Origin of the sequence: Halobacteriovorax sp. GB3, assembly GCF_028649655.1 — a bacterium.
In the GTDB taxonomy this organism is placed as follows: Bacteria; Bdellovibrionota; Bacteriovoracia; order Bacteriovoracales; family Bacteriovoracaceae; genus BSW11-IV.
The window spans coordinates 747465-803425 of record NZ_JAQSLN010000003.1 but is presented as its reverse complement, the minus strand read 5'-3'; the positions used below and the strand labels follow the sequence as shown (position 1 = coordinate 803425).

The following is a 55961-nucleotide window of genomic DNA, read 5'->3' as shown; positions in this document are numbered from 1 at the left end:
ATCGAGAATCTGACCCATGAAAGTTCTAACGAGAGGAACTTTTGTAAACTGTGAACCAATAACAGCGAGGCCCATGATGAGTGGAATTCCCGTTTCTTTTGCGATCATCCATTGTCTATTGAGATTGAGAAGTCCAATTCCCCCTGTCATAAGAACACTTATAAGACCAAGGGCAGAGAAGAAGTTCACTTTCTTTTTTTGGATGAAATCATAACCACCGTAGGCAATTGGAAAGGCAAGTGCGACAACTAGACCTAGTTGCTGTCCGAGATGTTCTTCGCCACTAAACTTCGTGAGAATAACTGATGGGATGATGACGTTAATGAGAATATTAACGAGACCATTTTCTTTCTTTTCTTTTTTTACTTCACTCATTGAATTAATTGACCTTTTTATTATTTAAATACTTGTTGTTACAAAAACTTACATTTATTTGCCATATTGATTCTCCTCATAAATCATAATGATTCAAGGAATTTTTATAGATCAAGGAAGATTGTATGAAATTAATGACTCTTGCGCTATCTGCAGCGCTTTCAACAACGGCATTCGCGGCCGATTTTAACGGATACATTGTTAAGCTTAAAGAGGGAAGCTCACTTATGAGTCAGAAATCGATGAGCTTTGATAAGATTGATGAGTATAAAGGTCTCGCAGGTCACTTTGCAGTGGTAAGGCCCTTTGCTGGTCTTGTTGCTTCTAATGCTCTAGAAGAGCTTAGAAACCATCCTGAAGTAGAGTATGTAGAACCAAATTACATTTACTCTATTAACCCTACGACTGTTTCAAATGTTGTTGAATCTGTAAAAGATGCAAGTTTTGATAAGCAATGGGGTCTAAAGAATACTGGGCGTAACTCTGGTGGTTGGTTCTCATCTGGAAAAGAAGGTGAAGATATCAATGCTGAGAAGGCATGGGAAATTACAAAAGGTTCTAGAGAAGTCATCGTTGCTGTTATTGATACAGGAGTTGATCACTCGCACCAAGATCTTAGAACACAAATGTGGACTAACGATAAAGAATTGAATGGTATTGAAGGCGTTGATGATGATGGAAACGGATTCGTTGATGATGTTTATGGATATGACTTTGTAAATAACGATGGTGATCCAATGGATGATAATGCTCACGGAACTCACTGTGCAGGTGTTATTGGAGCTGCTCACGATGGTGAAGGTGTAATGGGTGTTATGGCCAACGTTCGCATAATGGGACTTAAGTTCCTTTCTGCTCGTGGTTCAGGTGAGACGATTGGTGCGATTAAATCAATTGATTATGCTGTTCAGATGGGGGCTCATGTACTAAGTAACTCTTGGGGTGGAGGAGAGAAGTCTCAGGCCTTAAAAGAGTCTATTGAAAGAGCTAATGAAAAGGGAATTATCTTTGTTGCTGCTGCAGGAAATAGTCGCTCTGACAACGATGCTAGACCAACGTATCCAGCAAATTATAAAGTTGATAACGTTATCACTGTAGGTTCACATGCTGGGAAGGGAAAACGTTCAAGTTTTTCTAACTATGGTCAAGAAACAGTTCATGTTTTTGCTCCAGGTTCAAATATTCTTTCAACTGTACCAAATGGTGGTTATAAGAAAATGAGTGGAACATCGATGGCAACTCCATTTGTTGCAGGAATGATGGGACTACTAAGAACAAAAGCTCCAAATATGAGTCCGGCGCAAGCGAGAGACTTAGTTATTAGAACTTCTGTAGATAATGGTTCGCTTCGTGGAATCTCTGAGTCAAACGGAAGAGTGGATGCTTTTAATCTTGTAAAAGATCTTTAAGAAATAACGTCAAAGACGAATAAGAAGGCCATCCCTTAGGATGGCCTTTTTTTATTTTTTTACGTAATAAACTGTATTAACTTGTGGTTTAGTGTCGTGACAAATGTCGTAGAGATATACGCTCTGTGCTTTAACGCTAAGGATGTTGTTAAGAGCTGGAAGAGAGTTCATTGGTGATTTTTGTGAAGAAAATTCTACGATGTAGTTAACTTCTTCAAACTCATCACAGCTTGCACCATTAGAGATGAGGTCTTCTTTTACATAGGCCTTGTACTCCGTATAAAGAGCAACTCCGCGAGTTTCTGTTTTAAGTACTTCTAGTTTTACTTCTTTTTGTATTCCATTAACTTCTACAGCAGCTAGCTTTAGTGCTGGATCAACACCAAGAATTTGAATGTTGAGTGTTGTTACTAGTGAGTATTCTGATTGAGTGTAAAGAGTTGAAGTCGCTTTGAATTCAACGGCAAATGCTTGTGAGCTTAGAGCAACAAGTGCTGCAATTAGTAATTTCATGTGTTTCTCCCATATCTGTATTGTGTTGTGTTGTGTTTGGGAGCTTATAGCTGAAAAGTAAAAAATTTGTAAAGTTAGGACTCTGTTATGTTGGCCTATGTAAGTTTATTTTTTAACTTTAAAAGTTTTTCATTTTGACGCTCTAGGAGATCGTTCACATACTCTTTAAGCGCTCTTTTTAGATAGGGTTCAAAGTCCTTGTCATCGGCACGGGCATCGTTAAAAAGCTCCATATAAATACTGTGAACTTCTTCACTTACTGAAAGCGTAATCGTATTGGGATTGAGCTGATCTTCAAGGGCCTCACGAATCACACCACTTAATTTAAGACCTCTTTTACTGATGGCCTCATGGTAGTCTTCAGGGATAATGACATTACAACGCTTCATTTTCTTTTTCATGGCAAAACCTTTGTTACACACTATCTTTTCGAGAGTGTGTATAAAATCTTTAGAAAAATGCTAAGTCTATGTTTATATGTTGACTGCAACGATATATTTGCACTATTTGAGCCACGCAGATTCCTTGGTAATACACTAATATCAACACTAACTATTTGAAAGTGTGGAGTAGTGTGTATTTTTCGTAAAACAGTACACACTTTATTTTTAAATCCTTCATACTGACATTCAACGAACAACATTACTCAATCCAAGGAGTTTCAATGAATTCATATCACTTAGATGCTGGCGTAACATTTACGGCAAATTGTATTGAAAGTGCACGTGAGAATAATGTCACGATAAGCGAAGTGTTGGATACATTGGCCTTTGGATCACATAAGAAACTTGAAGGGGGCAATTTAAGTTTTAGTTTAAAAGGAATTGAAGTTATCACAACGCAAACGGGGAGGATCGCTCTTGATGTTATAAAGCATGATTGTACTCACTCAAACCTTCTGACAAAGAGTATTTTTGACTTTTCAAGCTATGAACTAGCTATGATGGCCTAGTTCACATTACCGCCTCAGGGAATGAGGCGGTATTTCTTTAAAGCACTCAGCAAATCGATATAACTAATAATGCCTACAACTTTTTTCTCTTGGTCGATAACTGGAAGACAGCTTACTTTTTCTGTTGCGAGCACACAGGCAAGTTCTTCTAGAGAAGATTCCTCGTCTGTTGCAATAAGTAGATCGCTCATAATTTCATTGGCCTTTAGAAAAGAAAAGGTACCACTAGAGTCGAGTTTTAAAAGATCGCGATCAGAAATGAGACCAACCAATTGAGCTGAATCCAAAACGGGGATGTGGCGTATTTCCTTTTCACGCATAAGCTTTTTTACTTCGGGAAGAGGGGTTTCTTTTTGCACACAGTGAGCAGGAGTGCTCATGAGATTAATTGCATAGAGATTGAAGTTATCACTTTTTCGACGCTCTTTTTTCTCTTGGCCATGTGCGAGAGTTTTCTCTAATCGAGAACTGGGATCTAGGGCATCTAAATAACTAAATTTATGCTTTGATAATTGATTCTTTATAAGTAAATAAAACATAGTTTCATTATGAAGATCATTTTAAAAAGAGTCCACAAGAAAGCTTCTCTGTGCTAGTGTGCCCTCATATGAACGTCTTAAATAAAATCAAAAAACTCTTGAAGCGACCTGAAAAAGTAAGTGCCGATCAGGTGACTCCCTATCTTCTGATTGGCGAAGAAAAGGGCCTTAATAAATTGGTCGAACGTTTTTACTTTTATATGGACACATTAGATGAGGCAAAGAGGTGTCGTGATCTTCACGGTCAAAGCCTTGAAGGGGCAAAGATGAAACTTAAGATGTTTCTTTCTGGCTGGTTCGGAGGTCCTCAACTTTTTATGGAAAAGTATGGCCATCCAAGAATGAGAATGCGTCATATGCCATTTAAAATAACAACGATTGAGCGCGATGAGTGGCTTTTGTGTATGAGAAAGGCCATGGATGATTTAAAACTCAATGAAGAGTTTGATGGCTACCTGTGGGAGTCATTCAAGCGCTTTGCTGAGCACATGAGAAATCACTGAACATCAAAGTATGAAAGTGAGTACTCTTTAGTAAAAGACTTACTATACTTGAGTTCAATTCTTTTAATCGTCCCATCATTTTTGAATTGTTCAATCTTTAAATCAATATAACTAAGAAGCTCTTGGATATTCCATGGAGACTTCTTTGAAACGGCTATGTACATACCCGTTGATATGACGGGGTTTTCAAGAATATCAATTTTAGAGATGACATCAATTTCATTGGCCGTCACTATTCCAGCATTCTTTCCTGCGACAAAGTATTCGGCACGATCTTTAAGAAGAAACTCAAAACACTGTGCTGTTTTTGTAAGGTAGCTAATATTGAGTTTTGACTTGGCGAAATTATCAAATTCATGACCAAAGCTATCATTAATAATCATGACACCTTTTCTTTCAACTAAGTCTGTATAACTTTTGAAAGGGAACTTTGAGCCCTTTTTTACAAAGATAACAGAGTCATCCATGAGAAATGGTTCTTTAGTAAAGGCGTAGATTTTCTTTCTCTCCGGAGAGATATAAGGAGGAAGAAGAAGGTCAACTCGTCCGTTTTTTACTTCCTCTTGAGCGCGGCCCCAAGAAGAGACGTGTTTCATTTTCACTTGTACTTTAATAGGGTCGAGGATGAGCTTTAAAAGCTCTACTGAAACCCCTTGAGTTTTTTCTGACTTCTTGTTGTACCAAATCACTGGTGGGTAATCTGGGTGACCAGTAACGTTGATGACTCTTTGATTTGGTAGCTCTCTTTGTATCAACTCTTCCTCGAGCATATTAAGCTCTGTCTTCTCTGGCTGAGCGAGAGTTCTTTGAAGGTTAAAAAATGGTGAGAGTAAAAATAAAATTAAGATTGTCTTCATGAAGTATATGATAGCAACCTTTTAATTCATTGACCTTCTATTGGTCGTTTATTAAGGATAAATTTAGATTTCATGACATAGATTAGAAGTAACGGAATAATTACAAGAATTCTTGTTGTGACTCATTAGTCATTCTGTGGGGTTATTGTAAAATTATAGACGATTTCACCATCTAAAAGTGGCACTTTGATAGAATCAACTAATTCAATGAGCTCTTGTTTGCTAAGCCCTGCAATCTGGTAAGTACTTAAATTTTCGAAATGCTCTTTTGCTCTTTTAAGATGACCAAGGGTCGGGGAATCATGGCCTAGGCGCCACTTCACACCCGCTGCGGCCAATTTTATCAGCCCTAAAAAGAGATGGGCGAGATCACCCTTGCGCTCGTGAGCATTCCAAAGGGCCTCGAGATAGACATGAGATTCCCAGTAATAGCCGTGATTAAAGAGATCGAGGGCATAGAGAAAAAATTCACTTTCATAAGGTCTTGATGAGTCCATGGGGCTAGCGACGGGTTCTGCTTCACCAAAACTATGACCACCTTCTTTGAGAGGGTGTGGGTTTTTCTTTGGAGTAAAGCGGTAGCTTGGAAATGGTCGTTCTGGGCAAAGTCTAGGTATTGTCATGAATTGATTTTAATGAAAAAAAAGGGAGGAAACAACCTCCCATTCCCTCTCACTACAAACAGAATGGATCGATATCTTTTGGCGATTCAAAATGCTTGCTATCGTGATTAAATACGAATGAACTCGACCACTCCAGACAGGAGATTGGTTGCGCGAATCGGAGATCGTCTGGAGTTGTCGATTCAGGTATATCAGAAGTTTTATAGAGACAAGTTTTAAACTGTAGGCTTACGTTTGAAGCTCCTAAAACATCGTCGTAAGAACCCATTGAAGGCATGTCACGAACGTAGAGAACTGGGTTTGTAGGCCTTTTATTTAAAAAGTAGTGCTCAGTTTCTTTTTCTGTAGAATACTTTTTAGAGTTCCATCTATGGGCCCCATGTCTATCTTCAGAAGTATAGTTGTTGTACATGGCATCGACATCTACAGAGTCGATGACCCATTCAGGGTGATGAAAGACTTGCATGTTTCCAAAAAACTCACGAACTATACCACGCCATTTTTTAACGGTTCCATCTTCATTTTTCATCGATCTGAAGGCACAACCTTTAATAAATTGAACGACACCATAGTCCGTAAGATTTGAAACTTTATCTGTTTCAAAAAAGGCATGGGCCTGACTTCCATAGTAACGATCTGCACCTAGTGTTGTGATGTAGTCGTTAGATTTGAGTGTAAAGCTTTTCAGTGAACAAGTGTCAGATTCCTCACAATTTTCATTTACAAACTTTTGCACAGTCTTATTTTTAAATTCGACTTTTGCATGTACACCCATTGAAAGTACGGCCAATGCCCAGATAAAGTTTTTCAAGTTCTTCTCCCCTAAATTTGTAGAGAGGTTTTAGCACTATCTGTGAACGGGAGTTAGGAGTTTGGGCCGACAATTTCTTACATCATGAAAGTCTTACATGTTTGTCGTTATTTTAGGTGTTTACGTCAGATGTATTGAGGGGGGAGGAGGAAAAGAAGAGGCTTCTGACATCAAAAGCCCCTATTGAGTTCTCTATTTCTCTTCGTACCAGTCAAATTCATAGTTGATGCTTCCCTCGTCGAGAAGAACTTTATGAATCATTTTTGACCAAGTCTTATTACCTGGATTCCACTGAAAACGAGCACGTGATACGCGATTTTTAATCTTATTAAAGGTCTCAACTTGTTCTTTATCTTTCCAATTAGGTGCCTTTAATTTTGCAACGATTCTAACCTTGCTTGAGCTTGCAAGCGTTGCCATACGCTCAAAATCGTAGTGTGAAGCAATCTTAAGCATAGAGAGAACATCAGTGACGGCCCTATGTGGGAATGGGTTAATAAAGCCGTGAGCGTGCTCAAGTGCGGCCATATTCTTTTGATGAATCTTTTTAGGGTATTCAATATCAAAGACTGTATCAATCCAAACTTTCTGTGGAAAGGCCACGTCAAAGCGCTTAAAAAGAGCTTCTAACATTGGTTTGTCATACTTCTCGCCATTGTGGGCCATGAGGAAATCGGCCTTTTTCATAATGATGGCCAGGCGATTTAGCGCCATTTGAATCTCTTCGCCCTTAAGACCCCATTCTTCTAAAAGCTGATCGTCAATTCCTGTGAGATCGATGATTTCTTCAGTCATTGGCAGACGGTCTTTTTCATCGATTAGCTCAGAATAGACTTTGATGGGTTGATTAATTCTTGTATCCCAAAGAACGGCACCAATTTCTGTAACGCGATCTTTGTCTAGATTCACACCATTTTCAACGAGATTCTCACTCATTCCTTCGAGGTCTATACCAAGAATTAACATAAATATCCTTTCGTTATTTTGTATTAGTTTTAGAGCTTCTCTTTATACCAATTAAGGCAAAAATGCGCAATGAAGGGACAATACATCTTATTTTTTCTATGTTATTTTTAATCACTCACAATAAAATGACATCCCTTTGACAATCAATTGTTGTTGAGAGGGGATGATCTTCCATAGGTGACATGGATTAAAGGGATTTCTTTTGAGATTGTATTTGGTTTTAATATTAACAGCTGTGACAATGGCCTTCGCGACAGGTTATTTTGCTCTTTTTCTACAAGGCTCTTACACGCCAACGCTACAAGATATTGTCGAGATTAATGAGTTGAAATTAGACTTTCAAAAGAAGGTCACTCCTCGTGCCATAATCAACTTCAATTCAATTTATTACTCACGCCACCAAATTCGACTCATAGATCCTCTCTATACGACACCTGCTGAAAGCGTAAATAAGACGATCAATTACTATTCGAGTGAAGATTGTTATCAGGACTTTGAAGTTCTTGTTAACGAGCCTGGTTTTGAAAAGGTTTGGTTATGGGAAGAGTATCGTTGCGGTAAGCGCTCTCATATACCAGAGTCATTTTTTCAAATAGCTCCTTTTATTCACCCAAGTGGACAAAGTTACGCCTATCTTGCTTTTCGTTTAAATAAAGAGAGAAATAGAACGCGCACTTGGGTGCGATCACATCTTCGCTTTTTTCATATTACTGAGCTTTCTGTTCTCCACGAAGAAGTGGGAAGTCTCGGGGGCATTTATGATCTTCTCGTTAAGTTGGATTATGATTCTATGGTTTCCCTTTCGCGTGGAGAGGGGACAATTCTTACAAAGAACTATCTGCTAGCGAGAATCAAATACCCTGGGCTTGTGCCTATTCTTGAGTATCGTTTTTACGATCGAGAGGACCTCGATAGCTTTGTTAAAGATTCTCCCTTTATGGTGCAAAATTATAAGCAGGGAAGACCTTGTTTCTATCGTGATGGAGAGTTGTGTTGGGATTACAACGTTAAGCATATTTTTAAACTTGCTAACTTTTCTACAGTCACTTTCTTTGTGGGACTCATTGTTATTTGTGTTCTTGTGGTTCGTCTTCTTCTTGTTAAAATTAAAAACCAAAGACAAGAAGAGGAGAGAAAGAAGTTGGCCTTGCAGGTTTTAACTCATGAATTTAGAACGCCTATTACATCACTCTTACTTTCTATTGAAGAGATGAATAAGCACTTTGATAAACTTGATGATCAAATGCAAGAAGTGTTTCTACGCATGTCAAGTGAGATCTATCGATTGCAGCGTCTAACGGAAAAGAGTCGCAATTATTTAAAGTTTCAGGAGAGTTCAAAGCTTATCCATTTGAATGAAGAGAAGTATCCTTCGATTGCTGGAATGCTCGATGAGATTGTTTTTACTTTTGAAGATGAGAAAGGCGATGACTTTCGCTATGAGTTCTTGGGCGCTGATAGGGCCATCCATGTAGATCTATATTGGCTACTTATTGTTTTAAAGAACTTAATTGAAAATAGTTTCAATCATGGTCAGGTACCTGTTCTTTTCCAAGTTGAAGTGAAAGAAAAGAGTGTAAGTTTCACTGTTCAAGACCAAGGCTCGTGTCAATTTGAATCGCTTGAAGAGTTAACGAGTGAGTTTGTAAAAGGGAATAAAAGCTCTGGATCAGGGCTTGGAATGAATATTGTCTCAAAAGTCGTTAAAGAGATGGATGGGAAATTAATTTTTTGTAAAAATCCGACAACGTTTAAAGTTGTTTTGAATCGATAAGATTAGGAGTATCAAATGGCCAAAGTTCTGATGGTTGAAGATGACCAAAACTTAGGAACTTCACTCGAGAGTTACTTAAAGGGTGAAGGAATGGACGTTCTCTGGAGCACTTCTCTTGAACAAGCGAGAGAGAAGATGAATGGCGATATTGAACTTGTCGTTTTGGACTGGATGTTACCAGATGGTCAAGGGATCGATTTCTTAAAAGAGCTAAGAGGTGAGGGAAATACTGTTCCTGTTATTATGCTTACGGCCAGGGCCGATCTCATCGATAAAGTTATTGGACTAGAAACAGGCGCCAATGATTATATGACTAAACCTTTTGAACCGCGAGAATTAATTGCAAGAATGCGTGTTCAATTAAGAAATCCTGCTCCTCATTCGGATATTGCACCTTCAAGTAAAATTATCCGAGGTACACTAGAGATTGATATTGATACTAGAGAAGTCAGTTTTGAAGGAAACAAAGTTGAATTAACAAAGATGGAATTCGACTTTTTAAAACTTCTAGCAGAAACACCTAATAGGGCCTTTTCGCGCGATGAAATCCTCAATAAGGTTTGGGGTTATGAGAATTATCCATCAACGAGAACTGTTGATACACATGTACTACAATTGCGCCAAAAGCTTGCAGACGAGCTTATTGAGACCGTTCGCGGGATCGGATACCGATTTAAATTCTCGAATTGACAATTATTTTTCATTGAATTGACATAGAAGTCCTCTCTCATTGGCATAATCGTTAAAGAGCAAAGGGAGGACACTATGTCTAAAAGTAAAATGTGGATCATGACAATGGCGCTTTTACTGGTCTCATGTAAAGAAAGTGATGACAGTTTAAAGCAGCGCATTTCAAAAATTTTAAAAGAAGATCCAGAAGTTATCACAAAAATCATGGAAGAAAATCCAACTCAATTTGTTGAAACCTTCCAGCGTATGGTTCAAAAAGCGCGCAAAGATATAGCAGCTAAAGAGCAGCAAGAGCGTGAGAAACAATTTCTTCAGTCTTTTGAAAACCCTCTAAAACCTAGTATTAGAAAAGATGAAACATTTCGTGGAGATAAGAATGCTCCGATTACGATTGTTGAATATACCGATTTTCAATGCCCATTTTGTTCTAGGAGTATGGCCACGATTAGTGAGTTGATGAAGCGCTATAAAGGTCAAATTCGACTCGTTTATAAGCATCTTCCACTGAGCTTTCACCCTCAGGCGATGATTGCTGCTAAATACTATGAAGCTATTCGTATTCAAGATGAAAGTAAGGCCTTTGCTTTTCATGATGAAGTTTTCAACAATCAGGCCAAGCTTAAAAATGGCGAGAAGTATCTTTCAAAAGTCGCAAAAAAACTTGGGGTTAATATGAAAAACCTTAAGAAGAATCTAGATTCCGAGCGAGTGAATAAGAGAATTGAACAAGATATGGAAGAGGCCAAGAAATTCAATATTCAAGGTACTCCAGGCTTTGTCGTAAATGGTATTCCTGTTCGCGGAGCTTATCCAATAGATCATTTCGAGCGTGTGATTAATGAATTAAAAAATAGAAACAAACTAGCACTCTAGCTTGCTGAGTGCTCAGTCCCTCTCTCATGGGCCTTCGAGTATCCCTTGTCACCACAAATACAACTCGAAGGCCCTTTTTTATCTTAAGATTTGTCTAGAAAAATACTCGTGAAATTTAAAAGTGCTCATGCTAGATTTTAACTATGAAGAATTTTAAAATCTATCTGGCAAAGCTACCAACTCGCTATCCAAAAACACATCTTGCTATCGGTCTTTTTTTGATCTTAATGCTTAGTCCATTTCTCTTTCAAATAGAATTTGATTTTGGAGCGAAAGTTTGGTTTCGCCAATCAGACCCTTATATTGTTTCTCTCAATGAATTTGAAAAGAATTTTGGTAATGACGAGAGTTTAGTTGTTGCTCTGCAAACTGAGAGTAATATTTTTAATCCAAAGACTCTTCAATTATTAAATGATGTCACTGAAAAGATGTGGGAGATTCCAAGTGTTATTCGAGTTGAGTCTTTAACAAACTACCATTGGACTCAGGCCGAGGGCGATGACATTATGACAGAACCCTTCATCCCTTTGGACACTCTTGATGATCGTGAGATTCTACTTTCAAGAGAAAAGCAGGCCCGAGATCATGATGTTATTTCTCGCATGTATGTTTCAAAAGATTTTAAAAGTGCCATTGTCTATGGAAGGCTAGCCTATGTCCCTGGAGAGGAGACTGATTTTAATAAAGTTTATGAAGGAGCTCTCAAGGCACTAAAAGAATTTGAAAATAACGAAGGGGTGAAAATTCACTTACTAGGACAGCCCTCTGTAAGTCATCACTTTCAGGCCCTCTCATTTGGCGATATTCAGCAAATGGTTCCCATACTTCTTCTTCTTATTCTCTTTTATCTCTTATTTTGTTTTAGAAGTTTTAATGGAATTTTTATTCCCTTTTGTATTATTGGTGCAAGTCTTTCTTTCACTGGAGGGCTTATCGGTCTGCTTGGACTGAAAGTCAATACACTCACTTTCATTCTTCCAAGTGTTTTGATTGCAATTTCTATTGCTGATTCTGTCCACATCTTGGCATCGTTCTATAAGAATAGGACAGAGGGCATGGAATTAGAAGAAGCCTGTACGATGTCGCTCGTAAAAAATATTTGGCCTATCACTCTTACAAGTCTTTCCACGGCCATCGGTTTTTTTAGTCTTATGAATTCTGAAATCGTTCCTGTTAAAGATGTTGGGCTACTTGCGGGGATTGGGACAATTTGTGCTCTCTTTTTTAGCTATTTCTATGCTGTACCGATTTTGTATTTAACAAAGGACTCAGCGCGTGAGAGCGTTCTTGATAAGAACCTTTTGAGTAAAGACAAAATTGCTCGTTATTTACGTTTTATCTACAAAATTCGTTATCTTGTTATTGGACTGTCTTATCTAATTACTTGTGGTGCTTTTTACTTGGCCTTACAAAATGAAGTAAATTCTAATCCCTATGATTATTTTCGAGATGATGATCCTATAACTCATAGCAATCAATTCGTTCTATCCAATTTTGGAGGTTCAGGTGGTCCTGAATTAATTTTTGATTCCTCTTCTTTGGAGGGAGTGAAAGAACCTGAGTTTTTAAAGAAGATTGAAGCTTTTCAACAGTGGGTTGAATCTGAAAATTATGTCAATAAAGCTGTGAGTGTCGTTGATATCTTAAAAGAAGTGAACCAATCCTTGAATGGAGGAGAGGAGGCACATTATAAAATTAGTGATCAAAAAGATGTGATCGCACAGGAGCTTTTTCTCTATACCATGTCTCTTCCTCAAGGAATGGATATTAATAATAGAATCGATTTGAAAAATAGACTTCTTCGCATGAGTCTCATTTGGGATCTTCAGTCTTCAAAAGAAAGCTTAGAAAAAGTTGAGGTGATTGAGAAAAAGGCCAAGGAAATGGATATGAAGATGGAAGTGACAGGTAAACCTGTGCTCTTTCATCGAATGAATAGTTATGTGGTTGATACTTTTTTTAAGAGTATGGGAATGGCGCTCTTGTTTATCACTGTACTTTTAATGATTATCTTTCGATCTTTTTCAACGGGACTTCTCTCCCTCATTCCAAACTTTGTTCCTATCATTATTGGAGGAGGTCTTTTAACAATCCTTAATAAGCCAATTGATGTTGGATGCGCTTTAGTGGCGAGTGTCACCCTTGGTATTGCAGTAGATGATACGATTCATTTTCTCTCGCACTATAAAGATTTAAAAAGTCGCGGGATGGATTGTTTTAGTGCTCTTGTGAATGTTTTCTATACAACAGGCTTTGCTCTCATTGTAACGACTGTCATTCTCGTGTCGGGCTTTGGTATTTTTATGTTTGCCCACTTAGTTCCCAATATTAATTTTGGTATTCTGTGCGCATTAGTGCTAACAATAGCGCTAGTTTGCGATCTCGTCGTCCTACCAGCGCTAATATTAGCTTTTACAAAAGAGAAGGATAAAATTAGTGCGCCATGATGAGCGCACTATTGAGCTTAATATACTCTTTGGTTGAAAGATCTTTGAACCTCATTCCAATACCCGCGGGATAAGTACCTTTAGCAAGAGACTTCCTTACAACTGTGGCATCGGAAATAATATGGGCGTGCTCGTCTATATCAACTTCTATATGGAGGTCTTCGCCAGTTGTAAGAACAGGTACATGCTCTTCTTTGAAGTGAGCATCATATTTTAGAAAGAGCCCTGTCGTTGATATGTCATAAGTCTCTCCAAGAAGAATCTTTTCTTCGCCTTTAATGAGAAAAACTTTTGAGTGTATTGGGTATCTCTTTGGAATAAGCCACCAACGCATATGTTGATTTCTTATGAGGTTACTCTCTTTTGCTAAAAAGAGTGAGCCCTGAATTGCTAAAAAAATAATTGTTGAAAAGAAAATCGTCTCTGCCGAAAAATCCATTCCATATCTTGCGATAATGAGATTGTTAATAAAGACAGAAACCATTGTAAGAGGAATCAAGAAGCGCAAAGATTTATGAGCGTGGTAAAAGGCCACAGAACTCATTGCACAAGTAATCATAACAATCCAATTTGTGAATGTAATCTTATCCAAGATATAATTAAACTCATTAGGACCATGTTTAAAGATAAGGGCAATCTGTAATGGGATTGCAATGGCCACAATAAAGTTAAAAAGACTTAATCCATTATAAATAAGTGGTCTCTCTCTCATAAATACCTCTCACCATTTGAAAAATGGTAGCAGTAGCTTTTTACCATTTTTACATATTTTCTTGCTTCATTAAGTTGGTTGGATTGGAGCCATGAATCTCCAAGTTTTTCTATTTCTCTTCGTACACGGTAGGGGCCAGAGTTGTAACTTGCCAATACTAAATCTGTTAATCCAAAGCGTGCGATATGCTCAGGGTATCGATCCCAATAAGATTCGATGTAGCGGATATAACTGATTCCACCGAGAATGGAGTATCTCTTATTAAGTCGCCATTCATTATTCTCATTAACTTTACCTAATTTAATTAAGGTTTTAATCGTTGCGACACTGTAGTTGTCTAAGTCTGGATATTCTGGCCAATTTTTATATTGATCCAGAACATGAGACTCTGCTAATTCTGTGATTTGTGTAAGGCCAATGGCCTTGGCCCAGCTGACGGCCTTTGTATTAAAGCCTGATTCCTTAGCAATAAGTCCAGCCATTAAAGAGGGATTGAGCTCTTTTTGTTTTCCATAATTTTGCAGAGAAGAGATGAAACTCTTTTTTACATTGAATGGGTAAGTATCGACAATGGGATTTAATTTATCGAGACGACACGTCGGTCTTGGATATTCTTTTTCTAAAATAAAGTCTTTTCCAATGAAGCGAACCGAAACGTCGTGTCCTTTATGGGCCGGAAGCTTGATTCTTGGAATCGTCACAAGATATTGCTTTCCATCAGCAGAGATTTCGACTTGAGACTTCTTTACGACATCACTCGTTACATTGAGATTATTATAGAATATTTGAAATTTAGACTCTTCTGTTAGCTGCACAGGAGAAGTGATTTTTATCTGAACACTTCCTTTGTCGTGATAATTCATATGACTTGGATAGAACTCAATTTTTGCAACTCTCTCACTAGAAAGATCGCGAAGTGCCTCTGTTTTATCATGAGCAAAATACTCAACATTTTTTGCCGTAAACGGATTGTGCGCACCAAATGGACTCATCGGTCCAGCACAGGAGATAAGTGTTGGTGTGATCGCCAAATAGGGCAGTAGCATCTTCGTGATTGTACATCTTTTGTCTTTCATAGGAGCAAAGTTTCATGAGTTCTAGTTCCAAGGGCGCTGACGTTCAATATGGATCTAGAAGGGTTAGTTCTATTGTTAGAGATTTTTACCATCAGACGAAGTAAGCTTTTTCAAAAATGCATAAGAACCTGAATTATGGTAAGATTAAAATAATTGAATTTAAGTTTTAACCTCTTAAATCAACAAGGATTGCCAGTTTTTCTTGTTATTTATAGGCCAAGTGTCTAGAAAAAGGAGTTTTCTTGTTACGCCCTCTTAAAGTCGATTTTCAACAGTTTATGGAAAAGGCCAGTGAGATTCTCATTGGAAAGAATGATGAACTCGAATTGAGCCTTATCGCGGCCCTCTGTCGCGGTCATCTTTTGATTGAAGATATTCCTGGAGTTGGAAAGACCACACTGGTCCAGCTTGTTTCAAAGTTATTAGGCCTTAACTTCTCGCGTATTCAATTTACCAACGATCTATTGCCCTCTGATATTTTAGGTTTCAATTTATATGATAAGAACAAAGGTGAGTTTGTTTTTAAAAAAGGACCTATTTTTGGAGAGCTTGTTCTTGCCGATGAATTAAATAGGGCCTCTCCTAAAACGCAGAGTGCTCTTTTACAAGTTATGGAAGAACATCACATTAGCATCGATGGGGAAGACTTTAAAATGGATGGACCTTTTTTAGTTTTTGCAACTCAGAACCCTTTCCAACAAATTGGGACATCACCACTACCAGAGTCTCAACTTGATCGCTTCTTCATGGGGATAAGTCTGGGGCTTCCAGATCGAAAAGCAGAAAAAGAAATTTTAAAATCAACTCATGTAAAAGAGAGACTTCAAAATGTCCTACCTGTCATGATGAAAGACCAGCTTATTTTTCATCAAAATGAAGTTCTTAAAGTCCATGTAAAAGAAGAACTCTATGATTACGTTCTAAATCTCATGGATTACGGGAGAAATCATTTAGAAGAAAGTTTTGCGCTTTCAACAAGGGCGGCCAAAGATCTTATTCTCGCCGCAAAGGCACGCGCCTATCTCTATGATCGTGACTATGTTATTTTAGAAGATATTCAAGGGCTTTGTCCTTACGTTTTAGGTCATCGAGTTGGTTTTGAAAGAGGACTTGTCTATGGAATCAATATTGTAAAAGAGATGGTTCTTAAAGTAAGACCTTGATGAGAGCACTTAAAGAAAAATATTCTTTTTATCGAAAACTCTTTTTTAAATCTTTTGTTAAAGATAGGCGGATATATATATTTCCAACAAAGATTGGTCTCTATTACTGTGGAGGAATTTTTATCTGCTTTCTTCTGGCCATGACCTACGGAAACTCGCTGGCCTATACCGTTTCTTTTCTCTTTTTTTCATTTCTTATCTGTGTATGTTTTTCAACAAATTTTTCATTAAAAGATATTGATGTTGATTTTTCTGATGAGCAAGTTTTAATTTGTGGATATCAGGATAGTGGCAAATTGATTCTCGCTAATCATGCTAAAGAGAATCGTTATTCCCTCGAATTTGATATAAAAGATCTTCAAGTTGAATCATTAGAGTTATTAGAAGCTGATTCCTTAAAAAAAGTAGAATTCAGACCAAGATTGTGGCAGAGAAAGGTTTTAAAAATTGATCGAATTAAAGTCTATACTGATTTTCCATTCTCTCTCTTTAGGGCCTGGTTTTACGTTCGTTTAGCTAATCGAATTTATGTATTAAATGAGCCTGTAAAAGACGATCAATTTGATCTTATCGAAAAAGAATCCCTCAAAGGTAAGTACAAACAAGGAGGAGATCAATTCTCCCATCTAAGAGAGTATCAAGGAGATAATCTGTCAAGTCGACTTGATTGGAAGCGCTATTCATATAATGAAAAGCTCTATATAAAAGAGTTTTCAAAGAACCTCGCTCCCAAAAAAGATCTTCAGCTTGATTTACTTTCTGGAAATATAGAAGAAAAGCTCCAAAAACTAACTTATCAAATTATTGAGATGACCAAAGTCGATCAAGATTTCAGTGTCTCATTTGGAAGGAGAACTTTAGGCCCAGGTAAGGGAGAAGAGTTTAAAAAAAGATGTCTCATTGAGATTGCTCGCTATAGAGGGGATGTATGAAAAAAGAATACTTGTACTCCCTTTTTTTTAGTCTCTTTGTTTATTTGCCTTTTTGCACGCGAGCTCCACTGGTCATCAATTTATGTCTTTTAGCTCTTTTAATTCTCTCTTTCGTTAGTCAGAAATATTACAAGATTCACTCTTATATTGTTCACATTCTTCTTGTAGTAAGTGTTGGGGTTTATTGGCTTGAATATGGAACTCTTAGAAGTATTGAAGGAGGGGTGTTTCTCTTAAGCTTATTAACTCTCGTAAAGACTTTTGAGATTGAATCTCGAAGAGACTATTTTCTTTTTCTTCTTATTGTGATCTTGCAACTTGTAGGTCACATGCTAAATACTGAGAGCATCTCTCTTGTTCTTTATTGCTTAGCTCTTCTTTCATTGATGTTTGCTTCAATGGTTAAAGTTCGTTTTGAGAGAGAACACTCATTCAACACATTTGGACTATTGAAAAAGTATCTTGTGTTTTCAATTCCTCTAACATTGCTCTTCTTTTTTCTTTTTCCACGACTACAAATGAATAGCTTCTTTATTGGGAAGCTGAATAATCAGGGAAAGAGTGGATTTTCAAAAGAGTTGAATCCTGGTGATATTTCCAAATTAGCTCTTAGTGACGAGACGGTATTTCGTGCTCGAATCGATGAGACAAGTGAGATCGAGGGGCTCTATTGGCGTGGAACAATTTATCATGAAAATGAAGGGTTAAAATGGAAGCAAGGAAAAATTGCTAGAGATGAATTCAAGCGGGGCACTAATGAGTCTAAGTACCGAGTTAGCTTTGATAATTATGACAATGGTCACGTCTTCACATTAGAGGATACCTATCGCATTAAGAGTCTCTCCGCGGCCAGAGAGTTTCGTGGATCAGGCAAAAACTTTCTTCTCTTTTCTTATCGTGATGAAAAATTGCGCTTTACTGGCCATCGATCCAAGGGCCTTCTTTATTATCCGGCCAAGGAAAATCTTGATAAGTATCTTCAAATCCCTAGTGGAAGTGAACGTTTCAAAAGCTTTATTAGAGAGACCTTCTCAAAGCTTGATGGAAGGAATAAAAAAGTAAAGGCCGTTTTATCTTATCTTGCTAAAAACAATTACGAGTATTCTCTTGAGCCTGGTGATTTGAAAGGAGATAAGTTGGAGGATTTTTTCTTTAATACAAAGAAGGGATTCTGTGAACATTATGCGGCTAGTGTTGCTTATGCATTTCGAGTCTTGGGGATACCTTCACGTATCGTTGGCGGTTATCAGGGAGGACGCTATAATTCGATGGGAGAGTATATCATCGTTACAAGTCGCGATGCTCACGCGTGGGTTGAGTTCCTTTCAAAAGATGGTCATTGGAAAAGAGTCGATCCCGTTCAATATATTGCACCAGAAAGAATCACTATGGGTGCAAATTTCTTTTATCAAAGAAGTTCTGAGAATCTAAGCACTGGCAGTTCTCGTGATACACTTTTGAATGAATTGCGTTTATTTGTTGATCTCGTTTATTTTAATTTAAATACTTACTTTCTTAACTACGACAAAGAGAACCAAATGGAGCTTCTGACAAAGATCTTTGGCAAGAAACCCTCAAAGTTTGTTCTCTTCTCTTTCATGTTTAGTTTTTTTATCGTTTCGCTCCTCGTCCTTTATCTTGTTTATGTTCTTAACTGGAGAAAAGCTCCTTATCAGAGAGTCTTTGAAAAAGTGATGAGAAAGATTGAAAGGGATAGTGGAGTTACTAAAAGCACAAACCTTGGCCATGAATTATATATGAAAGAGATATCAAAAAATTCTAAGCGTTTAGAAATAGAGTATTTGATAGTAAGAAGGTATAATTACCTTAAATATGCAAAGGGCCCAAAAAGAGATGATTTTGTCTCTTTTATCGAGCTTTGTAAAAAATATTTATCGAATGAAAAATAGGAGTACACCATGTCTGAACGTCAACCAAAAGGTGAATTATGTGTTCGAACTCTGGCCATGCCAGGTGATACAAACCCTAATGGAGATATCTTTGGTGGTTGGGTATTATCACAAATGGATATTGCCGGCGGTATTTACTCGGGTAAGCGCTGCCAGGGGAGAACGGTTACTGTTGCCGTAGATTCAATGACATTTCATAGACCTGTCTTAGTTGGTGATGTCGTTTGTGGATATTGCGAAACAGTAAAAGAGGGAAATACTTCTTTGGCCGTTAAGATTGAAGCCTGGGTTATTCGCCGCAATGAAACAGAGAGAACAATTGTAACGGAGGGGGTTTTTACTTACGTTGCTGTTGATGAAAATAGAAAACCACGTTCAATCGATTCAAGTGAGAATGATTAATGTCCCATCTCAATGTCAATAATCTTACGAAGTCCTATGGTCAATTAAAAGCGCTCAAAGATGTTAGCTTCCAACTTAATAAGGGTGAAATTACAGCTTTGATTGGACCTAATGGTGCCGGGAAAAGTACTTTTGTTAAGTGCCTTATGGGGCTTGTTTTTCAAGATCAAGGGGAAATCCTTTTGGAAGGAGTTAGTTCCAAAGACCATTTCATGAGAAAGGGGATTGCCTATCTTCCTGAGAAGTTTAATTTCTATGACTTTTATACTGTAGAAAGTACGCTTCAGTTTTTTAGTGAACTTAGGTCTGAGATAATGATGAGTGCTGATTTAGATCGCGCTCTTGATAAACTTGGAATCCTTGATCTTAAGCATAGAAAAATGAAAGAACTTTCTAAGGGACAAATGCAACGAGTTGCTCTTGCCTCAATGATTGCTTCTAAAAAAAGCTTTTATATTTTTGATGAGCCCTTTTCTGGCCTAGACCCAATAGGTATTAGGGAAGTAAAGGATCTTTTTGTTGAACTAAAAGGGCAGGGAGCAACTGTTCTAATTAACACCCATATCCTTTCTGAAATGGAGAAGGTTTGCGATAGAGTTCTTCTTATCAATAAAGGGGAGCTTCTCTTTGACGGATATTTGAATGATTCGCAATTGCAGGATGGACTAGAGGATTATTTCATAAAAAGAGTTAAAGAGGTTCAGCAATGATTGCTAGTATTATAAAAAATACGTTTAAGAATGAATTTAGAAATCGTGGAGTCGTTTTTCTTGCGGTAATGAGTTTTGTCATTATCACCATTGGTCTTTTGGCGATTAATTTTCTTATGAAAAACTACGTTCATGAAGACTCATCAGCTCTGATCGCCACCTATATCCTCGATGCCGTTTATACAACGACAACGGTTTGGACGTCTATTGTTGGGCTTATTCTTGGAATAAATTGTGTAAGAAACGATATCTCAAGTGGAACACTTCCCCTTATTCTTAGTATGCCAATTAGAAGACGTGATTATTTAATAGGAAGAATTCTTGGTGCATGGCTTATGTGTCTATGCTTTTTTCTTTTTACTTTTTCTTATTCTACGATGGGACTAAGCATTATGGTCTCTGACTTTGTTTTTTCTTCAAAGTTTATTTTTACCTTTTTCTTAAGTTCTTTCTCATTACTTTTTTCAATTTTTCTAGGAGTTATGTTGTCGACTAAGTTTAGTCGACTTCCCACATTTATTTTTGTTCTCTTTTTAGGGGCGGTTAATGGTTACAGTTCGGCCTATGTTTACAATGTTGGGATAGGTGAGGTCTTTAAAGATTTCAATATTATCAATGCTATTGCACTTGGTTTTTATGCTTTTTTACCACATACAAATGTAATAGGGATTTTTGAAAGTAATATTAGACAGGGCAATCTCGAGAATATCGAAACCCTTTTTTATCACCTTGCTCATTTTGGAGTGAGCTTGGCGCTTATCTTTTTTATCTTTAATTATTTCTTTTCTAAAAAGTCTATCTAAATCGAGTGAAAAGGGCCTTTCGGCCCTTACTCTTTTATTTTTTTGAGTTCTATTTCCTCATCGGCCTTTGAAATCATAAAGTACTTTCTTCCAATCTCTCTGCCGGATCTCGTTTCAATTAAAACGCGCCAATTTCCTTGTGTATAATTTGACTTGTAAGTCGTTGCTCGAAACCCTTTAACTCGACCTCCTATGAGGGTCAAAGGGATTCTGTCACTGGTTTGCCAAATTCCTTTGTGATCTTTTTTTGCCAAACTGCAAAGACCGTATCTTGAAACTCACTTGGGGCAAAAACACTTGTATACAAATAGACGCGATCATTTTCTCTGTATTCAAAATTCGATTCGCCAAATTTCATATTATCGAAAAATTCTTTTTTTTGAGAAAGTAGGTAGTCACTATTTTCTTTTTCTATTTTATAAAAAACTCCAATCTTCGTTAGAGAAAGTGGAACCGGAGGAATCATCTTTGCAAGATAGAGGAGATTAAAAATGATTATGACGCCACACCATGAAGAAGAGATGACTTTCAATAGATCGCCTTGTCGCCTTTTGTGTAAGAGGTAAGCAAGGGGAAAGAGAGATATTAGTGAGAGTGTTGTTGAGAGGAAGAAGAGATCCCCGCCGAGACGGCCTATCGTCATTGGAATGAAATAGGTTAAAAAACTAATCGTACACAGTGAGATGAGAATGCTCTTTACGCTAAGGCCTCTCGTTTTAAAAAATTCTGTTTCATTGAGAAAGAGAAAGGCAAGAATGATGGCCATAAAAATAAAGGAGTTAGAAAGAGATGAGGATTTGAAATAAAAAATACTATATGCACTCAAAAGAGAACCCGTTAAAAAGTGAAGGAGATCATCTAGATAAAGGGCGAACTTTTGAAAGAGAGCTCTTTTAAATTCTATTTCTAAAAGTTGAATCGTAAAAATAGAGTAGAGAATAGTTAAGTAAAATGATTGGCCATAAATATTGAAACGGTCATCTATTCGACCAAGAGTGAAAATATCAAACAAAAAACCTAAGGTAAAAAAAAGTTCCGTCTGAAAATAACGTAGTTTTTCAAATAGGGGATGCTTTTTAATTTTATGTGTGCCTTTCAGATTAAATTGATTAAACATAGGTTATATTACCTTGATTTTGATTTCAATTTAAGGTCGATTCTAGGAAAAAAGATTCATTTCATATTAACTTATTGATTTCCGGTATAATGAAAGGGATGAAAGATTTTATTCTGCTAGAAAAAGAACAAAGGGTTATCGACATCCTTAAGCCAGTGCTTGAGAAAGAGTTCAGTGTGACTGTTCATGTCGGAAGTAGTGAAGAAGAACTCGAGCGTTTAATGGCCATACCGTCAACATTCTCGATTGTTCTGGCCAGAAACTTATATGAGACTGATGATGAGCGAATCTACTTTGCTCAGTTGGCCTTTAATAAGATCTATGACTTAAAATGTGAAAAACCGATCGTATCATTCGGTAGTGTCGATTTCAATTACAATCACCTAAGAAGTCTTACTGATCGCTTTAGAGTTAATGACTTATTTATCGCCATTAAGGATCTTCTCGATCTTGGTACAAAGAGGATGGAAGAGTTAAAGGCGCCAGAGTTTTTACCAGTCCCTCTAAGCAATTTCTATCTTATGACCAGTTGCTGCTGCGATGTCTATATTAAGATACAGAAAGAGGGAATGGATCACTATGTTAAGAGAATTAAAATGGGTGATACTTTCGATAAAGATGTCATTCAAAAGTATGAGCTAATGAATCTTGATTCTTTTTTTGTAAGAAGAGAAGATCACGATATTTTTCTCAATCACCTCATGTCTCAATCTGTTGATAAAGTCGTAAAGACGAAGAAAATAAAGGACCATATCGAAGTCACGACTGACTCCTATGGAATTAGTCAAAATCTTATCGATGATCTTGGGGTTTCTGATCAATTAGTTAATATGTCTAATGTCACAATAGGCTCGATGATGAAAAATATCGAGGATACGACTTTTGGTGAACTTTTAAGGGACCTTTTAAAAAACCAGGATAGTTTCTCATATAAGAGAAGTTATCTAATCTCATTGTTCGCTCATCAGATCATTCCTCATATGGAATGGGGACAGAGTCAAAAGCAATTAAAAGCAAATTTTGAAAAGATAGCTTTCGTCTCTTTCTTTCACGATATCCTCTTAAAAGATGATGAATTACTTAAGATTAATTCAAATGAAGATCTTGCAAATGCTAATCTTCCCGGCTTTAAAGTGACACTAGTCAAAGAGCACGCTAATAAAATTTCTACAATGGTTCAGCAATTTCCAAAAGCTCCTGCAGGTGCAGATGTCATTATTCGTCAGCATCATGGTGTGATCAATGGAGTAGGGTTCGCTGAGAAACCTTCAAGTAATATTTCACCGATGGCGTTAGTCTTTGTTGTTATTGAAGACTTTGTCACTCGACTCTTAATTCAATTAGAAACCGGCAAAATCAGTGCGAGAGAAATTTTTGATGAGCTTGAGCCAAAATATCAGCTCTCAACTTATAAGAAAGTTGTCTCTTTGTTAAAGGCTGTTGTTAGGCCTAAGAGAAAGTAATTTAGAACTGGTAAAACAAAGCTAGAAAGAAGGAATTCACTCGGTCTGTTCTCGTCGTCGGTGAGTTCCTTACAACACTTCCCAAAATTGAGTGAGAAACTGTCGAGAAGACTTTCCAGTGGTCAGTAATACTGTAGTTTGTAAGTAAGCTTAGAGTATAAGAAAAGGCTCCATGGGCAGTATACTCAGGTCGTTCCAGGGAGACCTCATGAGGTCGTACGCCATAGTAATAATTATTATATTTTTGGTTGTTATAGGTCATTGTTAAGCTCGGCCTCAAGAACCACTTGTCGATCATAATTCGATGGCCAAGGCTTGCTGAGTATAGTGAACCATGACTTCTTGATTGCACATCTTTAAGAAACGAAAGGCGCAGAAAGAGGATATTAATACCTCCACCCAGAAACCAAGAGTCTTTTCTCCGATCCATTTCTGGTCCGTAGTAGCGATCACCGGAACGAGTAAGTAAGACAAAAGGTCTGATAAAAGGAGCAGCAAACCAAGTACTTGCTTCTATACCTCGCCCTGATAGTCTTAGAGGGCCAATCTTTATTGTAGCAAAAGGGAAGTAATTTATATTTGTCGGTTTATCAGAGCGATCATAAGTGTTGTCAAAGCGAATATTTCTTTTCACAGCAGCCCCTGCTCCAAGAGAGAAGCCAAAAAATTTTTTCCCATTTTGTTGGGCCTTAATTTCTGCTGAATAGAAAAATATAAATAGTGATGCTAGTGTTAAAATTTTCACTTTTATATGGTGACAAAGTTTACTCTAGGAGTCAATCTTACCACTATCTAGAATGTAATCACAATCGCCAGAAGAATTGATAATTTGTTGGATGATAAAAAATGTCATCGCTCCTAGAAGAGCTTTTGAGATGATGATGAGACGAAAGAATGCTTTCATACTTCTTACCTATAAGTTTAAAGTTTTAACTCTAGGATTATAGGCAAGAAGTAAATAGTATCGGTTTAATTTTCTGTTAAGATTTCATTTTCTTCATTAAAAGATCTGTTATTACCATCGAAGTGACCATGAGCACGACAAATAGTACTGCTTGAAGGTTTCCACTTAGGAGATTGGCAATGGCCGGCCCTGGACATAGACCAATGAGCCCCCATCCAATACCAAACATGGCCGAGCCTATGACAAGACTTGGAGTTATTTGCTTGAGTGCAGGAAGAGAGAAACTCTGATCAAAAAAAGGAGATTTTCTCTTTAATATAAGTGGGAAGCTAAAAAATGTTATAAGGAGTGCCCCACCCATAACAAGACCAAGACTCGGGTCCCAATTTCTTGTGATATCTAAAAATCCTAATACTTTTTTTGGGCTCATCATTCCCGATAATCCAAGGCCAAGAGAAAAAAGTAATCCAGAAACAAGAGCAATTAAATTTCGCATGTTGATCTCCTTATTGACCAAGTACAAAGACAGTGAGAAGGCCAAAGAACATGAATGTTAATGTTGCAATGAGTGAACGAACAGAGAGACGTGATAGTCCGCATATGCCGTGACCACTTGTACATCCAGAACCAATCGTTGTACCAGCTCCTACGAGAATGGCGCCAAGGACGAGCTTGAGCGTGTCAAATTCCATTGTCGCAGCACTGAGATCAGGTTTCACAATAACAGTGATAAATCCTCCAAAAACTAATCCTAAAAGAAAGAGCCATCGCCAAAGTCTATCTCCCTTATCTGAGAGAATCGCATTTCTTGCTATGCCGCTAATTCCTGCAATTTTTCCAAGAGAAGCTAGAAAGACGGTAGCTGAGAGACCAATAAGCATTCCTCCAACAAGGGAGAGTAGGGGGGTGAATTCAGTACTGATTGTCATAGTAAACTCCATTGCTTTTTACTGACAGTAAATCTCATAAAGAGCATTCATTAATTTTTTGATTTTTTGATCTTTTAATTGATAGCGTCTAAATTTCCCATCAATGATTTTAGAGACAAGACCTTCTGATTCTAAACTTTTTAGAAATTGAGAAACTTGAGACTGCGAACATTGAGTCATTTGTTCTAGCTCCCCAACAGTATGTTCTTGCATAGAAAGAAAGCATAAAATTTGCAATCTTTTAGGGTGAGAGAGCGTTTTAAATAACTCTGCAACGATGGGCGATTGTTTAAGTACTTTTTCAAGATCTTTTACCTTCATATTAATATATTATAATATTTTAATATGAAGGTCAAGTAAGCTCTAAAGTATTGTCTTTACAGTAGCTAAAGGCTAGAATTTGGCCATGGCAGTATTAAAAACAAAACTTGGAACAACTTATTATTTAAAAAAGGGTAAGAGGGGAGAAACTCCTATTGTCGGGGCCCATGGTGGACCGGGTGGGACTCACTTATCAATTAAACCACTTCTCGAACTAGCTACAGATAGGCAGGTTGTCGTTTACGACCAAATTGGTTCAGGGCGCTCGAGCGATATTGATCAATCTAAATGGACGATTGAGACTTTTTGTCAAAACTTAGATGAGCTTTTAAATCATCTTGGGTTTGAAGAAGTTATTCTCTATGGAAGCTCATGGGGTGGGACTCTTATTTTAGAGTATTACAAGAGGAACCCTAAAAGAGTTAAGGGGCTCATGTTTCACTCTTCACTCATTTGCTCTAAGCATTGGGTCGAAGATGCTAAGCGCCTCATTTCGAAACTACCAAAGAAGACGCAAGAAATTATTCATTGTTGTGAAAAAGTTGGAGCTACAGACTCTAAAGTATATAAAGAAGCAATTGATACTTATTATAAGCGACATGTTTGTCGTGATCTTAAGGCCTATGAAAAGAAGAAGAAGTCTAAGGCCCGGTTCAATGAAAAGCTCTATCTCTATATGTGGGGGCCAAGTGAGTTTTGTCCAACTGGAACTTTGAAAAAGTATAACGGTCAAAGCATTCTAAAAAAGATTAAAGTGCCAACACTTTTCTTTTCAGGTCAATACGATGAGGCCACCCCTGAGTCAGCAAAAGTCTTTGCTTCTAGAGTGAAGGGCTCGACTTTTAAAGTAATCAAGGGATGTTCACATAGTTCATTTAGAGAGAATAAAGAATTAACGAAGAAGATTATTTCTGATTTTTTAGCAAAGAGCTTTAAATGAAAGAATTGATCATTCTCACAGAATCTCGCTTAAAAGATCTCTACTATGACGACTTGAACTTGAAAGAATCTCTTAATCGTCGTGGAATTGAGATTCAGGCGCGGGACTGGCAGTCTTATAGACCTATTGAGGGCGATCGTATTCTCATAAGGACGCCTTGGAATTATTCGCTTTTTAAAGAAGATTTTTTATCACTTTTAAATCTCATTGAATCTAAAAAATGCAAAGTTTATAACCCCGTTGATCTCATTCGTTGGAACTTGAATAAGCGTTACTTAGAAGAGTTGCAAAAGAGTGGAATAAAGGTTGTTCCGACAACTTATGTTGACTCATTTTCATTGAAAAATCTGGATGCCATTGAGTTTCCTTTCGTCGTAAAACCGATAGTTGGTGCCAGTGGAAGAGATACTTTTTTAATTAAAGGATCATCAGATCTTTCTAAGTTAGAAGTACTTTATAACCAAGCCGTTATGATTCAGCCATTTGTTGAATCAATAAAGAGTGAGGGAGAGTTTTCATTTATTTATTTTGATAATGAATTTTCTCATGCTGTCCAAAAAACAGCAAAAGAGGGTGAGTTTCGAATTCAAGATGAGCATGGGGGAAGTGTTAAGGCTTATAATCCTACAGATGAAGAAATTTCAAAAGTAAATAAAATGCTCAAACTGACGAATCGTTCATTTTTATATGTTCGAGTTGATGTCGTTATTTTTAATGATGACCTGTATCTCATGGAGCTTGAGGCCTTTGAACCTGAGCTTTTCTTTCGCTTTCACAAAGAGTCTAGTGAAGAATTTGCCCGCAAGATAGAAGAATTTCTTTTTTAAAAAAGGCCCTCTATTGAGGGCCTTTTCATTTAGTGTTTGTGAGAGATTTGGTTAGACATTTTATTGATCACAAGATCCATTGTCTTATAGAGATCTTCTGACTTTGCTTTGGCAATAAAGTTGTCTTTTTTATCGTGAACTTTCAATTCAGCAACTTGATCATTGTCTTCAACCCAGCATACCCACTCAAGTTCAGCACTTGCTGTGAGAAACTTTTTAAGCTTTTCTGATTTTTGCTTAATCATCTCATCAAGAGAAGGAGTGTGTTCTAGATTTCTAAAAGAGATTGTGTACTTCATATATTCCTCCGCTGAAATTGTTTTAAGTACATACGTTTCGGTGTGATTTTATTTCCACCAAAGTGTAATGCCTCTTATTTATTTCAACTTAAAATTTGATATTTGTCATGAATTACTTCAAAGAAAATTGGAAAGCGTTTACAATAATAGGGAGTTAAACTTAAATCGGAGAAATACATGAGTAAAAGGGTCTGTATAATCGATTCAGCGAGAATTCCTTTTTGTCGTTCTGGATCAAATTATCTAAAAAAATCAAATTTAGAATTAATGAGTGCTTCTTTAAAAGCGCTTGTTGAAAAAATGAATCTACAAGGCAAAGAAGTTGGGGAAGTTTATCTGGGTGCCGTTTCAAAACATGCTGCTGATTTCTCTCTAGCAAGAGAGTGTGTTGTAGAAAGTGGGCTTTCTCTAGCAACACCTGCAACAGATATTCAAAAGGCCTGTGGAACATCTCTTGAATCAGCGATTAATATTGCTAATAAAATTGCACTTGGACAAATTGATTGTGGAATCGCTGGCGGTGTTGATACAAATAGTGATATTCCTGTAGAATTCTCTAAAAAATTCTCTGATCGTATGGCGAAGATGAATTACTCGAGAACGACAGGGGATAAGTTAAAGGCCCTGAAAGGTTTTTCTTTTAAAGAACTCATGCCAAAGTTTCCAGCGGTTAAAGAACCAAGAACAGGTAAGTCGATGGGACAATCTTGTGAAGATATGGCGAAGACTTGGAATATTTCTAGAGAGGAACAAGATCAACTTGCGTATGAATCTCATCAAAAAGCTTCGAAAGCCTATGAAGAAGGCTTTTATGATGATCTCATTTTTGAGTACAGCGGGGTTAAGAAAGATAATATTCTAAGAGGCGATACTACAGTTGAAAAACTTTCAAAACTAAGACCTGCATTCGATAAATCTGAAAAAGGAACGCTTACTGCCGGGAATTCAACTCCACTAAGTGATGGCGCCAGTTGTGTTTTTCTTTGTAGCGAAGATTATGCAAAAGAGAACGGACTTGAGGTTTTAGCTTATTTAACATTTATGCAATCGGCTGCCGTTAATTATATGGGTGAAGAGGGTCTTCTCATGGCACCAGCTTACGCTGTTCCAAAGCTATTAAAGCAAGCCGGAATTACATTACAGGATTTTGATTTCTATGAAATTCATGAAGCTTTTGCTGCTCAAGTTCTTTGTACGTTGAAGGCCTGGGAGAGTGAAGAGTTTTGTAAAACTAAATTAGGTCTAGATAGTGCTCTTGGAAGTATTGATAGAGAAAAGCTGAATGTAAAAGGTGGATCGCTTGCCATTGGACACCCATTTGCTGCAACTGGATCTCGTATCCTTGGCGCTCTTGCTAAAATCATAAACGAGAAAGGATCTGGTCGTGGACTTATTTCTATCTGTACAGCAGGTGGAATGGGTGTGACGGCTATCGTTGAAAAATAAATGAATGACGATAGAGACGTTAAAGAATTATTCGAAACAAAATTAGGTGATATGGGGCTTCATGAAGTGAAGCTCCTTCCCACTTCAAGTACTGTGCAAGGGTGTTTGGATATTTTGGCGAATAATAATTGGGGATCACTTGTTTTTGGAGAGAGCTCTTCAATTGAGGGGATTATCTCTGAAAAGGATCTCTTATTTAAAGCGTTTTTAAATTATAAAGAATTAAAAGATAAAACTGTTGATGTTATATTTACTGAGAGAGTAAAGAAACTTACAGTCGATAAAACTCTCTATGACTGTCTTGCCATATTTAAAGGTAAAGATATTCGCCACATTCCCATTATCGATAATGAATGCGTACGTATGATGTCGATACGTGATCTACTTCGCTTTCTTTTTCAGGGCCTAGAAAAACAATTAGTAGAATTTCCAATTATTGATCGGTGGGAATCCAAGCACTTTCGTATTTTAGAAGAGGATTTTCATGTGAATCTCGATGAGATCATGGGACTTCTTTCTAATAAAATTCTCTACTGTAATGCCGGTCAAATTTATAGCACAAACTTTGTTATCGTCGATGAAAATGATTCAATGAAACGTGTCGTTGAGTTGATGTGTGAGAAGAAAACAGGTTGTGCTGTGGTCATGTCTTATGAAACAAAAATTGTCGGTATTCTTACAGAGAGAGACTTTATCAAAGATGTCTTTCCAAATTATAGTCTCATCAGTCCTGTAAAGAATTTTATGACACCTTGTCCTCACATATTTGGTGAGAGGCACTATATTGGTAGCGCTCTTCGCAATATGTTTCACTACCGCTATCGCAATATTATCGTTGCCGATGAAGAGGGCTTTCCTATTGGTCTTATAACGCTGTTGGACATTATTCGATTCATGGCCTTTATTCTCAATGTTAAAGCGACTATGTAGGTCTTTTCGATAAGTAATTTTAGCTTTAAAATAAGGCATGCTTCTCTTTGAACACGCTCAATATTCAATGGATCAGGCCCGATTGGTACTTCGAGATGTCTTTGGACACAGTGACTTTAGAAAAGGTCAATCTCAAGTTATTGAGCAGGCCCTAAGTGGAGGTGACGTTCTCGCTCTTATGCCTACAGGAGGGGGGAAATCGCTTTGCTTTCAAGTTCCTTCACTTGTTAGAAAAGGCGTTGGTCTCGTTGTTTCACCTCTGATCTCTCTTATGCAAGATCAAGTCGAGGCCCTGTGTGAAATGGGTCTTAAAGCGAGATTTTTAAACTCAACACTCACTTATCGTGAAGTCTTAGAAGTCGAAAGAGAGTTTGTTCAGGGAGAGTTAGACTTTCTCTACTTATCACCTGAGCGGCTTCAGAATAGTCGAACAATAGATCTTTTAAAGAGACATCCTCTTTCTCTTATTGCCATTGATGAGGCCCATTGCGTTTCAAAGTGGGGTCATGATTTTAGGCCCGATTATTTAAAACTACAGCTTTTAAAAAAGCATTTTCCCGATGTACCCATGATGGCCTTAACGGCTACGGCCGATAAACTCACTCAGCGAGATATTGTTGAAGAGCTTGGTATGGGTAGTGCGAAAGTATATTTTACATCTTTTGATCGACCAAATATCCAAATGCTTATTGAAAAAAGAAAAGCGTGGAAAGATCAGTTGATGGACTTTCTCGATCAGTTTGATGAGTATGATACAGGAATTATTTATTGTCTCTCTCGACGTAAAGTTGAGGAAGTCGCAGCCTATCTTTGTGAGCAAGGAATCAATGCTTATCCCTACCATGCAGGTATGTCGCAAAAAATAAGAGCAAAATATCAAGAGGCCTTCAGTTTAGATGAAGGGGTCATTATGGTCGCTACAATTGCTTTTGGTATGGGTATTGATCGACCTGATGTACGCTTTGTTTGTCATTTAGATATGCCAAAAAGTATCGAATCTTATTATCAAGAAATTGGTAGGGCCGGTAGAGACTCTCTCGAAAGTACTTCGTTATTACTCTATAGTGAGTCCGATGCGACTAAGCTTATCAATATGATGAGAAATAATGATCATGGAATTGAGTATGCTGAGCACCTAAAAGAGCAGGTTGAAACGATGCTCTCACTTTGTGAGACGATGAGTTGTCGAAGACAAGTTGTTCTCGATCATTTTGATGAGGTTAGTGATGAGTATTGCGGAAATTGTGATCGCTGTCTTGGCTCACTAGATAAAGAAGATCTTTTTGATGGAACAGAGCTGACAATCATGGCCCTTAGCGAGATTTATGAAGCAAACCAATTGATCACAAGCAATGAGGTTATAAGAAGAGTTCTACAAAGGTTAAACCAAGATTCAACGGATAAAGATCTTTATAAATCATGGCGATTTATTTTAAGGCAAATGCGATCAAGTGGTCTTATAAAGCTTGATGCCGATTCTCACTTTCAATTAAAAATTAGACAAAACGCTCTGGCCATTCTTCGTGATGAAAAGAAAATCTATTTTTCAAGATCTCCTTTTGTTAAGGTGAAAGAGACCAGAGCATCATCCTCAAAATCTGCCATGGGTAGAGCAAAGACAAAGAGAAAGAAGGCCTTAATAAAAAATAATGTTACGGATCAGGCCCTTTTTGAGAAGCTTCGCGATTTAAGAAAGAAAATTGCTGATCGAAAAAGAATTGCTGCTTATAAGGTTTTCCACGACACGGCCCTTTATGAAATGGCCCAAAGTAGACCTTCGAGCCCGCAAGAATTTCTTTCAATTAATGGGGTTGGAAAATCAAAACTTAAAAAATATGGTGACCTTTTTATGGAGCTGATTGAGATGAATTAATCTCTTTTAGTTTTCTAAAGAGCCACGTTCCAAGCTTCTCTCTTTTTTTCGACTCTTCGTGAATAATATAATATTCCTCTCCAGTTGATGACGATTTTGAAGCAATTTTATCAATGAAATTTTTAGCCGTTATTTCTTCGTCAGAGCGAAAGAAAAAGAGTGGGCTAGTAGCGGTTTTGTATTTAAAGCTCACATGATCCCCGGCTTCTTTAGCTGAGTGAATTGATCCATTTCTCTCAAAGCTCGCTTTTGCCTTTGATATTGCGCTTATGAGTTTTTGAATTTTCTGTTCTTCAGTGAGTTTACTTGTTTTTCCAAGTGCTGAAGTCATAAAAAAGAGTGAAAATATTAATATCGTGATGATTCTCATTATTTAGCCTTGATGAGGATATTATTTCAGTTTGAGTTAAGTGGCCTCTCTATTCTATAATCTTAATAGAGATGGGCTTAACAAATATTACCATAATTTTCTTTGTCTTTATGTTTTCTTCTTGTTCTCTGCTAAATAGTGGGTCAGTGAATGTGAAGTATACGGTTTCGCGTGCTGAAATCGATGATGTCCTGTATGAAAATAAGGCCCGTTTATCTGATGTTTCTATTTCTGTTCGAAATATTCAGCACCCAAAGCAACATGGAAGATGGGGAATGAATTTGAAACTTAGTCCTTCAATTCATCTTGATAGGCATACTTTTTCAACACTTTCCACTAGAGAAGATGGTACAAGGTATCCTGATATAAAGCTTCGAAGGCTTTCTGTACTTGGTAATTTAAAGCTTTCAACTCATACTCCTATTGGAGCTTTTGTCTTAACTGGTGGTTTTGGTGGTGCCGCTAAGAAAATGACTTCGCCAGGAGTTCTCGATACAATTAGAACTACTGAAGTTCGTAAGATTGACTTTGCTTGGATTGGTTTTTTATCGAGAAGATTTTACGTGCTGATAGGCCCGAGGTATTACCGAGAGCAATTCGAACAATATACCTTTGCCTTTAGGCTTGGTTATTTTTGGGGGCGAATTTAGCTAAGAAGCTCATCAACAAATTTTTCAACTTCTACGCCGGCCTTTCCCAATCTATGTTCATCAAATTTATCACTGACATCAGTTGAGTTCGTATTAAATTCAACTGTATGAGCTAGGCTTTCTTTTGCTAAATCAACAAACATGGCCGCTGGATAAACTTGACCAGAAGTTCCAATAGAAAGAAAGAGATCGCATGTGCTAAGTGCCTGTTGAATTTCATTCATATGGAAAGGTCTCTCGCCAAACCAAACGATATGCGGCCTTAAATTTCCTTCTTCTAAACAACATGGGCATGCTCTTGCACTGGTAATATCTTTACTAATTGAAAAGGATTGTTTTGATTTTGAGCAGCGCATTTTCAAAAGCTCGCCGTGCATGTGAAGAACATTTTTACTGCCGGCCTTCTCATGAAGGTTGTCTACATTTTGGGTTACAATGACTACTTGGCCATTGAATTCTTTTTCTAAACGAGCAAGTGCGAAGTGCGCTTGATTTGGCTTAACCTCATCACTTAGTAATTGTGCTCTTCTTAGATTGTAAAAGCGGTGTACAAGTTCTGGATCGCGCTCAAAGCCCTGGGGTGTTGCAACATCCAAGATGTCATGATTTTCCCAAAGACCGTTTTGGTCGCGAAAAGTTTTTATTCCTGATTCAGCAGAAATTCCTGCCCCTGTTAGAATGACAATATTTGTAAAGTTCTTTTTGCTCATAATCTTATTTTATCACTGTTCTTTTAAATATTTAATGGTCATTTTTCTGTAAAAATGAATTGACCTTTCTTTTTTTTTCCTTAGTATCGTAGGTCTCTAAATCATGAGCAACTGTAATGGATTATGGGAAAAACAAAAGCCGTAGGGATAAGGAAATCTGATGTCAAACAAGTGAAAACCGAAATGGTTCAGCTTGATCTTTTGAGTTATATATCAGAGACAGTCGTACCAACAATTGTTGGAGAGAAGAAGCGCAAGGTTGTACGTAAGAAGTACCCTCGCACTTCTAAGGTGAATCCGTCCGCGCAAATGGATCGCTTCTGTGGTCTTGTTGATCATTCAAAAACTTTCAATAGCTTTTGTCTGGGGGAATCTAATAGGCTTGCTTGTCATGCTGTTAGACAGTTTTTAACTGAAGGCAAATGCGAATATGGTGTGGTCTATATCATGGCCATGAGTGGCCTTGGTAAGTCACACCTTCTTCATGCTGCTGGAAATGAATTAATGCAGCAGGGTAAGTCATTTTATATTTCTTCAATTGATTTAATTCTAGACCATTTCAAGTCTATCAATGAGCTTTTGAGTTATGATGTTCTTCTTATTGATGACTTTGATGAAATTACTTTAGGCGAGAAGCAGCAAAGTATGCTATGTCGTTTAATTGATTATGCAAAGATGGGTGAAATCAAAGTTATTATTTGTGCAAATCATCTTCCAAAACATATTTCTAATGTTTGCGATAAATTAAAGGCCAGACTCTCTAGTACACTTATTCACAAAATTGATCGTCTCGATAGAAAGCTCTCGCGTCAAATTGTTGAAGATAAGTGTGAGAGACTTGATATGGTCATTTCCGATGACGCTAAAGACCTCGTGGCCGATAGTTTTGACTTTCACGTCTATGGACTTGAGAGTGCTCTTTATAAGCTTAAAAGTTTTTATGATGTCTATGGTGAGCCTATCACTCTTGAAACGGCGCTCAATGAGTTAAAGAGTTTAGGGAGAGTTCTCGATCGAAATGATAATTGTCAAAAAATTATCTCTCGAGTCGCTCGTGACTTTGCTATAGATCGTGACCTTCTTACTTCTCCTATGAGAAAGAAATCTGTTACTTTCGCTAGGCATGTGGCCATGTATATTCTTAAAGAAAAGAATGGACTAAATGTCATGAGGATTGCAGAAGTTTTCAATAGGGATCATTCATCTGTTATTTATGGGATCGCTAAAATGAAGCAGGAGGTTCAAAAGAACCCCCAACTTTTAAAGCGTATTCATAAGCTCATTTAGTTTTATTAAATTCTACTTCTTTCAGATTGAAAATTAAGTGGTTGTTTAACATCGACAATTCCTCCACCTTTTGGTCTTGGAAAATCGATCATCTTGAGAACTTGGGCCATACAGTTAACACCCTTTCTTGAAAATGCCGTTTTCTTAGAGGCAATATCGATATTTGATACCTTTCCACTTCCATTGATTCTAAACTTTAAGTCGATTACGCCTTTGATCAAGTCTTGCTTTGTATCGAGTTCATTTTGATAGCAGTAGTGAAATTGAGGTAAGTATTCTCTTAGAATCTTTCTAAGGAGTTCTGGGTCAATAGATCCAAGAACGACAGTTTTTGGTGCAGAGTAGGCCGTGTTGATTCCACTCTTTGCTGCAAGCCCTTTTGCTCCAGCTGATAGAGCTGCATTTCCAATTGAATTACTTCCAAGATTTGAGCTTCCATCACTAATTTGAGTAGAGAAACTTTTATTTGCACTTTTAGCACTGGATGCTGCAGCAACTTTTAATGACGAGCTTGAAGTGTTGTTTGTACTTTGTGATGGATCAAGTTTAAAGTTTACTTTCTTTTTAAGGAACTTTGTTACACCTTTAGCAACTTTAAAATTAAATTTTTTCTTTTGAACTTTTTTTGCAACACTCTTACTTGGTGCTTGGACTTTCTTTTGAACAGTCTTCGTTTTTGATGGGAGTGACTTTGCTTTTGCCATCTTTGGTGCTTCATTGGAGATTTGCTTCTTTTGAATACCTTGGTCTTTGTTTATATTCGCAGGATTTTGTGAGGCCTTCTCTGTAACTGTTGGTCCTTTAACAACTGTTTGTTTAAAAATAACTGTTCTCTTTTTTTCTGGTTTTGGAGGTTCTGGTGTATCGACAAAAAGAATCAGCAGCATCAAGGCCATGAATCCACCAAAAACTGAACCTGTTTGTTTATAGAAGTTAGGATCTCTCTCAATAAGGTCGGCCATTTTTAGTGTCGGTGGATGATTTGAAATACGAACAAATATTTGAACTGTACCTTTTGTATAGATGTTAAAATCACCACTAATGAGTCGTGTGAAGCCTTCTAGTTCATTGAGAGAAATATTTTTGTCTTTCACGCTTGCAAGTTCAAGAGTTTGATTCTGTTCCAGAATAGGTAGGTAAATCTCTTTTTGTGTATCGAAATTTCCACTTAGTTGAATGGACTTATTCTTAAGAGATACATAGTCAACACTTAGGGCCACACCCATTGATGTAATTGTAACTTCAAGAGATTGGCCAGTTGAGTTCGCTTTAATAATTCCAGTCGCATCGTTTCTTTCATCAAAATTGATGTAGTCATCTAGAGCGATTGCTTCAAAAAGTAGTGTGTCCGTTGGGCGATAGAGGTTTTGATCAAATTTGATATCACAATATTCTCCATCAATAACTTCGAGACCTTCCTTAGGAGGTAGAGGAGGTAGGTCATTGATTGATTTCTTGTGATATTGTTTTGTTTTTTCATCTATCTTAGTGAAGCCACTTTCATCAGATTCAAATTGTTCAACAAGAAATTTATTTGGACCAATTTCAATGATATCTCCTGGAAGAGCGAATCCTTGCTCTGTCTTCTTTCCATTGATTAAAATCCCATTTATACTACCGAGGTCTTTAACATTGATTCCATCATCGCAATGTTCAATCATTGCGTGATAATGAGACACGAATTGATCTTCAATTATAAAATCACATGATTTTGCACTACCAATAATAGCTCGGTCTCTGTCTACCTTGAATGAGAGCTCTTCACATCCTTCCTTGTAAACAACGATGCGATAGAGAGTGATAGTGTCGAGTTTTGTTGCTAACATGACGATATCCCTTTTATTTCGATGCTATTGTTTGAAGTTTAGTGTCCACCATATCTTGTAATTTGCGACTCATGAGTCTAATTTCTTTGATAAAGGGAACATTTTGATTTTTTAATACAACTTTTGCCTCTTCAAATCTCTTGGCCCCTACAAGGGATACCGCGTAGTAAAGTGCGATATCCTCCCTCTGTCGACTATCCATGTCGATCAGCTCGAAAAGGGAGAGGGCCTTGTTGTAACGTCCTTCAAGGGCATGAATAAGAGCAATTGAACTTAAAAGATCAATGTCTTTTGGTGCAATATTCATAAGAGGCTCTAGTTGAGCAAGGGCCTCTTGAGTGAGATTAAATTGAAGATAGAGTAAACCTAAATTGAAAGATGTCGTATAAAGATTAGGTGCTTTTTCTAACACTTCTGTATAAAGAGTTCTCGCTTCATTGAAGTGTCCAATTTTATGGAAGATAAGCGCTTTGTTGTGCTTTAACTTTAAGAGAAGCTTCTTATTTTTTCTTTCTAAGGCCAAACCTTTTTCTACGGCTAGAAGTGCCTTTTCATAGTCCTTGTTCAAAATGTGACAAACTGAGATGATATTGTAAATTTCATTATCTTTTGAAGTTGACTTAAAGTTTTCAAAAATGAGAGACAATGCTTCATCTGTTTTTTGCTCGTGACACATCAGTAGTGCTCTGACGTGAAGTTCCTCTTGCGACTCAAGAAGGATTTCTACTTTTTCTGATGAGATTTTCCAAAGACCATCTTTATGAAAAACAGATTCCTTACTAGCACTTGTGTACACTTTTAAGGGTGATCGAGCACATGAGACAAAAATAAGAAAGAGAAGTGTATGAAGGACTTTCATTTTTTATCTCCTTTGATAATATTTAGCCACCCTTGGTCGATTGCACCGGCCAAGTGGTGACTAAAATGTGGAAACCTCTGGAAATCAACAACTTCTCTCAGCTTGGAAGAAGAGAAATTGTTGTAATCCAAAGGATTCGACTTCTTATATGATTGATAAATTTTCTTTGTTTTTGCTTCCAATCTCGAAAGAACCTGTGCTTGAATCTTAACGAGCTCTCTCTTTACCATGGCCTCTTCTTTAGGTGAGAGACCTTTTAAAGTGAGATTTGTTAGTTTCTTTGCTTCATTTTTAAAGACGAGATCATATGTTTGATTGAAACGAAGTGCTTGACTGGCATTTAGAGACCCCAAAAATGAATCATACTTTATCATACTCTTTTCAAGTGTATGCATATTATATTCAAGCCAGTTGTTAAAGGCGACTTCTTCAAACTTCTTTGAACCCCAGTCTCTTAATTGAAATTTCTTAAGTTCACCTTCTAGTTCATTTAGGTTTTCTGATTTTTGTTTCTTAGCAAAGATACGTTGGATCGATTTTTCTGAAAGAAATTTTGAGTAAGAAAGAGCTTTATCAAAGTCGTATGCATTCTCATAATGAGAGGCAAGATCTTCAATGAGTGGAGAGAATATATCTCGATATTTCTTTCCTGACATAAGAGTTATTTTTAAAAGCTCTTCTTTGTTAAAAAGAAAAGTATTTCTTGCTATAAAAAAGAGACCATCTTTAATCGTTTTCTCTTTAATGCGACAGAAGCTACCTTTTGCTAGATGGTTTTTGATGTCCCTGTTTTTGCTATTAAAATGTTGAGAAATTAATAATGTCGAATAAACATCATTTTTAATTTTCTTCTTACTAAGACAGAACTTAGAGAAATACCATGAGGCCATATTCTCTGATAATTTATAATTTTCTCTGTCAAAAAAAGATTGAGCAAGTAAAGCAAAGTTCTCTTCTCTCTCATTGATCTCTTTAGCTCCTAAAAGTTTTGATGCTTGGAAATGCCAGTTCCAAGCATCAAGACTACGATCTCTTTTCATATTGAGAATCGAGAGGTTATGAGCACTGATTCCTTTCAGTACATTGGGTAAGACTTTTGAACTATATACTTTTGTATAACCTTTTTCAGCATCTTGAAATTTCCCCGATGTTGCTAGAAGATCATATTGAGAAAAGAGAAGGTGACCTAGGGCCATTGTGACTTTGTTTAAATATTTTTGATCAAAGCTTAAATGTCCACTTCTAATGCGATTTACATGTGTTGTTAATAAAGAAACATTCTTTTCTTTTAAAAGTTGACTTAATAAATTCTTAAAGAGTTCTCTTTGAATCTTAAGGTCCTTTTTTAAGTTTTTGTTATAGATCGTGATGATCTTGTCGGCCTTTTTGAAACTCTTTTTCTCGAGGTAAATTCTAAAAAGATCTTTATATATAAGTGGACTCTCTTTCTTTGCAGGAAAATCCAATAAGAAGTTTGTATAAGCATAAATCAGGTAATGATTTTTTTCTTTTTTCTTAAATTGCCCTTCGTTAATTGAGGCAAGAAGTGATGTGTAGAGGTCTTTTTTAAACTTCTCTTCTACTTTTGTCTTCTTTGTGGCCTTTAGTGAATTCGTATATCTTTTTAAGGCCTCTTTATACATTTTAAGACCATAGTGTGTTTCACCTTCTAAGAAGTAATACTTATGCGTAAGTGTTGGATTGACTTCTCTTAAAAGGGAAAAGAGTTTATTGATACTTATTAGATCACTTTGCTTATATTCATAGATACCATTTTTAGAAATGACTGTTTGTAGGTATCCAGCTCTTTGTGTCAGAAGCTCAGTTAGTTCTTTCTTTTGTTCTTGTGAGAGAATCTTTTGTTCTTTAATTAGCTTTTCCGAGAGTGATTCAAAATTGGCGTATTCTTTTGTTTCTAAGTGATATGAAACTTGATCCATTTCCACATTGATTCTTTCATTGATCTCACCAATGTCTTGAAAATGATTAATAGCAAAAGTGTAAACTTCGTTAGCTTTTTTAACACCAATACTCGTATTTGTTTTCTTGGCAAGCTTAATGAAATATTCACTTTCTTTAGGTGCATTTTTCTTATAAAAGTTGAGAGCTTCTTCAATACGATGTCCTTTTACAAAGAAGCTTGCAGCACTATCAAGAACTTGAGATGAGACATCAATATATCTACGATCAACTGATAATTCATATGTTTTCATGAGAGCATCAATTCCTTCATGAATATTTTTATTCAGTAGAAGACACCATGCATAGTTATAATAGTTCTTTGTTGTCCATTCGTCGGCCATATTATTGATGACATACTTATAATGCCATATTGCACGCTTAAATTTCTTATTATTGTAGTAGTACTCACCAAGAGCTACGTGGATTTTATAGAGTAGAGCACCTTTTCCTTTTGAAAGTTTAAGGGCCTTATTCAGATAAAATGCACTTTGCTTGTGTTTTCCAAGGTCGCGTGAGTTCATACCTAGAGTGTAGTAAATATCAGGTATATGAACGAAGTATGGGTTTTTAGTGATGATGGCCTTTGCCATTTTTTGTATTCTTACTGCTCTCGCGCGGGTCTCTTTATAGTAACCTTTTGTACGTTTTCCCGTTTTCAATACTTTTTCATTTTCTCTATCACGTATAATACGTAGTTTTTCAGATTCGATCTCCAGTAGACGATATCTTAATCCTGTATCGAGACGACCAAGAGACTTGATTGTTTTTTCTTCTTTAAGTAGGAGATTCCATATCCTTTTATTCTTTTCATCCATTGAAAAGCTTAATGAAGTCATTAAAATCATCATGGTGATGAATAAGCTTTTCATTTCTACCTCTTAGTTCAGTTTTGATTGCACGATAAAGCTGAATTTGTGGAATCCAGAATTAGCGGCAACTTGCATAACTTTATCTAGAGTTTCGTAGGGAAGGTCTTCATGTAAAACAATATTTACCCTCTCCATCGTTTCTTCTTTCTTTTTGATTAATTCCTTTCTCATTGAACTAAAATCATTCGTTTTAATTTGTGCAATTTCTCTTTTGTTTTTATCTGATATCTTTTTTAGTTCTGATGTTAGCTCAGATCTCCAAGCTGATTTTTTTACAAGATTTGTTGTCTCTTTATTGTTGATAAAAATGTTGTTCTTTTTATCAACCTGGATAATGACCGTCTTATTTCCTAAGTCTTTTGCATGTGATTTTGCTAAACTAAGGTCTTTCACAACATCAAGTTTCAAATCAGATGGGTTGTAACTTTTTAAAAGAAAAACTAAGAGAATAACGAGAATGTCGAGTAGGGAAGTAATGTCTACTTCCATCTCTTTTCTCTCTCTAGTATATCTTTTCTTTGTTCTTCTCATCATTGCCTCTATTAATTTGATTCAAAAATAACATTGCTAAAAAGTTCTTGGTTGATTGAGTTCTCCGCGACAAGCCATTTACTGTGATCGACGATTTTTATGATTTGAGCATATTTAACACGACGGTCAGGTTTAATTATGATTGTTGTCTCTTTGGGATGCTTCGTTTTTATCTGTCCAAGAAGCTTATTTAAATCATCTAAGTATTTTGAATCTTCTTTATTAATATTGAATTGCTTAACAACTTTCTCTTCGAGACCTGTAATCACCTTAATTTGCGCTTGAGTCACTTTTAACGTTAAATTCAGTGGTGGCGTCTTATCTTTTTTCTCTGATACATCTTTAACAAGTGGGCGGTCTGTTCTTATTTCATGAATTTGAACAAATTGTGCCGACATTAAGAGAAAGAAAATAAAGATAAAAACGGCATCTAAAATCGGAATTAAATTTAATTTTTCTGGCTGTTTCATTCTTCTTTTCATAGAGACTCCACCACTTTATCTCAATTAAGAGGCCTTTCTTTGTGTTCCAAGAAGGTCAATGATCTTAATAGAATACTCTTCGAGATCGTTGAGAATTTTTTCACCCTTACTTGTAAGAAATGAGTGAATGACAAGAATTGAAATGGCCGAAATCAAACCAAGTGCTGTTGTATTCATGGCCTTGGAAATACCAAGGGCCAAAAGTTTCGCTTTCATCGATGGATCGGCACCTGCAACGGCTGCAAATGATTGAATAAGACCATAAATTGTTCCAAGAAGACCTACGAGAGTAGAGATATTTGCAACGAGAGCAAGATAATTCATTCTTTTTTCTACTCTAGGTGCGACTTCCATGATTGTCGCATCAATAGCATCCTTTATCTGCTCTTTCTCCTGATTCGCTCTTTTAAGCCCTGATCTTAGTACTTGTGGTAAAAGTGCATTCGAATTTGAACATGCGCCAATAGCATCTTTTACATTGTTATTTAAAACGTTCGTTCTAATTAGGGCCATGAGTTTACTACCGTCTAAGTCATAGCTAATAAGTGATTTAAATCGTTCTACTGAAATGGCAAGCCCCATTGTCCATACGAAGAAGATAATCCACATGAAGATCCCTCCTTCGTCCATGAATGTAGCGAGTGCTTGTAAAAAACCTGGTTCAGTTGCTGCTTGTGCGATTTCATTTTCCATGTCTTCCCCCCATGAATCTTGCGATTAACGCAAGTAATAGACTTCTTTAATTTGTTCTTTTAAATAGTCATCTCTTAAGTATAGTTTTCTTGAAAATTTAACTCTGTCTCTCTCTTGTACTGAGAGATCTCCTGGAGCTAGGAGCTTTCCTTTAATTTCGAGATTACCGAGATCAATTTCGTCATATTTCTTATATTTAATAATGACGTTGTCTTTAGCATCTGCGATAGCAACTCTAAAAAAGAGAAAGAGCATTGTTGATATGATGGCCATTTTCATGAGTTCTTCTCCATTTTTTGAACTTTGCAATTTGATTTCAGTCCAAAAGAGTAGTCACCAAGTTCGTCTGCCCAAAAAGCACCTTTGAATGACCAAAAATGTTGAAGCTCTTCTCTTTTAACATTATCTAAGCTACCTCTTTCACGATTTGCACTCAGCTTTTGACCTCTGTAGAGAAGATCTTTCTTGTTACTAATAACCTCTAGTGAAACGTTAAAGAGCTCGTAGCTAAATCTGTGGATTTGATTGATGAAAGTAAACATTTCTCTTTTCACAAAGTGATTAAGTTTTCTTCTTTTCCAATTAATGAGTGAATTTACTCTTTGTCCTAACTCTTGTTGGAAACGATCATTTTTATTCTTTTTAATGACATTCAATTCGAGAATCGATCTCTTGAGATTGATAACATCAAGAGAGTAACGAATTCTCTTTCTTATCTGTGTTATGAGATTTCTAATAAATGGGTGAACCTTGTCAGATTTTTTTAAATCAGTGAGAGCAAGTTTCAAAAAATATGTTTCCGATTTACTATGTTGTGTAAGGAGTTTTTTTAATTCTTTTGTTCTTGTTTTGTAATGATTTGTATATTTGTCGATAACAATAGATGAGTCATCATAGAGACACATTTTCAAGTAACTAATTGCACTCAAGTACTCTGCTTCTGGAAAGAAGTAGCTTGTCATAAGAGGGGACTTGTATGTAATCAGTAGTCCAAGAACTCTATTGTAATCTTCAAGGTAGAAATGTGACCAGGCCATTTCCATTAAGTTATACGGCCATGTGTATGAAGTCTTTGGAATTAAATTGTACTGTGCAAGGGCCTTTTTATAACTTTTTTCTAAAAAATAATTTCTACCTTTATTGATAATACATTTTTCTGAAAGTATCGTGTAATAACGCTTAATTCTTTCATTCTTAGCTTCTTTTGCAAACGTATTTGCAACCTCGCTACAAAGATCGAGCTGCGTATTTGATTTCACGATATTTCTCAAGTTTGCATAAGAGAGGCCAAGCGTTAAATAGGCCTCAGAAGCGAATTTATGATCTTTCGGATATCCTTGTATTGCTCGGATTGCTCCATTGTAATTATTATTTTTGAAAAGATTATTTGCTGCTACAAATTTTAAGGCCCAAGAATTCTGTCGCACTAAGTCCTTTGGACTAACAGAATCAAAAACCTCATGACCTGTCTTTATTACAAGTGTATCAACCCATTCAGTAAGTTCTTCAGGTACTTGTTCACCTTTTTCTATATAGTCGCTAAGGAAGGTCGCAGCAGCATGATAATAGCGTGATTGAAAAAGCTCTTTAAAGATTTTTAGCTCTCTCTCTTTAGAGAAATCACTAGAATATATCTTCTTCGCCTTTAAATAGCTGGCCTGGCTTTGTAGTGCTATGAATGTGAGGAATAAGATCGTATATTTCATTTTCAACTTCCACGTTCAATTAGAATGAAAAACCAATAGAAAAGATAACGTCACTTTGATTTCTCCACTTATCTGGTCTTTGTACTCCATCAACGAGTACACCAGGTGCTTGATAGAAATCTTTGACGTAATCTATATTGATTTGCCAATTTTTATTTAAGTGAAAGCGAACTCCTGTTTTAACAGTGGCACCTATTGTCGATTCGCTATCGTAGCGAGTATCACTATTAGGGTCTGCGACTGTTTTTGCATTACTTTCTGTCTCAATAAGACTTGGTCCAGCTGCAAAGTGCCAGTCAAAATAGAAAATCTTATTGAATGTATTGATCTTTCCATAGAAAGGAGACCATTTTGCTAGTAGAGAAGTTGATTGAAGTGGTCTTCTCACAAATGGTACAGTTTGGTTTATTTCTCTAATACTTGTTAGGGCATCGTTATCAGAGTTAGAGTATTTTCTAAACATAAGCTCGATGGCCCATTGTTCGTTAAGAAAGTGACCGACCTTGAGTGAAGCACCTGTCGTATCTTGGTACTCCGCTGATAAATGAGAGAGGTACCCCAACTCCATGTAAGTAGTACCTCTCTTAGGAAACATCTTGTTTTGCAAGACGTAAACTGACTTGTCAGGGTCAAGCCAGAGGAACTTATACAAGTCTTTTTCCTCTGCCTTAACCTCTCCAAGTGTCATGGCATTAAAAATGGTGAGAAGAAGGAAGGTCGATACTTTCTTTGCCATGATTAATTATCCTTTAATACTTTATACGTAATCTCAATTTGAGCTCCTTGCTCTGGTACATATCCTGAGAGAAATGATACTGAACCTGTTTGTTGATCAAGTTCATATCCTTCTGTTTGGATCGTTCCGTTAACTTTGACTTCAATGTCACTTGTTGCAGGTATTCTTGCTAGGGCGAATTTGTCGAGTAAATCAACAATCTTTCCACCCATATCTCTTAATACATAGTAGAAATCTTCTTTTATATCAGCTGTTGAACCACCTGTTTTTTCAGATACGTTAAGGTATCTATGTCCAACCGTTTCCCATCTATTCACTTTTTCTTTTGTGACAATAGAGAAGACTTTTAGTTTCCCTTCATCTTTTTTAAGTGAACGGTAAAAGTTTAAGTAGTCATCTGATGCTTTTTTAGACTGATCTTCTTCATCTGAGACAAAAACAATCACTAAGAAGGCATCTTCTCTTAAAAACGTTTTGTTTGATGGTGTCTCGTATCTTTTAAAGAATGATTCAGCTGTGTGTAGTCCTTTTTCGTATCCACTTCCTCTCGTTCCAACTTTAATACATCTTTGGAAGTCACGAATAAATTTTGACTCACTCTTATCAGCTGATTGTTTATCTAGTAGATCTGGATTACAGTTCCATTTTCCATTTTGTCTACTTGTCGCATCTGTTGTTGTGATGGCCATTTTAAAATCAACATCCTTTTGGATGAATTCTCCAATGAACATCTCAAAATTTCTTGCTAGGCTGTTTTGTTCATCACTCATAGAACCTGAGTCATCAACAACCCATAGAATGTCTACTTTTCCTTGTTCTTCAATATTTTGAACAAAGTTATTTGTAATGATGTCATAGCTTGGGCCATTGTTATCTTCGCCTTCATCAGGGTCAGTTGTTGAATTATCACCACCATCATCTGGCTCAGTTGTACCGTTATCACCACCACCATTATCTGGATTAGTTGTCGTGTTATCGTCACCATCATCAGGGTCTGTTGATCCATTATCTCCACCCCCGTTATCTGGATTAGTCGTTGTGTTATCACCACCACCATTATCCGGATTCGTTGTTGAGCTATCTCCATCATCATTATCATCTGGAGTTGTCGTTGAGTTATCTCCGCCTCCATTACCTGGAGTCGTTACAGTACCATTTCCATCACCATTGTCTGGATTTGAAACTTCACCAGAAGGTAGTTCTGTACTCGGCTTATCAATGGCCGCACCATCGAGAAATTCTTTTTCATAAAATTCTTGCTGATTACATGAAGCGAGTAAAAACGTTACACATAAACCAACGAACAGAGAGTTTTTTGTATTGCAGAACATGGGGTGGCCCTTCTTCTGCGGTAGTTGTGCTCAAACCTTCTAGAACAACAACTTCCGGAAACTCTCATGATTTTGCAAACGACTGACGTACTAATTGAACTAACGGACTACAACAAAATCTGAGTTTTTGAAATTCCTTTTCCAAGCTAGAGACAGAGTAGCAAAGTGAGGATTTTAGTAAACGAAAGGCCTTAGCTAATTTTTAAAGAAAATTGTTTTTTGCATTAATCTTGGTAGTTTAGGCATCCAAAATGAGAGTGAAAATCAAATAAAAACGAATGGTGTAAAAAAACAAGAGAGTGCCTTATAATCATGACAAAACTCATCAAAGCGTTGTATATTTAAACGATTAGAGGTTTATATGGATCCAGTTACTCAGGCCGTCTTAGGCGCTAGCGTCGGTCAATCTTATTTTAAAAAGCACATTGTTTGGGCAAGCTTCTTTGGCGCTCTTGCTGGAATGGCCCCTGATCTTGATTATATTATTCGCTCTAAAACTGATCCTCTTTTCACTCTTGAGTATCACAGACAAATAACGCATTCCTTGGCCTTCATTCCCTTTGGCGCTTTAATTGTCGCTGTACTCCTTCATTTTATTTTTAAAAAGAAATCAAAGCTAAGTTTTAAAAGTACTTATCTTTTTTGTTTCTTAGGTTATGCAACCCATGGTCTTCTTGACGCTTGTACTAATTATGGAACACATTTATTGTGGCCTTTTTCAAATGCTAGAGAGGCGTGGAATATCGTTGCTGTGATTGATCCTTTAGCGACAATGCCTTTTCTTATTCTTTGTCTTTTGGGCCTGAAGCTTAGAAAGCGTCGTTACTCTGCTATTGGTCTTTCTTTTTTCATAATCTATATTGGATTTGGAAAGATCCAACAAATGCGCGCCAAAAACTATATTGAAAAGATTGCAAAATCACGTTCTCATACAATCTCAAAAATGATTGTTAAGCCAACGGCCTTCAATAATATTTTATGGAGAAGTGTCTATAAGAGTGGTGAAGAGTTCTTTGTCGATGCTCTTCGTGTTTCTTGGAGTGGGGACATTACATTTTATGCGGGTGAGAGTGTCAAGGCCCTAGATATAGAGTCTAAAAAAGAAATCGTTAGCAATAAGCAGTTTCATGATCTGAAAAGATTTAATTTCTTTAGCGACGAATTTCTCTTTGAATGGAAAGAGGGCGAGATTGGTGATTTGCGCTACTCACTCGTACCCAATGAAATCAAACCTATTTGGTCAATTCGATTTAATTTACAAGATCCACTTTCTCATGTGGATTATTGGACGGTAAGAGAGCTCGATCAAGATCGTAAAACTAAGGTGATGAATATGATTAAGGGAAAGAATCTCAATTGATTTTTTTCATTTAAAAAATACTTAAAGAAGATTCTTTAGAGAGTTGAGGTACTCGGGATTAAGACGATGGGCCTGCTCAATCGTAATTTGTTTTGATCTCTGTGCTTTTTTCAACAAGGGCCCTAATAATTCGATAGCTTTTTTATATTCAACAATCGTATCAAAACTTCCATTTATACAATAGAGATCAAAATCGAGCTTTTCAGGTATGTAATCGGCCCTTCTTGAAGCTCCGAGTGTGATGACCTGCTTTATATTTAATTGATCTTGATAATTTGCCGCGAAATAAGGAGCAAGATAGCCTCCTTGTGAATAACCAATGAGAGTCGTCTCTACTTCTTTATAATCTAGAAGAAGAGGATAGAGACAAGCATAGGCGCTCTGGTAATCGATATAGTAGTGGTTTTTCTTCGAATCAAAGAAATACCATGAGTATCCTTCTTTATATCCCGACTTTGTTTGAACAGGAGCAGGAAACGGGGCATTGGGTGCAATGAGAAGTTCATCTTCTTTTAAAATTGATTTAAAGAAATCAATCATAAATTGTCCGGTTAGTGAAAAACCGTGCAAGAGCAAATAGACCCTTTTTGGGTCTTCTTGATTTCCAAGATAGCAAACCTTCTGGTTTAGGGGTATGTTTTGTAGGAGTTCTTTAACTTCCATGAAAATCCCTTTTATAGAAGAAGTAGAGTCTGGGCCAGCCACATCGTAACAGCACTAAAAATGGGGATGGTTAGATTGTCATCGAGCTTAATAGGTAGCATTTCAAAGACAGATACTGAAAATGAAACAGCAAAGGCAACAAAGAGAAGTGTCCACGACTTTGTTTCCAAGTAAGGTGAATAAACAAAACAGATGATGCAAAAGCACGACAAGAAAAAGGCGAGAGAGCCCTCTAATGACTTATGAGGAACGATGCGTGTTCGACCAAATTTGATTCCAATAATTGCTGAAAGGGGATCAGAGATGGCCAGAGTGTAAATGGCAACGAGCGAGACACTTTTTGGAAAGGTAAGAATTGTTAAAAGAAGTCCCATGACAAAAGGAATACTCGCCGATTCCTTAAGTTGTTCCTCGGCCCTTAGAAAGTACTTCGTGACTCTAGAGAGAGTTCCTGAATACTCTGGATAGTTAAGGCGAACTTGTTCAAAAATATAGAGCAAACAAGCGCAAGTACCAAGAATGTATACGGCCTGATTGTGTGTTAAAAAAAGAGCGTAGATTGTTCCACTGCCAACTCCCATTGTTAAATGAAAGAGTCTCCTCGGTAGGTGAATATCTTTTCTCGTGGCCTTTGGCGTTTTTACATCTGTTTTTTCAATTTGTTCGTTCATAGGCAGAGTCTAATAAAATAAGGTACATTAGCCAATGAATTTCGATTCATTTTTCTTTTCATCAACGTGGATTAGGACATCCTTGTAAAAGAGGATTCCAATAAATTTTCTGGTATTGTCAGCAACAACGGGAAGTGCCTGTTGTCCATGGGTCTCAAAAGTATGAAGGACTTCGTTTAATGGCGTATTGAGAGGTATACAGGTCGTATCTCCAACTAGATTTTCAGCTAAAATGAAGCTTGTATCTTCTTCGGCCATAAACTTCTTAAAGACATCGATATCAATACTACCTAAGTATTCCATTTGCTCATTTACAATAGGATAGAAGGTATAGTGCTGATCGAGGAATTGTTTAACTGTTTTAAGAGTGGCATTGTGCTTGATGGCCACGATGTCAGTTACGACGAGATCTGCAATTGAATTGATGATCGCATGCTGAGTCTTTTCTTTACTGATTCCAATATTCTTTTTCAGAGTTTTAGTTAAGTCTTTAAAAGACTTTTCTGTTTTTAAAGTTTTATCTTTTGCATCATCACCTGTGGCCCCAACTTCTCCTGCTTTAAAGAGACTGTGTTTTAGAGCAAATGGCCCGAGAATTTCAAAGACAAAAATTGAGGTCATAATAATCGTTACGACCGTTTGTGCTGTTTTTTCTTCACGTGAGCTAATTGTAGAAACAATCGCAAGTGCGGCACCGGCATGGGAGAGAACTGATTGACCAAGTCCATGTCCAATATTTGAATCTCTATCAAAGAGGCGCTCTGAGAGTCTCGCGGAGAAATAGACACTGGCAATCCTAGCAAGAATGTAGCTCATTCCAACGATTCCCATTGTCGGTATTTGCTCTTGAAGATGAATGTGGGCACCGGCAATAACGAAGAAAAGGGCATAGATAGAAAGTCCCATACTTTGAAAAGAGTTATGGATTTTCATTCCTACATCACTTGAGTTAACCAGTGTGAAGCCTAGTGTAAGGGAAATCAAAAGAGGGTCAAAATTTAAAAAGTGGGCAAGACTTTGACCAAAGACAATGACGGTTACGATGACAAAGAAGATATCGCTGAAGTTAGTTTCTTTACGTTCCCACCAACTTAGCCCTAGACCCAAGAGCACACCGGCCCCAAGGGATCCGACAATGGACCAAATGAGCATTAAAATCTTTGTGGTACTGTCGGCCCCAACAGAGGCCCAGACTCCAAAAATTTCAAAGATAATTGTAAATATCTTGGCCCCAATAATCGCCATGAAAGTACCAATGGCCAGATAGATCATGATGATTTGGCTCATGACACCTTTTGCATCAAATTCTCTCATGACTAGAAGAGTCGTTGGAGGGGCAGCCTCTATTGAAATCACACCAAGAAAGAGACTAATGGCCAATCGTTCTTGCAGAGTGAAACTTGCATCAAAGAGTGAGAGAAGAAAGAATATGGTAAAGGTAATTAAAAAGACGAATGTAATCATTGAAAAAGCAAAGAGCATCCTTCGCCTGTCAATTTTTGCGAGAAGGTCTTTATTAAAAGCTCCTCCAATATTGAAGAGAATAAGTCCGAGTGCGGCCTCTGTGAATAGGTCGAGTGAATAGACCATTTCGTTTTTAAAGAGATTAATTCCCGTCGGTCCAAGAAAGATACCGATAAATATGAAGATCGAAACTTTTGGAATATTGAATTTCTTTGCGAGCTTTCGTCCCAGGAGGCAAAGCATCATTGCTACACCTACGGCAGGTACGATGAGATCGAGATAAGTCATTACTTCTGAAGGTCCTTTGGCCACGTAAACTCCTTTTACCTTGAATATTCTAAACGGCGAAACGTTTAAATCCAAGCATTTATATTGAGAGCTTTTCAAACGAGAAGTTTCTCATTAGAATTTACGAGTAAATCACTGACATAAGGTAAGTTCATGAAAAAAAAGATTTTCTTTGTCTTTCTCATTCTCATTGCCATCTTTGCGGCCATTGGCTGGGGGATTTTATCGTTTCCAGTTTCTAATGGACTAAGGGCCGGTAAATTAGTGAAGATCACTAAAAAAGGTGTGCTTTTTAAGACCTATGAGGGAACACTTGATCTTGGTAGTGGTGATCATTTGACTTGGGATTTCTCCGTTCATGATGATGCTCTTGGAAGAGAGATGCAGAACTTCTCAGGTCAGCAGGTAAAACTCGAATACAAAGAACACCTCTTTCGTGTTTTTTATTCTTCAAAATACGATATTACTTCCGTAAAGCGCATTGATGATGGGCAACACCCTAAGGTGCTCTTGTGTCGTCTTGTGAATATCTTAAGAAAGAATGGTAGTGTCGTACGCTTTATTCGCCCGATGATAAAGCTTGAAGACCCAGAGCTACTCAATGTCATGAGAGAGTGTCAGATAAACTAAGAATTTTGCACAATTCTCTTGGCGCTAGGGATTATTTTCAATAACTTAGAATTCCTTCTTCTTGGTAGAAATCAAGATTTGCCCTAGATTTTTCTTTACCCGATAATAAAGAGTGCTTAATCAAGGAGAGGGAAAATGGTGACAGATCTCAATCGTGGCAAGGGTGTTTCTTACTACTCTTTCTATACTAAGAACCTCCATCGTTTTTTATCGCCAATTCCGGCGCTCAGTATTTTTGCCTTTGACATTTTCGATACGCTCTCTCAGTTTTCAGCGAGAGATTGTGAGTATTGGGTTAATACAAATATAGAGTTTCTCTCTCCTGTAGAGTCCCTGGCCGTAGGTATTTCTCTTTGTCGAAGTAACGATCTTCTCGATAGTGGAAATCTTGAAAAGGCCTTTCGCTTTTTTGAATATGCACGTTCTCGCGATAATGAAGACGAAGATGAGAGACAAAAAGAAATTTCATTTTTTGCAACCATCGGTCTGTCTATTTTAAGTTTTGAAAAAGGACTGCGCTTAACTGATAGTAAGAAGTATTCTAAACAGATGCTGATCTCTGAGCACTATCTCGATGAAGCAGAAGACATTTATCCTAAGCAGGAACTTACTTATCTCTATCGAACAATCGTTCAGGCTTCGCTAGGGGAGTATGGTATGGCCATCAAATATATTTCTCGCGCTTCAAAGATAGTCGATATAAATATCGCTTACCTTGAAGTCTTAGAAAAATTCTATCGTGGTCTTGGAATGGATAATGTTGCAACTTTTTATCTTAATCGAATTCAGAAAGATCAAAATAGAGCGCCAGAATACAAAAAAAGTGCCTAAGCTCTCTACTTTGGTAAAAAGACAAAGAGTCCTATAAAAATTGCGAGAAGACCAATGACGATCAAAGAGAAGGTGTAGTCTTTCTTTTCGTTATCTCTTTTAAATTCACCAGTTGTTCTAAAGTGAATATCATCGATATTCTCTAGTACAAATTGAAGATCGCGAAAGGGAGTCACTCCATGAAAAGAATAGAGAATCTCTCTTCCTTCACAAACGTGGATCGTTGGAACTGAGCGAATTCCAAAATGGGCCGAGATTTCAGGTTCTTCATTGGTATTGACTGTAAAGACATTGAGAGAATCATTTTCAGCGCGAAGCTTTTCAATGACAGGCTTCATTGTTTGACAAGGACCACAGGTCGTTGAAAAAAATTGAATAACATAAGGGCGTTGTTGCGCTTGTACAGTTGCTTCAAAGTTTTCAAGTGTTAGTTGATGATCCATCGTTAGGCCTTTCTTGTTTTATCTCTTACAATTCTTGCGTAGAGGTCCATATTCTTACTAAATATAAAAGTTAAAAGAAGTTTCGTCCACGATTTGTGCGCGTAGAGAGGCTCATAATATTCAGGTGCCATGGCCTTGAGTTTTGGAAGGTGAATCCAAGGAATACGAAATAAGTCGTGGTGCTCATTATGATAACCGATATTAAAGCTAAATTTATTCAAGATACCATAGTAGCTATAAGTTTCTTGTCCTTCTTTAAATGTATAGTGCTCTTGAACCCATCTGGCCCCAACAGGGTGAAGACCAACACTGAAAAAAGATGAAATCAAAAGATAGCATAGGGCCTTCGTTCCAAAGAGCTTGAAGATGAGAAAATCAAAAGCAACAACGATAATGATATTGGCCAGTGACCATGGATCGAAGACCTTTCCACTTTTCAATTTCATCGGACGAACGGCTTCAATAAACATAAAAAGCACATACCAAATAATTTTTCTCCACCAAATATTTTTCACAAGCTTTGCTTCAAAGTGAAAGGCCAAGTCGGCATCGTGTTCATATTCGTTGAGATTAGAGTGATGGAGAAGATGAAACGTTCTAAAAGCAATAGCACTTGGAAAACCTTGGGCAAGGTTACAAACGATTCCCATGACTTTATTCGACCAATTGGATTTAAAAACTAAGTTGTGACAGGCCTCGTGTAGCATAACAAAGAGCGCGTGATTACAAATTGCTCCTATCATAAAGGCAATAAGGCAAATGAGCGCCCAGCTTTGATCCTTTAGTCCGTAGGCCAGTCCCACTTGTAAGAGAGTAATGAGAACGATGTAGAGGGCCGAAAGAGGATAGGGACCAATGAGTTCTCTAACCTTTGGATATTTTTTAATGATTTCCTTAGACCTCTGTGCATGAGGATTAGGTGAATCCGTGTAGGTAAAATCTTGTCGCATAGCGTTTCTCTCCCAGTATTTTTTATTTTACTAAAAGAGAAAGACACTGGCCATCACTTGAGTTTACTTGTCTTCTTCACCATTTTTTAAGGCCATAAATTGAGCTAGATAGGGGTCTTGTGCCTGGTAGCTCTCTTCAATATCTTGATTGATGTGATAGCCCTTTGATAGGGAGCTAAAGTCGAATCCTTTCTCAAGGGCCGCTTCTCTGTACTCCTTTGAAACATCTTCAATATTGTCTTTATTCTTTAGAAGATCATCCAAGAGGTTGACTGAAAAATCAATATTGGCAAAGTGCTCATCGGATAGAAAATTGCTATTAAAGATCCTAAGTTCTATTGTCATCGTCTCTGGTTTATAGGCAATGAGAGTTCTATCAAGAGGAACTTCATCGAAGATATCTTTGACAAGAGTCCCCTTTTTATAATGGGTCGATAAAATGTGAATAGCATTTGGGACATTATTCATTTGAGATATCTGTCTCGTCTCTTTTACTTCAAACTTTTCGATAATTTTATGTTCGGCAACATAGAAAACTTTCAAAATGTGAGATAATTGCTCCGTCGTTAAATCTTTGGCACCGTAGTGAACATGAATTCCACCAAAATCTTCTTCTGCCCTTAAGTCAATACGTCTTCCAAGCATTTGAATGAGTGAGAGGTATTGCCACACTTCTGTAGTATTTCTCATGATGGGAGAAGTAATTTCTACCGGATAGCCAAGTGTCGTACTAATGAGCGAGCCATCTGTGAGAACAGAAACTTTTTTAAGCTCACCACCACTGTAATATTGAATTTCATAGTGATCATTGAATTCACCAATCTCTTTGATTTGTGCATCCAGGCCTAGATCTTTAAGAGCTTTTTGGACCTGCTCACTAATTTGAAAATAAGTAAGATTCTGAACGACGACACCTTCAAACTCCATTCCAAGAGATTTAAATTTCTTTTGATCAAGTGTGTCTCGAAGCCCAAGGCGCACGTCCATGGATTTATTAAAATATTTTTGAATAAGGCGGTGACATTTCTCGCTAGCAAATCCCTGAAGGGAAAAGAGTAGACCAAAAATAATCAAAGTCTTAAAACGCATAAGTTTCCTTTACTATGTTCTAAGCTTATATATGGGCCTATAGTCAGAAATATTCTATAAGATTTGTAAAAAATGCTTTGAATGTCAGTTTTTAAACACCTGTAAGTATACGAATTTATTTATTACCAATACTTCCAAGTTAAGAACATAAGTAAAAGTGGGAAGAGAATGATCACTGAAAAAATCAGGCCATTGAATGCATACTTTTCTAGATCAAATTTTTCTTTGCTCATATTGGATTCCTTTTTAATGACAAAAATGCTCTTGGTAGAGTCCCCAGACTCTAAATGAAATCGTACTAAGCCCGATGGCAATGAGAAATATTGAGCTTAGTTTGGGGGCTTTTTTAAAAATTGGTTTGATTACTTTTTGAATGATTCCTGGAGCAAGTCCCATGGCCGGCAATGTGCCTAACCAGAAAAAGAACATGAGCATGGCCGCTAAAGCAGGACTTTGAAGGGCCGAGACACTTATGATTACTCCATAGAGCATCCCACAGGGAAGAAGTATTGAGAGGAAACCAACGCTCATCGATTTTGCAGAATTCTGATCTTGAAAGAGATTCATTGATCGAATCCATAGACTTCGATGAGTTTTTTCAACAAACTTAGGAAGAGGCATTTCAGCTTTTTTTCCTCTATAGGATTGTACTCCCCAATAGATAAGAAGAGCACCGATAGAGAAAGCTGCTAATAGAGATGATTCTCCATGGGAGAGGCGAAATCTCAAAAGAGAGCCTATTGCACCACCAATTAATCCAAGGAGAAGATAACCAAAAAGTCTTCCCACTTGATAGGTGGCAATACTCTTCTTCGTTGGAGCACAGGCCGCAACGAGTCCACCACACATCCCCACACAGTGGAGCGAGCCCCCAAGGCCTGCCATAAAAGCAACCCAAGGGAGCAAGTAGATCGATGTTGTTAAAAAATTATTTGAGAGGTCCGGCAAGCTTAACTTCCTTTTCTAAAATAAGTTCTTCACTTTTTTTAGAGATATCGATGAACTGAAGAGTTACTGTCTTTGATCCCTTATCTAGAATTGATGGAGGGAATTTAAAGAAAATATTCTTCTTGCGATAGGCCTTTTCCATTTTAAATGGGTTTCTTGGCAGAACTAATGTAATGCGTTCTCTAAGCTTTTCATCTTTAATTTGAACTCTTATATGAAGATGAGTCTTCGCTTCGTTCTCAAGATTTACTTGATAGAGATTTCTAATTTCTCTTTGACCACCAGGGAGAGTGACTTCTTTATAAATGTCTCCAGGGCCACGAACAAATGTAGCGTTAAACTCTCTTGAGACTTGAAGTGAGACCACAAACCCAATAATAATCCCGATGATTGCCGTGAGGTAAACAAGGTTTCTAGGTCTTAATATTTTTGTTTTTTGTCCCTCTAGACTTGCTTGAGTATCGTAGCGAATAAGTCCTTTAGGTTTATGAACTTTTTCCATAATGTCATCACAGGCATCAAT

62 protein-coding genes (2 of these 62 cut by a window edge) are annotated in these 55961 nt (G+C 37.1%); 24 read left to right on the top strand and 38 right to left on the bottom strand.

The annotated features are described in order from the left end of the window. Positions 1–375, bottom strand: partial view of a VC0807 family protein gene (locus HBN50_RS10135; protein ID WP_273869652.1) — the 5' portion only. It extends 315 nt beyond the left edge of the window; only the first 375 of its 690 coding nucleotides appear in the window; it begins with the start codon at positions 373–375; its stop codon lies beyond the left edge, outside the window. Positions 376–500: 125 nt separating this feature from the next. Here HBN50_RS10135 and HBN50_RS10130 point away from each other — a divergent pair, with 125 nt between their 5' ends. Further along, a complete protein-coding gene (locus HBN50_RS10130; RefSeq protein ID WP_273869650.1) occupies positions 501–1784 on the top strand; it encodes a S8 family serine peptidase in 1284 nt (427 codons plus the stop codon). A gap of 51 nt (positions 1785–1835) precedes the next feature. Here the strand turns inward: HBN50_RS10130 and HBN50_RS10125 are convergent, their stop codons facing one another. Together HBN50_RS10125 and HBN50_RS10120 are read right to left on the bottom strand one after the other, a co-directional pair. Next, positions 1836–2297 (bottom strand): hypothetical protein, encoded by a 462-nt coding sequence (locus tag HBN50_RS10125; protein WP_273869648.1) that lies wholly within the window; start codon positions 2295–2297, stop codon positions 1836–1838. A gap of 95 nt (positions 2298–2392) precedes the next feature. Continuing rightward, complete coding sequence (locus HBN50_RS10120) at positions 2393–2698, bottom strand: hypothetical protein (RefSeq protein ID WP_273869647.1); 306 nt, start codon at positions 2696–2698, stop codon at positions 2393–2395. 263 nt (positions 2699–2961) lie between these two features. Between HBN50_RS10120 and HBN50_RS10115 the strand changes: the two genes are divergently transcribed. Then, a complete protein-coding gene (locus tag HBN50_RS10115; protein WP_273869645.1) occupies positions 2962–3249 on the top strand; it encodes a hypothetical protein in 288 nt (95 codons plus the stop codon). A gap of 14 nt (positions 3250–3263) precedes the next feature. On the opposite strand, the gene HBN50_RS10110 is transcribed toward HBN50_RS10115, so the two are convergent. Next, entirely contained in the window at positions 3264–3788 is a 525-nt protein-coding gene (locus HBN50_RS10110; RefSeq protein ID WP_273869644.1) for a CBS domain-containing protein, read from the bottom strand. 98 nt (positions 3789–3886) lie between these two features. Here HBN50_RS10110 and HBN50_RS10105 point away from each other — a divergent pair, with 98 nt between their 5' ends. Continuing rightward, positions 3887–4291 carry a group II truncated hemoglobin gene (locus HBN50_RS10105; protein ID WP_273869641.1) on the top strand — a complete coding sequence of 135 codons (405 nt, stop codon included), beginning with the start codon at positions 3887–3889 and terminating at the stop codon, positions 4289–4291. On the opposite strand, the gene HBN50_RS10100 is transcribed toward HBN50_RS10105, so the two are convergent. The 4 genes from HBN50_RS10100 to HBN50_RS10085 form a co-directional block, all read right to left on the bottom strand. Next, positions 4285–5148 (bottom strand): substrate-binding periplasmic protein, encoded by an 864-nt coding sequence (locus tag HBN50_RS10100; RefSeq protein WP_273869638.1) that lies wholly within the window; start codon positions 5146–5148, stop codon positions 4285–4287. The genes HBN50_RS10105 and HBN50_RS10100 overlap by 7 nt on opposite strands. A gap of 125 nt (positions 5149–5273) precedes the next feature. After that, a complete protein-coding gene (locus tag HBN50_RS10095; protein ID WP_273869636.1) occupies positions 5274–5771 on the bottom strand; it encodes a DUF309 domain-containing protein in 498 nt (165 codons plus the stop codon). Between the two features lie 52 nt (positions 5772–5823). Next, a complete protein-coding gene (locus HBN50_RS10090; protein ID WP_273869634.1) occupies positions 5824–6582 on the bottom strand; it encodes a hypothetical protein in 759 nt (252 codons plus the stop codon). A gap of 192 nt (positions 6583–6774) precedes the next feature. Next, complete coding sequence (locus tag HBN50_RS10085; RefSeq protein ID WP_273869632.1) at positions 6775–7548, bottom strand: 3'-5' exonuclease; 774 nt, start codon at positions 7546–7548, stop codon at positions 6775–6777. 202 nt (positions 7549–7750) lie between these two features. On the opposite strand from HBN50_RS10085, the gene HBN50_RS10080 reads away from it, so the two are divergent. From HBN50_RS10080 to HBN50_RS10065, 4 genes are all read left to right on the top strand, one after another. After that, a complete protein-coding gene (locus HBN50_RS10080; RefSeq protein WP_273869629.1) occupies positions 7751–9322 on the top strand; it encodes an ATP-binding protein in 1572 nt (523 codons plus the stop codon). Positions 9323–9337: 15 nt separating this feature from the next. Continuing rightward, positions 9338–10012: a response regulator transcription factor gene (locus HBN50_RS10075; protein WP_273869627.1), complete on the top strand. Its 675-nt coding sequence runs from the start codon at positions 9338–9340 to the stop codon at positions 10010–10012. A 75-nt stretch (positions 10013–10087) separates the two neighbouring features. Next, positions 10088–10885 (top strand): DsbA family protein, encoded by a 798-nt coding sequence (locus tag HBN50_RS10070; protein ID WP_273869626.1) that lies wholly within the window; start codon positions 10088–10090, stop codon positions 10883–10885. Positions 10886–11028: 143 nt separating this feature from the next. Then, positions 11029–13332, top strand: a complete 2304-nt coding sequence (locus HBN50_RS10065; protein ID WP_273869625.1) for an efflux RND transporter permease subunit — start codon at positions 11029–11031, stop codon at positions 13330–13332. Here the strand turns inward: HBN50_RS10065 and HBN50_RS10060 are convergent. Next, the gene (locus HBN50_RS10060; protein ID WP_273869624.1) at positions 13319–14044 is read right to left on the bottom strand and encodes a PilZ domain-containing protein; all 726 of its coding nucleotides are present in this window, start codon (positions 14042–14044) and stop codon (positions 13319–13321) included. The two genes, HBN50_RS10065 and HBN50_RS10060, sit on opposite strands and share 14 nt — an antisense overlap. Continuing rightward, on the bottom strand, positions 14041–15120 hold the full coding sequence (locus HBN50_RS10055; RefSeq protein ID WP_273869623.1) for a lytic transglycosylase domain-containing protein: 1080 nt from the start codon (positions 15118–15120) through the stop codon (positions 14041–14043). The genes HBN50_RS10060 and HBN50_RS10055 overlap by 4 nt, the downstream gene beginning before the upstream one ends. A gap of 242 nt (positions 15121–15362) precedes the next feature. On the opposite strand from HBN50_RS10055, the gene HBN50_RS10050 reads away from it, so the two are divergent. From HBN50_RS10050 to HBN50_RS10025, 6 genes are read left to right on the top strand one after another with little or no spacing between them, the layout of a single operon-like run. Then, positions 15363–16283 (top strand): AAA family ATPase, encoded by a 921-nt coding sequence (locus HBN50_RS10050; protein ID WP_273869621.1) that lies wholly within the window; start codon positions 15363–15365, stop codon positions 16281–16283. Further along, positions 16280–17215 carry a DUF58 domain-containing protein gene (locus HBN50_RS10045; protein WP_273869619.1) on the top strand — a complete coding sequence of 312 codons (936 nt, stop codon included), beginning with the start codon at positions 16280–16282 and terminating at the stop codon, positions 17213–17215. The genes HBN50_RS10050 and HBN50_RS10045 overlap by 4 nt, the downstream gene beginning before the upstream one ends. Continuing rightward, positions 17212–19125 carry a transglutaminase family protein gene (locus HBN50_RS10040; RefSeq protein ID WP_273869618.1) on the top strand — a complete coding sequence of 638 codons (1914 nt, stop codon included), beginning with the start codon at positions 17212–17214 and terminating at the stop codon, positions 19123–19125. Before HBN50_RS10045 ends, HBN50_RS10040 begins: the two co-directional genes overlap by 4 nt. 9 nt (positions 19126–19134) lie before the next feature. Next, a complete protein-coding gene (locus HBN50_RS10035) occupies positions 19135–19527 on the top strand; it encodes an acyl-CoA thioesterase (RefSeq protein ID WP_273869616.1) in 393 nt (130 codons plus the stop codon). Continuing rightward, complete coding sequence (locus tag HBN50_RS10030) at positions 19527–20237, top strand: ABC transporter ATP-binding protein (protein WP_273869615.1); 711 nt, start codon at positions 19527–19529, stop codon at positions 20235–20237. The genes HBN50_RS10035 and HBN50_RS10030 overlap by 1 nt, the downstream gene beginning before the upstream one ends. Then, on the top strand, positions 20234–21040 hold the full coding sequence (locus tag HBN50_RS10025) for an ABC transporter permease (protein WP_273869614.1): 807 nt from the start codon (positions 20234–20236) through the stop codon (positions 21038–21040). The genes HBN50_RS10030 and HBN50_RS10025 overlap by 4 nt, the downstream gene beginning before the upstream one ends. A gap of 26 nt (positions 21041–21066) precedes the next feature. Here HBN50_RS10025 and HBN50_RS17625 read toward each other — a convergent pair whose 3' ends face one another. Further along, positions 21067–21243 carry a DUF2914 domain-containing protein gene (locus HBN50_RS17625; RefSeq protein WP_443135167.1) on the bottom strand — a complete coding sequence of 59 codons (177 nt, stop codon included), beginning with the start codon at positions 21241–21243 and terminating at the stop codon, positions 21067–21069. Then, a complete protein-coding gene (locus tag HBN50_RS10020; protein ID WP_273869612.1) occupies positions 21240–22052 on the bottom strand; it encodes a hypothetical protein in 813 nt (270 codons plus the stop codon). The genes HBN50_RS17625 and HBN50_RS10020 overlap by 4 nt, the downstream gene beginning before the upstream one ends. 203 nt (positions 22053–22255) lie before the next feature. Between HBN50_RS10020 and HBN50_RS10015 the strand changes: the two genes are divergently transcribed. After that, positions 22256–23620 (top strand): hypothetical protein, encoded by a 1365-nt coding sequence (locus tag HBN50_RS10015; protein ID WP_273869611.1) that lies wholly within the window; start codon positions 22256–22258, stop codon positions 23618–23620. Between the two features lies 1 nt (position 23621). Here HBN50_RS10015 and HBN50_RS10010 read toward each other — a convergent pair whose 3' ends face one another. From HBN50_RS10010 to HBN50_RS09990, 5 genes are all read right to left on the bottom strand, one after another. Beyond that, a complete protein-coding gene (locus HBN50_RS10010) occupies positions 23622–24365 on the bottom strand; it encodes a MipA/OmpV family protein (protein ID WP_273869610.1) in 744 nt (247 codons plus the stop codon). A gap of 24 nt (positions 24366–24389) precedes the next feature. Further along, a complete protein-coding gene (locus HBN50_RS10005) occupies positions 24390–24524 on the bottom strand; it encodes a hypothetical protein (protein WP_273869609.1) in 135 nt (44 codons plus the stop codon). Positions 24525–24600: 76 nt separating this feature from the next. After that, positions 24601–25020 (bottom strand): DUF6691 family protein, encoded by a 420-nt coding sequence (locus tag HBN50_RS10000; protein ID WP_273869608.1) that lies wholly within the window; start codon positions 25018–25020, stop codon positions 24601–24603. Between the two features lie 10 nt (positions 25021–25030). Next, positions 25031–25453 (bottom strand): YeeE/YedE family protein, encoded by a 423-nt coding sequence (locus HBN50_RS09995; RefSeq protein WP_273869607.1) that lies wholly within the window; start codon positions 25451–25453, stop codon positions 25031–25033. A gap of 18 nt (positions 25454–25471) precedes the next feature. After that, positions 25472–25774: an ArsR/SmtB family transcription factor gene (locus HBN50_RS09990; RefSeq protein ID WP_273869606.1), complete on the bottom strand. Its 303-nt coding sequence runs from the start codon at positions 25772–25774 to the stop codon at positions 25472–25474. 85 nt (positions 25775–25859) lie between these two features. On the opposite strand from HBN50_RS09990, the gene HBN50_RS09985 reads away from it, so the two are divergent. Together HBN50_RS09985 and HBN50_RS09980 are read left to right on the top strand one after the other, a co-directional pair. Next, positions 25860–26714, top strand: a complete 855-nt coding sequence (locus tag HBN50_RS09985) for a proline iminopeptidase-family hydrolase (protein ID WP_273869605.1) — start codon at positions 25860–25862, stop codon at positions 26712–26714. Continuing rightward, positions 26711–27541: an ATP-grasp domain-containing protein gene (locus HBN50_RS09980; protein ID WP_273869604.1), complete on the top strand. Its 831-nt coding sequence runs from the start codon at positions 26711–26713 to the stop codon at positions 27539–27541. The genes HBN50_RS09985 and HBN50_RS09980 overlap by 4 nt, the downstream gene beginning before the upstream one ends. A 29-nt stretch (positions 27542–27570) precedes the next feature. On the opposite strand, the gene hpf is transcribed toward HBN50_RS09980, so the two are convergent. After that, positions 27571–27840, bottom strand: a complete 270-nt coding sequence (gene hpf / locus HBN50_RS09975; RefSeq protein WP_273869603.1) for a ribosome hibernation-promoting factor, HPF/YfiA family — start codon at positions 27838–27840, stop codon at positions 27571–27573. 177 nt (positions 27841–28017) lie between these two features. Here hpf and HBN50_RS09970 point away from each other — a divergent pair, with 177 nt between their 5' ends. Genes HBN50_RS09970 through recQ form a run of 3 tightly spaced genes read left to right on the top strand, consistent with a single transcriptional unit; the run spans position 28018 to position 32089 of the window. Continuing rightward, entirely contained in the window at positions 28018–29286 is a 1269-nt protein-coding gene (locus HBN50_RS09970) for an acetyl-CoA C-acetyltransferase (RefSeq protein WP_273869601.1), read from the top strand. Continuing rightward, complete coding sequence (locus HBN50_RS09965) at positions 29287–30216, top strand: CBS domain-containing protein (RefSeq protein ID WP_273869600.1); 930 nt, start codon at positions 29287–29289, stop codon at positions 30214–30216. A 37-nt stretch (positions 30217–30253) separates the two neighbouring features. Then, positions 30254–32089, top strand: coding sequence for a DNA helicase RecQ (gene recQ, locus HBN50_RS09960; protein ID WP_273869597.1), 1836 nt, complete (start codon positions 30254–30256; stop codon positions 32087–32089). Here recQ and HBN50_RS09955 read toward each other — a convergent pair. Next, positions 32064–32459 (bottom strand): DUF5329 family protein, encoded by a 396-nt coding sequence (locus tag HBN50_RS09955; protein ID WP_273869596.1) that lies wholly within the window; start codon positions 32457–32459, stop codon positions 32064–32066. The two genes, recQ and HBN50_RS09955, sit on opposite strands and share 26 nt — an antisense overlap. A gap of 152 nt (positions 32460–32611) precedes the next feature. Here HBN50_RS09955 and HBN50_RS09950 point away from each other — a divergent pair, with 152 nt between their 5' ends. Beyond that, the gene (locus HBN50_RS09950; protein WP_273869595.1) at positions 32612–33109 is read left to right on the top strand and encodes a hypothetical protein; all 498 of its coding nucleotides are present in this window, start codon (positions 32612–32614) and stop codon (positions 33107–33109) included. Here HBN50_RS09950 and cobB read toward each other — a convergent pair. Continuing rightward, a complete protein-coding gene (gene cobB, locus HBN50_RS09945) occupies positions 33106–33819 on the bottom strand; it encodes a Sir2 family NAD+-dependent deacetylase (protein WP_273869593.1) in 714 nt (237 codons plus the stop codon). The genes HBN50_RS09950 and cobB overlap by 4 nt on opposite strands. Positions 33820–33942: 123 nt before the next feature. Between cobB and HBN50_RS09940 the strand changes: the two genes are divergently transcribed. Then, on the top strand, positions 33943–35106 hold the full coding sequence (locus tag HBN50_RS09940; RefSeq protein WP_273869592.1) for a DnaA/Hda family protein: 1164 nt from the start codon (positions 33943–33945) through the stop codon (positions 35104–35106). A 5-nt stretch (positions 35107–35111) separates the two neighbouring features. Here HBN50_RS09940 and HBN50_RS09935 read toward each other — a convergent pair whose 3' ends face one another. From HBN50_RS09935 to HBN50_RS09890, 10 genes are read right to left on the bottom strand one after another with little or no spacing between them, the layout of a single operon-like run. Then, entirely contained in the window at positions 35112–36932 is a 1821-nt protein-coding gene (locus tag HBN50_RS09935) for an AgmX/PglI C-terminal domain-containing protein (protein WP_273869591.1), read from the bottom strand. A 13-nt stretch (positions 36933–36945) separates the two neighbouring features. After that, on the bottom strand, positions 36946–37791 hold the full coding sequence (locus tag HBN50_RS09930; protein ID WP_273869590.1) for a tetratricopeptide repeat protein: 846 nt from the start codon (positions 37789–37791) through the stop codon (positions 36946–36948). After that, positions 37788–40622, bottom strand: coding sequence for a hypothetical protein (locus HBN50_RS09925; RefSeq protein WP_273869589.1), 2835 nt, complete (start codon positions 40620–40622; stop codon positions 37788–37790). Before HBN50_RS09925 ends, HBN50_RS09930 begins: the two co-directional genes overlap by 4 nt. Before the next feature lie 9 nt (positions 40623–40631). Next, on the bottom strand, positions 40632–41156 hold the full coding sequence (locus tag HBN50_RS09920) for an ExbD/TolR family protein (protein ID WP_273869588.1): 525 nt from the start codon (positions 41154–41156) through the stop codon (positions 40632–40634). Positions 41157–41164: 8 nt separating this feature from the next. After that, a complete protein-coding gene (locus HBN50_RS09915) occupies positions 41165–41635 on the bottom strand; it encodes an ExbD/TolR family protein (RefSeq protein WP_273869587.1) in 471 nt (156 codons plus the stop codon). Positions 41636–41659: 24 nt separating this feature from the next. Next, positions 41660–42328, bottom strand: a complete 669-nt coding sequence (locus HBN50_RS09910; protein ID WP_273869586.1) for a MotA/TolQ/ExbB proton channel family protein — start codon at positions 42326–42328, stop codon at positions 41660–41662. Between the two features lie 24 nt (positions 42329–42352). Beyond that, positions 42353–42607 carry a hypothetical protein gene (locus tag HBN50_RS09905; protein ID WP_273869585.1) on the bottom strand — a complete coding sequence of 85 codons (255 nt, stop codon included), beginning with the start codon at positions 42605–42607 and terminating at the stop codon, positions 42353–42355. Beyond that, a complete protein-coding gene (locus HBN50_RS09900; protein ID WP_273869584.1) occupies positions 42604–44034 on the bottom strand; it encodes a hypothetical protein in 1431 nt (476 codons plus the stop codon). The genes HBN50_RS09905 and HBN50_RS09900 overlap by 4 nt, the downstream gene beginning before the upstream one ends. A gap of 19 nt (positions 44035–44053) precedes the next feature. Beyond that, on the bottom strand, positions 44054–44770 hold the full coding sequence (locus HBN50_RS09895) for an outer membrane beta-barrel domain-containing protein (protein WP_273869583.1): 717 nt from the start codon (positions 44768–44770) through the stop codon (positions 44054–44056). A 2-nt stretch (positions 44771–44772) separates the two neighbouring features. Then, positions 44773–46101 carry a hypothetical protein gene (locus HBN50_RS09890; protein WP_273869582.1) on the bottom strand — a complete coding sequence of 443 codons (1329 nt, stop codon included), beginning with the start codon at positions 46099–46101 and terminating at the stop codon, positions 44773–44775. Positions 46102–46462: 361 nt separating this feature from the next. Between HBN50_RS09890 and HBN50_RS09885 the strand changes: the two genes are divergently transcribed. Continuing rightward, a complete protein-coding gene (locus HBN50_RS09885) occupies positions 46463–47461 on the top strand; it encodes a metal-dependent hydrolase (protein WP_273869581.1) in 999 nt (332 codons plus the stop codon). Positions 47462–47482: 21 nt separating this feature from the next. Here the strand turns inward: HBN50_RS09885 and HBN50_RS09880 are convergent, their stop codons facing one another. From HBN50_RS09880 to HBN50_RS09870, 3 genes are read right to left on the bottom strand one after another with little or no spacing between them, the layout of a single operon-like run. Beyond that, on the bottom strand, positions 47483–48124 hold the full coding sequence (locus HBN50_RS09880) for a hypothetical protein (RefSeq protein WP_273869580.1): 642 nt from the start codon (positions 48122–48124) through the stop codon (positions 47483–47485). A gap of 11 nt (positions 48125–48135) precedes the next feature. Further along, positions 48136–48795 (bottom strand): diacylglycerol/polyprenol kinase family protein, encoded by a 660-nt coding sequence (locus HBN50_RS09875; RefSeq protein ID WP_273869579.1) that lies wholly within the window; start codon positions 48793–48795, stop codon positions 48136–48138. Between the two features lie 27 nt (positions 48796–48822). Beyond that, positions 48823–50571: a cation:proton antiporter domain-containing protein gene (locus HBN50_RS09870; protein WP_273869578.1), complete on the bottom strand. Its 1749-nt coding sequence runs from the start codon at positions 50569–50571 to the stop codon at positions 48823–48825. Between the two features lie 129 nt (positions 50572–50700). On the opposite strand from HBN50_RS09870, the gene HBN50_RS09865 reads away from it, so the two are divergent. Both HBN50_RS09865 and HBN50_RS09860 read left to right on the top strand, forming a co-directional pair. Further along, entirely contained in the window at positions 50701–51177 is a 477-nt protein-coding gene (locus tag HBN50_RS09865) for a hypothetical protein (protein WP_273869577.1), read from the top strand. A gap of 135 nt (positions 51178–51312) precedes the next feature. Then, on the top strand, positions 51313–52008 hold the full coding sequence (locus tag HBN50_RS09860) for a hypothetical protein (protein WP_273869575.1): 696 nt from the start codon (positions 51313–51315) through the stop codon (positions 52006–52008). A gap of 5 nt (positions 52009–52013) precedes the next feature. Here HBN50_RS09860 and HBN50_RS09855 read toward each other — a convergent pair whose 3' ends face one another. The 5 genes from HBN50_RS09855 to ccoG form a co-directional block, all read right to left on the bottom strand. Beyond that, positions 52014–52451 (bottom strand): thioredoxin family protein, encoded by a 438-nt coding sequence (locus HBN50_RS09855; RefSeq protein WP_273869574.1) that lies wholly within the window; start codon positions 52449–52451, stop codon positions 52014–52016. Between the two features lie 2 nt (positions 52452–52453). Further along, positions 52454–53401, bottom strand: a complete 948-nt coding sequence (locus tag HBN50_RS09850) for a fatty acid desaturase (RefSeq protein WP_273869573.1) — start codon at positions 53399–53401, stop codon at positions 52454–52456. A gap of 63 nt (positions 53402–53464) precedes the next feature. Further along, positions 53465–54490, bottom strand: coding sequence for an amidoligase family protein (locus tag HBN50_RS09845; protein ID WP_273869572.1), 1026 nt, complete (start codon positions 54488–54490; stop codon positions 53465–53467). Between the two features lie 246 nt (positions 54491–54736). Then, positions 54737–55375, bottom strand: a complete 639-nt coding sequence (locus tag HBN50_RS09840) for a sulfite exporter TauE/SafE family protein (RefSeq protein ID WP_273869570.1) — start codon at positions 55373–55375, stop codon at positions 54737–54739. A 43-nt stretch (positions 55376–55418) separates the two neighbouring features. Continuing rightward, positions 55419–55961: the 3' portion of a cytochrome c oxidase accessory protein CcoG gene (gene ccoG / locus HBN50_RS09835; protein WP_273869568.1), read on the bottom strand. The gene runs 882 nt beyond the window's last position; only the last 543 of its 1425 coding nucleotides appear in the window; its start codon lies off the right edge, out of view; its stop codon occupies positions 55419–55421.

What these genes read in the sequence shown, in the direction of transcription:
- HBN50_RS10125 (WP_273869648.1), bottom strand. Translation starts at nt 2,297, where the DNA reads ATGAAATTACTAATTGCAGCACTTGTTGCTCTAAGCTCACAAGCATTT.
- HBN50_RS10130 (WP_273869650.1), top strand. Translation starts at nt 501, where the DNA reads ATGAAATTAATGACTCTTGCGCTATCTGCAGCGCTTTCAACAACGGCA.
- HBN50_RS10035 (WP_273869616.1), top strand. Translation starts at nt 19,135, where the DNA reads ATGTCTGAACGTCAACCAAAAGGTGAATTATGTGTTCGAACTCTGGCC.
- HBN50_RS10060 (WP_273869624.1), bottom strand. Translation starts at nt 14,044, where the DNA reads ATGAGAGAGAGACCACTTATTTATAATGGATTAAGTCTTTTTAACTTT.
- HBN50_RS10100 (WP_273869638.1), bottom strand. Translation starts at nt 5,148, where the DNA reads ATGAAGACAATCTTAATTTTATTTTTACTCTCACCATTTTTTAACCTT.
- HBN50_RS10085 (WP_273869632.1), bottom strand. Translation starts at nt 7,548, where the DNA reads ATGTTAATTCTTGGTATAGACCTCGAAGGAATGAGTGAGAATCTCGTT.
- HBN50_RS09980 (WP_273869604.1), top strand. Translation starts at nt 26,711, where the DNA reads ATGAAAGAATTGATCATTCTCACAGAATCTCGCTTAAAAGATCTCTAC.
- HBN50_RS09895 (WP_273869583.1), bottom strand. Translation starts at nt 44,770, where the DNA reads ATGGCAAAGAAAGTATCGACCTTCCTTCTTCTCACCATTTTTAATGCC.
- HBN50_RS10055 (WP_273869623.1), bottom strand. Translation starts at nt 15,120, where the DNA reads ATGAAAGACAAAAGATGTACAATCACGAAGATGCTACTGCCCTATTTG.
- HBN50_RS09885 (WP_273869581.1), top strand. Translation starts at nt 46,463, where the DNA reads ATGGATCCAGTTACTCAGGCCGTCTTAGGCGCTAGCGTCGGTCAATCT.
- cobB (WP_273869593.1), bottom strand. Translation starts at nt 33,819, where the DNA reads ATGAGCAAAAAGAACTTTACAAATATTGTCATTCTAACAGGGGCAGGA.
- HBN50_RS09840 (WP_273869570.1), bottom strand. Translation starts at nt 55,375, where the DNA reads ATGGCAGGCCTTGGGGGCTCGCTCCACTGTGTGGGGATGTGTGGTGGA.
- HBN50_RS10015 (WP_273869611.1), top strand. Translation starts at nt 22,256, where the DNA reads ATGAAAGATTTTATTCTGCTAGAAAAAGAACAAAGGGTTATCGACATC.
- HBN50_RS10065 (WP_273869625.1), top strand. Translation starts at nt 11,029, where the DNA reads ATGAAGAATTTTAAAATCTATCTGGCAAAGCTACCAACTCGCTATCCA.
- HBN50_RS10025 (WP_273869614.1), top strand. Translation starts at nt 20,234, where the DNA reads ATGATTGCTAGTATTATAAAAAATACGTTTAAGAATGAATTTAGAAAT.
- HBN50_RS09925 (WP_273869589.1), bottom strand. Translation starts at nt 40,622, where the DNA reads ATGAAAAGCTTATTCATCACCATGATGATTTTAATGACTTCATTAAGC.
- HBN50_RS10070 (WP_273869626.1), top strand. Translation starts at nt 10,088, where the DNA reads ATGTCTAAAAGTAAAATGTGGATCATGACAATGGCGCTTTTACTGGTC.
- HBN50_RS09955 (WP_273869596.1), bottom strand. Translation starts at nt 32,459, where the DNA reads ATGAGAATCATCACGATATTAATATTTTCACTCTTTTTTATGACTTCA.
- HBN50_RS09985 (WP_273869605.1), top strand. Translation starts at nt 25,860, where the DNA reads ATGGCAGTATTAAAAACAAAACTTGGAACAACTTATTATTTAAAAAAG.
- HBN50_RS10000 (WP_273869608.1), bottom strand. Translation starts at nt 25,020, where the DNA reads ATGCGAAATTTAATTGCTCTTGTTTCTGGATTACTTTTTTCTCTTGGC.
- HBN50_RS09850 (WP_273869573.1), bottom strand. Translation starts at nt 53,401, where the DNA reads ATGCGACAAGATTTTACCTACACGGATTCACCTAATCCTCATGCACAG.
- HBN50_RS09900 (WP_273869584.1), bottom strand. Translation starts at nt 44,034, where the DNA reads ATGAAATATACGATCTTATTCCTCACATTCATAGCACTACAAAGCCAG.
- HBN50_RS10005 (WP_273869609.1), bottom strand. Translation starts at nt 24,524, where the DNA reads ATGAAAGCATTCTTTCGTCTCATCATCATCTCAAAAGCTCTTCTAGGA.
- HBN50_RS09965 (WP_273869600.1), top strand. Translation starts at nt 29,287, where the DNA reads ATGAATGACGATAGAGACGTTAAAGAATTATTCGAAACAAAATTAGGT.
- HBN50_RS09915 (WP_273869587.1), bottom strand. Translation starts at nt 41,635, where the DNA reads ATGAAAAGAAGAATGAAACAGCCAGAAAAATTAAATTTAATTCCGATT.
- HBN50_RS09865 (WP_273869577.1), top strand. Translation starts at nt 50,701, where the DNA reads ATGAAAAAAAAGATTTTCTTTGTCTTTCTCATTCTCATTGCCATCTTT.
- recQ (WP_273869597.1), top strand. Translation starts at nt 30,254, where the DNA reads ATGCTTCTCTTTGAACACGCTCAATATTCAATGGATCAGGCCCGATTG.
- HBN50_RS10120 (WP_273869647.1), bottom strand. Translation starts at nt 2,698, where the DNA reads ATGAAAAAGAAAATGAAGCGTTGTAATGTCATTATCCCTGAAGACTAC.
- HBN50_RS09935 (WP_273869591.1), bottom strand. Translation starts at nt 36,932, where the DNA reads ATGTTAGCAACAAAACTCGACACTATCACTCTCTATCGCATCGTTGTT.
- HBN50_RS09970 (WP_273869601.1), top strand. Translation starts at nt 28,018, where the DNA reads ATGAGTAAAAGGGTCTGTATAATCGATTCAGCGAGAATTCCTTTTTGT.
- HBN50_RS09920 (WP_273869588.1), bottom strand. Translation starts at nt 41,156, where the DNA reads ATGATGAGAAGAACAAAGAAAAGATATACTAGAGAGAGAAAAGAGATG.
- HBN50_RS09855 (WP_273869574.1), bottom strand. Translation starts at nt 52,451, where the DNA reads ATGGATCATCAACTAACACTTGAAAACTTTGAAGCAACTGTACAAGCG.
- HBN50_RS10040 (WP_273869618.1), top strand. Translation starts at nt 17,212, where the DNA reads ATGAAAAAAGAATACTTGTACTCCCTTTTTTTTAGTCTCTTTGTTTAT.
- HBN50_RS10095 (WP_273869636.1), bottom strand. Translation starts at nt 5,771, where the DNA reads ATGACAATACCTAGACTTTGCCCAGAACGACCATTTCCAAGCTACCGC.
- hpf (WP_273869603.1), bottom strand. Translation starts at nt 27,840, where the DNA reads ATGAAGTACACAATCTCTTTTAGAAATCTAGAACACACTCCTTCTCTT.
- HBN50_RS10110 (WP_273869644.1), bottom strand. Translation starts at nt 3,788, where the DNA reads ATGTTTTATTTACTTATAAAGAATCAATTATCAAAGCATAAATTTAGT.
- HBN50_RS10115 (WP_273869645.1), top strand. Translation starts at nt 2,962, where the DNA reads ATGAATTCATATCACTTAGATGCTGGCGTAACATTTACGGCAAATTGT.
- HBN50_RS09905 (WP_273869585.1), bottom strand. Translation starts at nt 42,607, where the DNA reads ATGAAAATGGCCATCATATCAACAATGCTCTTTCTCTTTTTTAGAGTT.
- HBN50_RS09890 (WP_273869582.1), bottom strand. Translation starts at nt 46,101, where the DNA reads ATGTTCTGCAATACAAAAAACTCTCTGTTCGTTGGTTTATGTGTAACG.
- HBN50_RS09880 (WP_273869580.1), bottom strand. Translation starts at nt 48,124, where the DNA reads ATGGAAGTTAAAGAACTCCTACAAAACATACCCCTAAACCAGAAGGTT.
- HBN50_RS09990 (WP_273869606.1), bottom strand. Translation starts at nt 25,774, where the DNA reads ATGAAGGTAAAAGATCTTGAAAAAGTACTTAAACAATCGCCCATCGTT.
- HBN50_RS09995 (WP_273869607.1), bottom strand. Translation starts at nt 25,453, where the DNA reads ATGACAATCAGTACTGAATTCACCCCCCTACTCTCCCTTGTTGGAGGA.
- HBN50_RS09930 (WP_273869590.1), bottom strand. Translation starts at nt 37,791, where the DNA reads ATGAAAGTCCTTCATACACTTCTCTTTCTTATTTTTGTCTCATGTGCT.
- HBN50_RS09910 (WP_273869586.1), bottom strand. Translation starts at nt 42,328, where the DNA reads ATGGAAAATGAAATCGCACAAGCAGCAACTGAACCAGGTTTTTTACAA.
- HBN50_RS09860 (WP_273869575.1), top strand. Translation starts at nt 51,313, where the DNA reads ATGGTGACAGATCTCAATCGTGGCAAGGGTGTTTCTTACTACTCTTTC.
- HBN50_RS10030 (WP_273869615.1), top strand. Translation starts at nt 19,527, where the DNA reads ATGTCCCATCTCAATGTCAATAATCTTACGAAGTCCTATGGTCAATTA.
- HBN50_RS10075 (WP_273869627.1), top strand. Translation starts at nt 9,338, where the DNA reads ATGGCCAAAGTTCTGATGGTTGAAGATGACCAAAACTTAGGAACTTCA.
- HBN50_RS09845 (WP_273869572.1), bottom strand. Translation starts at nt 54,490, where the DNA reads ATGCGTTTTAAGACTTTGATTATTTTTGGTCTACTCTTTTCCCTTCAG.
- HBN50_RS09875 (WP_273869579.1), bottom strand. Translation starts at nt 48,795, where the DNA reads ATGAACGAACAAATTGAAAAAACAGATGTAAAAACGCCAAAGGCCACG.
- HBN50_RS09940 (WP_273869592.1), top strand. Translation starts at nt 33,943, where the DNA reads ATGGGAAAAACAAAAGCCGTAGGGATAAGGAAATCTGATGTCAAACAA.